Annotated in this window: 54 protein-coding genes, 2 pseudogenes and 1 riboswitch (2 of these 57 only partly in view); of the genes and pseudogenes, 44 read left to right on the forward strand and 12 right to left on the reverse strand. The window is 40.5% G+C overall.

All coding sequences use genetic code 11. The annotated features are described in order from the left end of the window. A protein-coding gene (gene yfkAB / locus ACJ9PY_RS03090; protein ID WP_057278629.1) for a radical SAM/CxCxxxxC motif protein YfkAB crosses the window boundary here: on the reverse strand, positions 1 to 591 show its 5' portion. The gene continues 537 nt to the left of window position 1, outside the view; only the first 591 of its 1,128 coding nucleotides appear in the window; it begins with the start codon at positions 589 to 591; its stop codon lies beyond the left edge, outside the window. A gap of 150 nt (positions 592 to 741) precedes the next feature. Between yfkAB and ACJ9PY_RS03095 the strand changes: the two genes are divergently transcribed. Next, positions 742 to 927, forward strand: a complete 186-nt coding sequence (locus tag ACJ9PY_RS03095) for an SE1561 family protein (RefSeq protein WP_034305661.1) — start codon at positions 742 to 744, stop codon at positions 925 to 927. A 291-nt stretch (positions 928 to 1,218) separates the two neighbouring features. Beyond that, complete coding sequence (locus ACJ9PY_RS03100; protein WP_034305659.1) at positions 1,219 to 2,787, forward strand: fumarate hydratase; 1,569 nt, start codon at positions 1,219 to 1,221, stop codon at positions 2,785 to 2,787. Between the two features lie 49 nt (positions 2,788 to 2,836). Here ACJ9PY_RS03100 and ACJ9PY_RS03105 read toward each other — a convergent pair whose 3' ends face one another. Beyond that, a complete protein-coding gene (locus ACJ9PY_RS03105; protein ID WP_164468808.1) occupies positions 2,837 to 2,974 on the reverse strand; it encodes a hypothetical protein in 138 nt (45 codons plus the stop codon). Between the two features lie 111 nt (positions 2,975 to 3,085). Here ACJ9PY_RS03105 and ACJ9PY_RS03110 point away from each other — a divergent pair, with 111 nt between their 5' ends. The 5 genes from ACJ9PY_RS03110 to ACJ9PY_RS03130 all read left to right on the forward strand — a co-directional run bounded on the left by ACJ9PY_RS03110 (position 3,086) and on the right by ACJ9PY_RS03130 (position 7,226). Next, positions 3,086 to 3,271, forward strand: a complete 186-nt coding sequence (locus tag ACJ9PY_RS03110; protein ID WP_034306471.1) for a hypothetical protein — start codon at positions 3,086 to 3,088, stop codon at positions 3,269 to 3,271. A 135-nt stretch (positions 3,272 to 3,406) separates the two neighbouring features. Further along, the gene (pdaA, locus tag ACJ9PY_RS03115) at positions 3,407 to 4,192 is read left to right on the forward strand and encodes a delta-lactam-biosynthetic de-N-acetylase (protein WP_063577859.1); all 786 of its coding nucleotides are present in this window, start codon (positions 3,407 to 3,409) and stop codon (positions 4,190 to 4,192) included. Positions 4,193 to 4,314: 122 nt separating this feature from the next. Then, positions 4,315 to 5,199, forward strand: a complete 885-nt coding sequence (locus ACJ9PY_RS03120) for a DNA-3-methyladenine glycosylase family protein (protein ID WP_106027551.1) — start codon at positions 4,315 to 4,317, stop codon at positions 5,197 to 5,199. Beyond that, entirely contained in the window at positions 5,196 to 6,581 is a 1,386-nt protein-coding gene (gene rlmD, locus ACJ9PY_RS03125) for a 23S rRNA (uracil(1939)-C(5))-methyltransferase RlmD (protein ID WP_411739460.1), read from the forward strand. Before ACJ9PY_RS03120 ends, rlmD begins: the two co-directional genes overlap by 4 nt. A gap of 117 nt (positions 6,582 to 6,698) precedes the next feature. Then, a complete protein-coding gene (locus tag ACJ9PY_RS03130) occupies positions 6,699 to 7,226 on the forward strand; it encodes a DUF1456 family protein (protein WP_034305651.1) in 528 nt (175 codons plus the stop codon). Between the two features lie 171 nt (positions 7,227 to 7,397). Here ACJ9PY_RS03130 and ACJ9PY_RS03135 read toward each other — a convergent pair. Next, a pseudogene (locus tag ACJ9PY_RS03135) lies at positions 7,398 to 8,298 on the reverse strand (3-hydroxyacyl-CoA dehydrogenase). Positions 8,299 to 8,495: 197 nt separating this feature from the next. Here ACJ9PY_RS03135 and ACJ9PY_RS03140 point away from each other — a divergent pair. Continuing rightward, positions 8,496 to 9,280 (forward strand): annotated as a pseudogene (locus ACJ9PY_RS03140) (SDR family oxidoreductase). A 516-nt stretch (positions 9,281 to 9,796) separates the two neighbouring features. Here the strand turns inward: ACJ9PY_RS03140 and ACJ9PY_RS03145 are convergent. Next, positions 9,797 to 9,928, reverse strand: a complete 132-nt coding sequence (locus tag ACJ9PY_RS03145; protein WP_255256744.1) for a hypothetical protein — start codon at positions 9,926 to 9,928, stop codon at positions 9,797 to 9,799. 374 nt (positions 9,929 to 10,302) lie between these two features. Between ACJ9PY_RS03145 and ACJ9PY_RS03150 the strand changes: the two genes are divergently transcribed. The 6 genes from ACJ9PY_RS03150 (at position 10,303) to ACJ9PY_RS03175 (ending at position 17,791) form a co-directional block, all read left to right on the forward strand. Further along, complete coding sequence (locus tag ACJ9PY_RS03150) at positions 10,303 to 11,493, forward strand: glycine C-acetyltransferase (protein WP_053533707.1); 1,191 nt, start codon at positions 10,303 to 10,305, stop codon at positions 11,491 to 11,493. 45 nt (positions 11,494 to 11,538) lie between these two features. Then, positions 11,539 to 12,498 (forward strand): L-threonine 3-dehydrogenase, encoded by a 960-nt coding sequence (locus ACJ9PY_RS03155; RefSeq protein WP_053533708.1) that lies wholly within the window; start codon positions 11,539 to 11,541, stop codon positions 12,496 to 12,498. Between the two features lie 332 nt (positions 12,499 to 12,830). Continuing rightward, positions 12,831 to 14,228 (forward strand): amino acid permease, encoded by a 1,398-nt coding sequence (locus ACJ9PY_RS03160; protein ID WP_057278635.1) that lies wholly within the window; start codon positions 12,831 to 12,833, stop codon positions 14,226 to 14,228. A gap of 152 nt (positions 14,229 to 14,380) precedes the next feature. Beyond that, the gene (locus ACJ9PY_RS03165; RefSeq protein WP_268937152.1) at positions 14,381 to 14,674 is read left to right on the forward strand and encodes an RNA polymerase alpha subunit C-terminal domain-containing protein; all 294 of its coding nucleotides are present in this window, start codon (positions 14,381 to 14,383) and stop codon (positions 14,672 to 14,674) included. Between the two features lie 95 nt (positions 14,675 to 14,769). Beyond that, entirely contained in the window at positions 14,770 to 15,690 is a 921-nt protein-coding gene (gene coaA, locus ACJ9PY_RS03170) for a type I pantothenate kinase (protein WP_034305636.1), read from the forward strand. A 595-nt stretch (positions 15,691 to 16,285) separates the two neighbouring features. Next, entirely contained in the window at positions 16,286 to 17,791 is a 1,506-nt protein-coding gene (locus ACJ9PY_RS03175) for a malate:quinone oxidoreductase (RefSeq protein ID WP_034305633.1), read from the forward strand. Positions 17,792 to 18,280: 489 nt separating this feature from the next. Here the strand turns inward: ACJ9PY_RS03175 and ACJ9PY_RS03180 are convergent, their stop codons facing one another. After that, positions 18,281 to 19,336 (reverse strand): potassium channel family protein, encoded by a 1,056-nt coding sequence (locus ACJ9PY_RS03180; protein WP_411739461.1) that lies wholly within the window; start codon positions 19,334 to 19,336, stop codon positions 18,281 to 18,283. Positions 19,337 to 19,734: 398 nt separating this feature from the next. Here ACJ9PY_RS03180 and ACJ9PY_RS03185 point away from each other — a divergent pair, with 398 nt between their 5' ends. The 4 genes from ACJ9PY_RS03185 (at position 19,735) to ACJ9PY_RS03200 (ending at position 22,394) form a co-directional block, all read left to right on the forward strand. Then, complete coding sequence (locus tag ACJ9PY_RS03185) at positions 19,735 to 19,887, forward strand: hypothetical protein (RefSeq protein ID WP_411739462.1); 153 nt, start codon at positions 19,735 to 19,737, stop codon at positions 19,885 to 19,887. A 281-nt stretch (positions 19,888 to 20,168) separates the two neighbouring features. Next, on the forward strand, positions 20,169 to 20,945 hold the full coding sequence (locus ACJ9PY_RS03190; protein ID WP_057278641.1) for a transporter substrate-binding domain-containing protein: 777 nt from the start codon (positions 20,169 to 20,171) through the stop codon (positions 20,943 to 20,945). 73 nt (positions 20,946 to 21,018) lie between these two features. After that, complete coding sequence (locus tag ACJ9PY_RS03195) at positions 21,019 to 21,663, forward strand: amino acid ABC transporter permease (RefSeq protein ID WP_034305627.1); 645 nt, start codon at positions 21,019 to 21,021, stop codon at positions 21,661 to 21,663. Next, positions 21,660 to 22,394 (forward strand): amino acid ABC transporter ATP-binding protein, encoded by a 735-nt coding sequence (locus ACJ9PY_RS03200; RefSeq protein WP_048685183.1) that lies wholly within the window; start codon positions 21,660 to 21,662, stop codon positions 22,392 to 22,394. The genes ACJ9PY_RS03195 and ACJ9PY_RS03200 overlap by 4 nt, the downstream gene beginning before the upstream one ends. A 244-nt stretch (positions 22,395 to 22,638) precedes the next feature. Here the strand turns inward: ACJ9PY_RS03200 and ACJ9PY_RS03205 are convergent, their stop codons facing one another. Continuing rightward, positions 22,639 to 25,146 (reverse strand): NEW3 domain-containing protein, encoded by a 2,508-nt coding sequence (locus tag ACJ9PY_RS03205; RefSeq protein ID WP_411739463.1) that lies wholly within the window; start codon positions 25,144 to 25,146, stop codon positions 22,639 to 22,641. Positions 25,147 to 25,400: 254 nt separating this feature from the next. On the opposite strand from ACJ9PY_RS03205, the gene ACJ9PY_RS03210 reads away from it, so the two are divergent. The 6 genes from ACJ9PY_RS03210 to ACJ9PY_RS03235 all read left to right on the forward strand — a co-directional run bounded on the left by ACJ9PY_RS03210 (position 25,401) and on the right by ACJ9PY_RS03235 (position 32,549). Next, on the forward strand, positions 25,401 to 26,627 hold the full coding sequence (locus ACJ9PY_RS03210; protein WP_411739464.1) for an ROK family transcriptional regulator: 1,227 nt from the start codon (positions 25,401 to 25,403) through the stop codon (positions 26,625 to 26,627). Then, positions 26,627 to 27,706, forward strand: a complete 1,080-nt coding sequence (locus ACJ9PY_RS03215) for an extracellular solute-binding protein (RefSeq protein WP_411739465.1) — start codon at positions 26,627 to 26,629, stop codon at positions 27,704 to 27,706. Before ACJ9PY_RS03210 ends, ACJ9PY_RS03215 begins: the two co-directional genes overlap by 1 nt. 15 nt (positions 27,707 to 27,721) lie before the next feature. Beyond that, positions 27,722 to 28,834, forward strand: coding sequence for an ABC transporter ATP-binding protein (locus tag ACJ9PY_RS03220; protein WP_264640226.1), 1,113 nt, complete (start codon positions 27,722 to 27,724; stop codon positions 28,832 to 28,834). Then, the gene (locus ACJ9PY_RS03225; protein WP_411739466.1) at positions 28,831 to 30,519 is read left to right on the forward strand and encodes an ABC transporter permease; all 1,689 of its coding nucleotides are present in this window, start codon (positions 28,831 to 28,833) and stop codon (positions 30,517 to 30,519) included. The genes ACJ9PY_RS03220 and ACJ9PY_RS03225 overlap by 4 nt, the downstream gene beginning before the upstream one ends. Positions 30,520 to 30,534: 15 nt before the next feature. After that, positions 30,535 to 32,019, forward strand: coding sequence for an argininosuccinate lyase (gene argH / locus ACJ9PY_RS03230; protein WP_411739467.1), 1,485 nt, complete (start codon positions 30,535 to 30,537; stop codon positions 32,017 to 32,019). A gap of 323 nt (positions 32,020 to 32,342) precedes the next feature. Next, entirely contained in the window at positions 32,343 to 32,549 is a 207-nt protein-coding gene (locus tag ACJ9PY_RS03235; protein WP_250161119.1) for a hypothetical protein, read from the forward strand. A 135-nt stretch (positions 32,550 to 32,684) separates the two neighbouring features. On the opposite strand, the gene ACJ9PY_RS03240 is transcribed toward ACJ9PY_RS03235, so the two are convergent. The 3 genes from ACJ9PY_RS03240 to ACJ9PY_RS03250 form a co-directional block, all read right to left on the reverse strand. Further along, positions 32,685 to 34,163, reverse strand: coding sequence for a sodium:solute symporter family protein (locus ACJ9PY_RS03240; protein ID WP_411739468.1), 1,479 nt, complete (start codon positions 34,161 to 34,163; stop codon positions 32,685 to 32,687). After that, entirely contained in the window at positions 34,160 to 34,360 is a 201-nt protein-coding gene (locus tag ACJ9PY_RS03245; protein WP_048685209.1) for a DUF3311 domain-containing protein, read from the reverse strand. Before ACJ9PY_RS03245 ends, ACJ9PY_RS03240 begins: the two co-directional genes overlap by 4 nt. 277 nt (positions 34,361 to 34,637) lie before the next feature. After that, positions 34,638 to 35,978, reverse strand: a complete 1,341-nt coding sequence (locus ACJ9PY_RS03250) for an amino acid permease (RefSeq protein ID WP_106028090.1) — start codon at positions 35,976 to 35,978, stop codon at positions 34,638 to 34,640. 187 nt (positions 35,979 to 36,165) lie between these two features. Then, positions 36,166 to 36,244: riboswitch (glycine riboswitch) on the reverse strand. A 508-nt stretch (positions 36,245 to 36,752) separates the two neighbouring features. Here ACJ9PY_RS03250 and ACJ9PY_RS03255 point away from each other — a divergent pair. The 3 genes from ACJ9PY_RS03255 to ACJ9PY_RS03265 all read left to right on the forward strand — a co-directional run bounded on the left by ACJ9PY_RS03255 (position 36,753) and on the right by ACJ9PY_RS03265 (position 39,842). Further along, positions 36,753 to 38,141 (forward strand): amino acid permease, encoded by a 1,389-nt coding sequence (locus tag ACJ9PY_RS03255; protein ID WP_063577410.1) that lies wholly within the window; start codon positions 36,753 to 36,755, stop codon positions 38,139 to 38,141. A gap of 63 nt (positions 38,142 to 38,204) precedes the next feature. Then, a complete protein-coding gene (locus tag ACJ9PY_RS03260) occupies positions 38,205 to 38,354 on the forward strand; it encodes a hypothetical protein (RefSeq protein WP_411739469.1) in 150 nt (49 codons plus the stop codon). A gap of 138 nt (positions 38,355 to 38,492) precedes the next feature. Next, positions 38,493 to 39,842: an FAD-binding oxidoreductase gene (locus tag ACJ9PY_RS03265; protein ID WP_411739470.1), complete on the forward strand. Its 1,350-nt coding sequence runs from the start codon at positions 38,493 to 38,495 to the stop codon at positions 39,840 to 39,842. A gap of 110 nt (positions 39,843 to 39,952) precedes the next feature. Here the strand turns inward: ACJ9PY_RS03265 and ACJ9PY_RS03270 are convergent, their stop codons facing one another. Further along, a complete protein-coding gene (locus ACJ9PY_RS03270; RefSeq protein ID WP_034305596.1) occupies positions 39,953 to 40,165 on the reverse strand; it encodes a hypothetical protein in 213 nt (70 codons plus the stop codon). A gap of 484 nt (positions 40,166 to 40,649) precedes the next feature. On the opposite strand from ACJ9PY_RS03270, the gene ACJ9PY_RS03275 reads away from it, so the two are divergent. The 17 genes from ACJ9PY_RS03275 (at position 40,650) to ACJ9PY_RS03355 (ending at position 56,172) form a co-directional block, all read left to right on the forward strand. Then, positions 40,650 to 41,561 (forward strand): LysR family transcriptional regulator, encoded by a 912-nt coding sequence (locus tag ACJ9PY_RS03275; RefSeq protein WP_411739471.1) that lies wholly within the window; start codon positions 40,650 to 40,652, stop codon positions 41,559 to 41,561. A 133-nt stretch (positions 41,562 to 41,694) separates the two neighbouring features. Beyond that, positions 41,695 to 42,717, forward strand: a complete 1,023-nt coding sequence (locus ACJ9PY_RS03280; RefSeq protein ID WP_411739472.1) for an LLM class flavin-dependent oxidoreductase — start codon at positions 41,695 to 41,697, stop codon at positions 42,715 to 42,717. A gap of 68 nt (positions 42,718 to 42,785) precedes the next feature. Beyond that, positions 42,786 to 44,120 carry an LLM class flavin-dependent oxidoreductase gene (locus tag ACJ9PY_RS03285; RefSeq protein WP_411739473.1) on the forward strand — a complete coding sequence of 445 codons (1,335 nt, stop codon included), beginning with the start codon at positions 42,786 to 42,788 and terminating at the stop codon, positions 44,118 to 44,120. A gap of 38 nt (positions 44,121 to 44,158) precedes the next feature. After that, positions 44,159 to 44,419 carry a glutaredoxin family protein gene (locus ACJ9PY_RS03290; protein ID WP_057278659.1) on the forward strand — a complete coding sequence of 87 codons (261 nt, stop codon included), beginning with the start codon at positions 44,159 to 44,161 and terminating at the stop codon, positions 44,417 to 44,419. Positions 44,420 to 44,542: 123 nt separating this feature from the next. Further along, positions 44,543 to 45,076 carry a GNAT family N-acetyltransferase gene (locus ACJ9PY_RS03295; RefSeq protein ID WP_411739474.1) on the forward strand — a complete coding sequence of 178 codons (534 nt, stop codon included), beginning with the start codon at positions 44,543 to 44,545 and terminating at the stop codon, positions 45,074 to 45,076. 20 nt (positions 45,077 to 45,096) lie between these two features. Beyond that, positions 45,097 to 45,915 carry an amino acid ABC transporter substrate-binding protein gene (locus ACJ9PY_RS03300; protein WP_411739475.1) on the forward strand — a complete coding sequence of 273 codons (819 nt, stop codon included), beginning with the start codon at positions 45,097 to 45,099 and terminating at the stop codon, positions 45,913 to 45,915. Between the two features lie 32 nt (positions 45,916 to 45,947). After that, positions 45,948 to 46,655: an amino acid ABC transporter permease gene (locus tag ACJ9PY_RS03305; RefSeq protein ID WP_057278662.1), complete on the forward strand. Its 708-nt coding sequence runs from the start codon at positions 45,948 to 45,950 to the stop codon at positions 46,653 to 46,655. A 20-nt stretch (positions 46,656 to 46,675) separates the two neighbouring features. Continuing rightward, positions 46,676 to 47,386: an amino acid ABC transporter permease gene (locus ACJ9PY_RS03310; protein WP_411739476.1), complete on the forward strand. Its 711-nt coding sequence runs from the start codon at positions 46,676 to 46,678 to the stop codon at positions 47,384 to 47,386. Then, a complete protein-coding gene (locus ACJ9PY_RS03315; protein ID WP_034305572.1) occupies positions 47,383 to 48,153 on the forward strand; it encodes an amino acid ABC transporter ATP-binding protein in 771 nt (256 codons plus the stop codon). The genes ACJ9PY_RS03310 and ACJ9PY_RS03315 overlap by 4 nt, the downstream gene beginning before the upstream one ends. A gap of 23 nt (positions 48,154 to 48,176) precedes the next feature. Next, positions 48,177 to 48,686, forward strand: coding sequence for a GNAT family N-acetyltransferase (locus ACJ9PY_RS03320; RefSeq protein WP_057278665.1), 510 nt, complete (start codon positions 48,177 to 48,179; stop codon positions 48,684 to 48,686). Positions 48,687 to 48,700: 14 nt separating this feature from the next. Further along, complete coding sequence (locus ACJ9PY_RS03325; RefSeq protein WP_411739477.1) at positions 48,701 to 49,843, forward strand: amidohydrolase; 1,143 nt, start codon at positions 48,701 to 48,703, stop codon at positions 49,841 to 49,843. A 442-nt stretch (positions 49,844 to 50,285) separates the two neighbouring features. Next, positions 50,286 to 51,290, forward strand: coding sequence for an LLM class flavin-dependent oxidoreductase (locus ACJ9PY_RS03330; RefSeq protein ID WP_411739478.1), 1,005 nt, complete (start codon positions 50,286 to 50,288; stop codon positions 51,288 to 51,290). Between the two features lie 79 nt (positions 51,291 to 51,369). After that, positions 51,370 to 52,203: a MetQ/NlpA family ABC transporter substrate-binding protein gene (locus tag ACJ9PY_RS03335; protein WP_289348806.1), complete on the forward strand. Its 834-nt coding sequence runs from the start codon at positions 51,370 to 51,372 to the stop codon at positions 52,201 to 52,203. A 43-nt stretch (positions 52,204 to 52,246) separates the two neighbouring features. Next, positions 52,247 to 53,326: a methionine ABC transporter ATP-binding protein gene (locus ACJ9PY_RS03340; protein ID WP_034305564.1), complete on the forward strand. Its 1,080-nt coding sequence runs from the start codon at positions 52,247 to 52,249 to the stop codon at positions 53,324 to 53,326. Next, a complete protein-coding gene (locus tag ACJ9PY_RS03345) occupies positions 53,268 to 53,918 on the forward strand; it encodes a methionine ABC transporter permease (protein WP_057278667.1) in 651 nt (216 codons plus the stop codon). The genes ACJ9PY_RS03340 and ACJ9PY_RS03345 overlap by 59 nt, the downstream gene beginning before the upstream one ends. 35 nt (positions 53,919 to 53,953) lie before the next feature. After that, complete coding sequence (locus ACJ9PY_RS03350; RefSeq protein ID WP_411740229.1) at positions 53,954 to 54,802, forward strand: MetQ/NlpA family ABC transporter substrate-binding protein; 849 nt, start codon at positions 53,954 to 53,956, stop codon at positions 54,800 to 54,802. A gap of 17 nt (positions 54,803 to 54,819) precedes the next feature. Continuing rightward, positions 54,820 to 56,172: an LLM class flavin-dependent oxidoreductase gene (locus ACJ9PY_RS03355; protein ID WP_098864674.1), complete on the forward strand. Its 1,353-nt coding sequence runs from the start codon at positions 54,820 to 54,822 to the stop codon at positions 56,170 to 56,172. Positions 56,173 to 56,312: 140 nt separating this feature from the next. Here the strand turns inward: ACJ9PY_RS03355 and ACJ9PY_RS03360 are convergent, their stop codons facing one another. Then, complete coding sequence (locus ACJ9PY_RS03360; protein WP_072272388.1) at positions 56,313 to 57,098, reverse strand: glucose-1-dehydrogenase; 786 nt, start codon at positions 57,096 to 57,098, stop codon at positions 56,313 to 56,315. An 18-nt stretch (positions 57,099 to 57,116) separates the two neighbouring features. Further along, positions 57,117 to 57,671: the 3' portion of a GRP family sugar transporter gene (locus tag ACJ9PY_RS03365; protein WP_098864676.1), read on the reverse strand. It continues 297 nt past the right edge of the window; 555 of the gene's 852 nt are visible here — the last part of the coding sequence; its start codon lies off the right edge, out of view; it ends in the stop codon at positions 57,117 to 57,119.

The following is a 57,671-nucleotide window of genomic DNA, read 5'->3' on the forward strand; positions in this document are numbered from 1 at the left end:
ACGTTTATTAAGCATCGTTTCCGCAGATACCAGTACACCAGCCTTTGTCAGGGCACGGGAATTTTCGATCATTTTATCAAATAATTTCTTTCGCTGTTCCCGGGATGGTTTTCGGTCCATCATGGCAAAGCCGATATCAATGAATTCATCGATCGTTCCCCAATTATGGGAAATGTGGAGAACATCCAAATAAGGAATGATTTCCTCATACCGTTCCAAGTCAAGGGTCAAATTGGAATTGATTTGTGTCCGGACCCCGCGACTACGGGCATATTTCAATAGAGGCAAAACATAATTCTTCACTTGTTTTCTTGAAAGCATCGGTTCCCCGCCAGTAATGCTGAGCGAGCGAAGCAAAGGGATCTCATCAAGGCGCTGGATCAGTAATTCCAGAGGCAGTGCATCCGGGTCCTTGGGCTGGAGTGTGTAACCGACGGCACAATGCTCACAACGCATATTGCAAAGGGTGGTGGTGGTGAACTCTACATTGGTAAGGCTGAGTTTTCCATATTGTTCAACGTCCATATATGCTTCCCAAGGATCATACTTGGGTGTAATTGGTGTTAAAAGATCTTGCTTGATTATTGACATATTTAAAACTCCTTACGTAATAATGCACTAACCCATTATGAACAATGGGGACAAAAATTGTCAAATGGCGGAGAGCTGCATTTATAGCTTGCCATTGCACTTTCAAGCAGATTTCGTTACGATGAAAGAAGAACGGAAGGAGAGTGCCTCATGGGAAAATCCATTACAGGTAAAAACGAACAATTAACATACTTAAAAGAACGCCTCACGATGTTCATGGAAGTTCTTGATCATATCGAACCGGAAAATACGGAGTTGGAAGATATAGACCGTTTAATCGGCATGATAGATGATTTGGAAGGCAAAGTGGAACAATTCAAAACCCGCGAAGACTAATATCTGTTTCGATAGTATGATTTTTTCAATGTTAATATTCATGAAGGGATGACGAGAAACTTCGTCGTCCTTTTTTGATGGAAATGTTTGGTGATGAAATTTAACATATGGGCTATTTCTGGCGCTTTACTCATTTCTCTCTAAATTGCTGTTCATTAAGAAAAATAATTACTTGTTTTCGAAAGATTATGTTAGATGTATAATAAAACGGGTGTGAATCATTCACTATTTATAGAGAAGCAGGGAAATGATTAAATCTAATCTAGGGGAAATAAGAGGGGGAAGAGAAATTTGGATATTCAAAAATTCCAAGAAAGTATGTACAGTCTTATCGTTGAAACTTCAACGAATCTTCCAAAGGATGTTCGTCGTGCGGTCAAAAGTGCAAAACAACGTGAAAATGCAGGTACTCGTTCTGCATTGAGCCTGACCACTATCACGAATAATATTACAATGGCTGACGACAATGTATCACCGATTTGCCAGGATACTGGTCTGCCGACTTTCAAAATAAAAACTCCAGTTGGCGTGAACCAACTTGAAATAAAAAAAGCAATTCGAAATGCAATCATTTTAGCGACAAAAGGCGGAAAACTTCGTCCAAACGCAGTTGATTCTTTATCGGGTGAAAATAGCGGGGATAACCTTGGGGAAGGTCTTCCTGTCATTAAATTCGATCAATGGGAAAAAGACTATATTGATGTTCGTCTCATCTTAAAAGGCGGCGGCTGTGAAAATAAAAACATCCAATACAGCCTGCCTATGGAACTTGAAGGATTGGGAAAAGCGGGCCGTGATTTGGACGGAATCCGTAAATGTATCCTTCACTCTGTCTACCAAGCACAAGGACAAGGCTGCAGTGCCGGCTTCATCGGCGTGGGTATCGGAGGGGACCGTTCATCCGGATATGATCTGGCTAAGGCTCAACTTTTCCGCAGTAATGAAGATGTGAATCCGAATGAAGATCTTCGTCAACTTGAAGATTACATCATGAAGACTGCTAATGAATTGGGCATCGGCACGATGGGCTTTGGCGGCGAAACTACACTGCTTGGATGTAAAATCGGTGTCATGCACCGTATTCCGGCAAGCTTTTTCGTATCCGTTGCTTACAACTGCTGGGCGTTCCGCCGTTTAGGAGTGAAAGTCAATCCTGAAACAGGCGAAATCAATGAGTGGTTGTATCAAGAAGGCGAGAAAATCGACTTTGCTCTGGAAGCAGAAAAAGCAGCGAAGGATGAAGTGGCAGCCGCTGCAGAATCGGACGTTGAAGCTTCCCGTGAAATCACCCTGCAAGCACCAATCACGGAAGAACAAATCCGTGAATTAAAAGTGGGTGACGTAGTTCATATTAACGGCAGAATGTATACAGGCCGTGACGCCATCCACAAGCACTTATCTGAAAATCCTGCACCAATCGACCTGGATGGACAAATCATTTATCACTGTGGACCAGTTATGCTGAAGGATGAAGAGGGCAAATGGCATGTGAAGGCCGCCGGACCAACAACAAGTATTCGTGAAGAACCATACCAAGGCGATATCATGAAGCGATTCGGCATCCGTGCAGTTATCGGTAAAGGCGGAATGGGACCAAAAACACTAGAAGCATTAAGTGAACACGGCGGCGTTTATCTAAATGCAATCGGCGGGGCTGCTCAATATTATGCAGACTGCATCAAATCCGTCGAGGGTGTGAACTTCACTGAATTTGGTATTCCAGAAGCAATGTGGCATCTGAATGTTGAAGGATTCACTGCAGTAGTTACCATGGATTCACATGGAAACAGCCTGCATAAAGACGTTCAGCAATCTTCATTGGAAAAATTGGCACAATTCAAAGAACCGGTATTTAAATAAATGTTTGTCAAAAGACGCTCACCAAAAGGTTGAGCGTCTTTTGCATATCTTACTCTTTGATTTCCGGCAGTGGATCGATCCTTGATGAATCCTCCAAATTCAATCCGCTTTTCACAAAATGAACAAACACTCCACCACTTAAACCAAGACAACCAACAAAGCCAAGAGTGATAACCCATTCCAGCATTACATTCCCCCCTTGGTACATGTATATGAAAAAAAAGGCGAAAATTACCTCAGAAAAGTACAATCTTTTGGAATGGTCGCACATACATTAGAAGAGAAAGGAGGGATTTTCATGCAGAATAACTACATCTTATTCTTTTTCGCCATGATAACTGGTTTTGCTTTCATCCAACTTCCTGTGGCAAACACGATTTTCTCCGGTCTTGAAACATTCCTTGACGTAGTCGGAATTGTAATCGTTCTCATTTTCGCTATCGCCATTATTTGGAAGGCGGCACAAGCGTTATTTAAAGGATAAACAGAACATGGAGGCCTATCCTTTTCGGAGGAAGGGCCTTTTTTTGTTTTGCGGAAGGAATTCGACCTTTACAATATCATGCATATAAATCTCCATGTTCCAAACAATAAGAAAAAAGACATGGGGGATGTTCCAATGAAAAAAATGGTGATTTTATCCGCTTTTATATGCTTGATATGCTCTTTGGCCAGTCCAGCTTTTGCAGAATCCTATAATTGGGGATTCAATAAAGGGAAAAATGGTACACCTGCCGATGCCGGAAAAAAATTCAATGAAATGCTGCCTGGATATGAAGCGATTTATAAGGGGGATACAAAGAAAAAAGTCGTTTATTTAACCTTTGATAACGGTTATGAAAATGGCTATACGGCCCAGATTTTAGATGTTCTGAAGAAACATGGTGCTCCTGGAGCTTTTTTTGTCACGGGTCATTACTTAAAAACGGCACCTGAGCTTGTTGTCCGTATGGCCAATGAGGGGCATATCGTAGGAAACCATTCATGGAACCATCCGGATATGACCAGCGTGACGGACGATGTGATCCGCACCGAACTTGAGCGGGTAAAAGAAGCAACGGAAAAATTAACGGGGCAAAAGGGAATGAACTATTTAAGGCCGCCTCGTGGCGTATTTAATGAGAGAACAATGAGGGTCGCAAAAAAAGAAGGGTATTACCACATCTTCTGGTCACTGGCATATAGGGACTGGATTGTAGATCAACAAAAGGGTGCTGCTTTTGCACATGATGAAGTGCTTAAGCAGATTCATCCCGGCGCGATTTTATTATTGCATACCGTATCGAAGGATAATGCGGAAGCATTGGACTCAATTCTGACGGATCTTGAAAAACAGGGGTACACCTTTGGTAGTCTTGATGAATTAATGATTGAGAAACAGTTGCCGAACCGAATGCTTTATTAAAGTGAGAAGCGGGTCCTGTCGTAATATTTCAGGTCCCGCTTTTATCCATTCTTCTCAATTTCAAGTAATATTTCAGGAAACATGCTATAATACGTGGAAAACTGCTAAAGGATGGATCGCTTGTGTGGACAGAAAAATTACAGGTTCAAGGACCCTATAATTTCGATCTTGTTCTCGAACGATTATCGTTAGACCCACTTCAGGTAGTTGATTTTACTAACAGGACGGTAAAAGTTCCGCTATATATAGAAAAAGAACCGATCGTTTTGCAGGTTCAGGCAATAGGAAATATCGATGAACCATCTTTTATCATCAAAGGTCAATCAGAGGTGTACAAGTCAAAAGCAATCGAACGGTTAAAAAAGGTTTTTCATTGGCATGAGCCATTGGAAGGCGTTTCCCGGCACTTCCGGGAATCCGATTTGCGGGAAATCTTCGAAGAGCACCGCGGTACTGCCATCGTCTTGGACTTCGATTACTACAGTTGCCTCGTGAAATGCATCATACATCAGCAATTGAACTTATCTTTTGCCCATACGCTCACGGAACGATTCGTTAAAACCTTCGGCTTCCAGATGGAAGGTGCCTGGTTTTATCCGACACCGGAAACAACCGCCCAACTACAAATCGAGCAATTAAGAGCCATTCAATTCAGTGGCCGGAAAGCGGAATACGTCATCGGACTTTCCGAGCAGATCATTCAGGGCCATCTCAACCTTGATATAATGGAAAAGCTATCCGATCAAGAGGTTATGGATACACTAATAAAAATACGCGGTATCGGTAGATGGACGGCTGAAAACTTCCTGCTTTTTGGACTTGGCCGGCCGAACCTATTTCCTAAAGCCGACATTGGCATTCAAAATGCCTTGAAAATATTATATGGCTTACCGCAAAAGCCAACCCAAGAAGAAATGGAGTCCTATAGTGTGAAATGGGCTCCATATCTAAGCTACGCTTCCCTCTATTTGTGGAGAAGCATTGAAAAACGGAGTGAAAAGAAATGACAAACATTCAAGATACAAAACTGGAAGTGAATCAAACCCTTCCCCTTACGATTAAACGGCTGGGAATTAACGGAGAGGGAGTCGGTTATTTCAAAAAGAAAGTCGTCTTCGTCCCAGGAGCATTACCTGGTGAGGAAATTGTAGCTTTGGTTACAAAGGTTCAGCCAAACTTCACCGAGGCGAAAATAAAAACCATCCGTAAAGAATCACCGCATCGCATTGCTGCGCCATGTCCAGTTTACGCTGAATGCGGCGGTTGTCAGTTGCAGCATTTGAGCTATGACCAGCAGCTTGTTGAAAAACGCGATATCGTCATTCAAGCGATGGAACGTCATTCAAAATTCCCAGTTTCTTCATTAAATATAAAAGAAACAATCGGCATGGAAAATCCTTGGAATTATCGCAATAAAAGTCAGTACCAAGTCGGCCAAAAAGATGGCAAGTTGATTGCAGGCCTTTATGGCATGAATTCCCATACACTGATCGATATCCCGAATTGCCTTGTACAGCATAAGGCAACGAATAAGGTAACACGTACAGTGAAAAAGATACTGAAGAACCTGAACATCTCAATTTATAACGAAAGAAAAAGAAAAGGTGTCATCCGTACTGTCATTACACGGGTAGGATTTGAAACAGGTGAAGTCCAGGTTGTCCTTGTTACGGGAGCGGAGGAAATTCCACAAAAAGATCAATTGCTAAAACAAATTCGTGACCAATTGCCAGAAGTGAAATCGGTCGTACAAAACATCAACAACCGGGACACATCACTGATCTTTGGCGAAAAAACGATTCACCTGGCAGGCGAAAAAGTCATCAACGAAACATTGGGTGACCTATCATACGAACTATCAGCCCGTACATTCTTCCAGCTTAACCCGGTTCAAACTGTTCGCTTATATGATGAAGTGAAAAAAGCAGCAGCCTTAACCGGCACGGAAAAAGTGGTTGACGCTTATTGCGGTGTTGGAACCATTGGGCTATGGCTATCTGAAAACGCCAAGGAAGTCAGAGGAATGGACGTCATCAAAGAATCCATTGAGGACGCCAAGAAAAATGCCAAAAAACATAAACGCAACAATGTATACTATGAAACAGGCAAAGCCGAGAATATCCTTCCACGCTGGACCAAAGAAGGCTGGAAACCGGACGTATTGGTCGTCGACCCGCCAAGATCCGGCTGTGACCAATCTTTACTGCAGACAATCTTGAAAGTTAAACCGAAAACCATAGTGTACGTATCATGCAACCCGTCCACATTGGCGAAAGACTTACAAGAACTGGGTTCATCATATCGAGTGGAGGCCATGCAGCCCGTGGACATGTTCCCGCAAACGAGCCATGTGGAAGTAGTAACGTCATTGAAGCTGATTAAAGAATAAGCAGAGTGATCCGGGAATCTGTAAAAGGTTCTCGGATTTTAATCTGCGTTTATTTCCAACCATTTGTGAAATAATGAAAGTACTGTGAAAATCGAGAAATACATAGGAGGGTTTTGGATGCATAATCATGATATATTAATTCGATTAAGATATGCGTTGGATATTAAAAATAAAGATATGGTTGAGATATTTAAACTTGGGGAGATCGAAGTGACAATGGAAGAAGTCATGCAGATGCTCACGAAACCAAAAGATGATTATTATGATGAATATGAAGAATATGATGATTTAGATGAAGCTGATGATGGGGTAAACTGCAATAACATGATGCTAGAGTCCTTTTTAAATGGTTTGATCATTTTTAAAAGAGGGAGACAAGAGCCAAAACCTGGTCAGCCTCAAAGTCAGGCACCGGCTGTAAAGCATAAGGAAAGTGTAAATAATATCCTTCTGAAGAAACTGAAAATAGCATTATCATTAACCAGTGAGGATATGATTGATATTTTGGAAGAAGCAGGAGTCATGATAACCAAAGGGGAATTAAGCGCTATATTAAGAAAAGTGGGTCATAGGAATTATAAAGAGTGCGGAGATCGATACGCCAGGAATTTCTTAAAAGGATTAACTTTGAGATATAGGGGATAAGGGTTCGGTACTGTTTTTATCGTGCACATCATGATATTTAGGCCTTGATTTCGTGAAAAGTACTTTTCCGATTTCAGGGTCTTTTTCTATTCGAAGACATTAGGAAGTGAGAATTCATTTAAAAACAGAAGGCACCCCCAGGACACCCTCTGCATAGTAAATACGAGTTCATTAGCCTCTTAAAAAGTCTGGTTTTGCGAAATTGGGGTTAGGATATTTATAGAAGCCTTCTCCTGCTTCTCTTCCGATTTTCCCTTTATCGATATACTCCGTTTTCAATAAGTTAGCCAGCTTTTCAACTTCTGGATCACCTGTCGCTTTCGCTTTTGCAAGTGAAATATTATAAGCGGTATTGATTCCTACCACATCTAAAATGGCGAAAGGTCCAAGAGGTGCTCCTGTTGCGACCATCCACGTTTTTATCGATGGTTTCCGTATCAGCCACTCCTTTTAATAAGAGCATTTGGGCAGCATCCAAAAGAGGAACCAATAAGGAATTCAATATATAGCCTGACTGCTCTTTATGTAAAGGCAGAGGAACCATTCCAATCGCTTTTGCAAATTCAATCACTTCCTCGAACACTTCATTATCCGTTCCAGGATGTTTCATGATTTCTGCGGTATTGTTTTTCCAGATTTCATTAGCGAAGTGTAAAGCCAGGAATTTTTTTGGGCGGCCTGTCGCTTCGGCAAATTGGCTTGGTAATAATGTAGAAGAGTTTGTAGCGAAAATTGTTTTTTCAGGAGCGACTTTTCCTAACTCTGTGTAAAAATCCGTTTTGATTTGAACCACTTCCGGAATCGCTTCAATCACAAGGTCAGCTTTGGCAACTGCCGCAGATAAATCACTGTGGAAAGAAATGCGGGCATAAGCAGCATTAAGATCTTCCTCTGTAGCTCCTATGTCTTCTTTATAGTATGGCTTCAAATTAATGATCCTATCTTTTGCACGTTCCAATGCTTCATCATTGATGTCATATACTGACACGTTGAACCCTTTGAATGCAGTTTGAAATGCGATCTGACTCCCTAAAACGCCGCTGCCGGCAATCATGATATTTTTATCATGCATGGCCATTTCTCCTTTATTTCTCTGAATATCTCTTCTTGTTAATTATGCACTTAACTTGAATATAGATGCAGGAATAAACTTGATATAGTTTTTTTCCTTTTAAAAGAAAAGAATGGATAAACACCCACACCATTTTAAATGGTTTATACCATTCGTTTATGGGAAGAAGAGACATAGAGAAGCTTGATGAATGAAAGATGGGTAAAACAATTTTCATTACTGGAGCGGGCAGCGGGCTTGGAAGAGGAGCTGCACTCGGGTTAGCAAAGCAGGGGCACCGTGTAATTGCCACAACGGAAATCACTTCCCAGAAAACGGATCTTATGAGGGAGGTGCGGGAACGGGGCTTGGATATAGAAGTCTTCAAATTGGATATTACAAATGAACGTGATCGAGCAAGAATTGATAATCATGATTTTGATTTATTTGTTGCAAATGCGGCGATCAATGAAGAGGACCGCTCGGAGAAATGCCGATGGACCGATTCAGGGCGATCTTCGAAGTGAATGTTTTCGCTACACTAGAATCCGTTCAGTTTGCTGCAAGAAAGCTGGTCAAAAAAGGAAAAGGGGAAATCGTGTTCTTAAGTTCAATGGCTGGGATCATAACGACACTATACGGCGGTCCATATGCAGCAACCAAACATGCCATCGAGGGAATGGCATTAACCTTAAAGGATGAGCTGGAGGAGTTTGGGGTGCAGGTTGCGACCATCAATCCGGGAGCATACAATACCGGTTTTAACGACAGGGCAGCTGAGGAAAAATGGAAATGGTACGATGGAGAAAAGAGTTTTACAAGAGCAGAGGATATGAAAAAGCAAGAAAAGGGATTAAAAAACCAATTCGATCCGGAAGATATGATAGAAAAGATGATCGAAATCATCCCGGCTGACCACCATAAATTCCGTACTGTTCATCCCGAGAAAACGGAAAAACAGATGAAGGAGGCCGAAAAGAAACGGTGGGACATGGAAATCTGATTTATGGGGAGCATTATTGTCATAGGATTAGTGCAGTAGAGGAGTAATTTTGTTAGTTATGCATCGATTGTGGACAAGGAAGAGAAATAGGCAAAATCCTTTTTCTTAGCCCCTTTATCCCATTCTTTTGCATGACTTTTTTGTTTTTTGGACGTGAGATTCAATTCAATATCCGAGCTGATCATCAGCTCATTTTGTATTGTTGTAATGGACTTAAGCGTCCATTAGTACAATGTAAAACAGACAAAAAAGAGGATAATTAATCCCCTTGCTGACTATGGACGAATTGGAAGAACTCGGGTTTGCCTGCGGTTTTTATCTTTAAAAACCAATCCAGTTGATTGGAGCGGGTGAACGGGACTCCTGCTTAAAAAAGCGACCCCTCAGGCGCAAAGCCCCCCGAGGAAAGCGATTGCCTGGAGAGGGAAATAAGCCCCAAAAACAGTTCATGATCAGGAATGAACCATTCTGAACTTCCTTTTGTCAACAAACTGAAAGTGGATTTCTCCCCTTGGTTTACTTGTCTTCATTTGTTTGTTCATCAGGTTTTTGGATGATTTCTTTTAATTCTCCAATGTCACCTTTTGCATTGATAATCTCAAAAATCTCATTTAGGCCTTCTGAGGTTTTTTCATCTTCCGTTTTCACTATACCCCTCCTTAATTAGGTTAATGGTTAAGGTCTCCAAAAAACCAGTAGATATAACATCGTTTGCCTTGGAAAATTGATGAAATTCTCTTCGTGTTTTCATTGATATAAACGCATTTTAGGCGGATGTTGATTGTAAGAACTACAAAAATTCAATTTTTTTTGTCCACACAATATGGACAACATTAAAATTATCCATTATTATGAGTGTTATAACACTTAGTATAAAGGGATTTGCGCTAATACTGTGTGTGTTTTTGGAGAAGACACGTGTATTTTTGGGAAAAAGGGAAAAAATACAATATTTTTAAAATAGGTGTAAAACATAAAAAAATCCTGCATTTATTCCAACCATCAATAAGGGGGTATATTAAATGTCAAGTGAAATATTAAATGAATTTTTGAAAGAAAATTTGGAAGATTTAAAAGAAAAGGGACTTTACAACGTTATTGATCCAGTGGAAGGTGCTAATGGTCCGGTTATCACGATTGCGGGCAGGGAGCTAATTAATTTATCATCCAATAATTATTTAGGTTTAGCAACAGATAGGCGATTAATAGAGGCTTGCATAGAAGCGACGAAAACATATGGCGTCGGTGCAGGTGCCGTTCGTACGATCAACGGAACGTTAGATATTCATGTCAAATTGGAAGAAAAGCTCGCCGAGTTTAAGCATACAGAAGCAGCCATTGCTTATCAATCTGGATTTAACTGTAATATGGCAGCGATTTCAGGAGTGATGGATAAAAATGATGCCATTCTTTCAGATGAACTGAATCATGCTTCAATCATTGATGGATGCCGACTTTCCAAGGCAAAAATCATTCCCTTTATCCATTCCGACATGGATGATTTACGGACAAAAGCACGTCAAGCAAAGGAGTCCGGATTGTATAACAAGATCATGATCATTACCGACGGAGTGTTCTCGATGGATGGGGATATAGCCAAACTTCCTGAAATTGTGAAGATTGCCGAAGAGTTCGACTTAATTACGTATGTTGATGATGCGCATGGTTCGGGTGTATTAGGTAATGGTGCAGGAACGGTTAAGCATTTTGGGTTATCGGATAAAGTGGATTTCCAAATTGGAACATTATCCAAAGCCATTGGTGTTGTGGGGGGCTATGTAGCAGGAAAGAAAGATTTGATTGATTGGTTAAAGGTGAGAAGCCGTCCATTTTTATTTTCAACGGCTGCCACACCGGGAGCAGTTGCAGCTAGCATAGAAGCCATCAATATTTTGATGAATAGCTCAGAACTTCAAAATAAGCTTTGGGAAAATAGCGATTACTTGAAAAAAGGCCTAAAAGAATTAGGGTTTGATATCGGGGAGAGCGAAACACCGATCACGCCTTGCATTATAGGTGATGAAGCAAAAACGCAGCAATTCAGCAAGAGGCTGAATGAAGAAGGTGTGTATGCTAAATCCATCGTATTCCCTACCGTTCCAAAAGGTACAGGAAGAGTGAGGAATATGCCTACTGCGGCTCATACAAAAGAGATGTTGGATAGCGCATTGGCCATTTATGAAAAAGTAGGAAAAGAGATGTCGATCATATAAGTAGATTGCTTGTTTCGGAGTTTAAAACATGGGGAGGGATTATTGATGAAAAAGGTCTTGGTAACGGGGGCTTTAGGTCAAATTGGTTCAGAACTGACGCTAAAAATGAGAGAGGTTTATGGAGCTGACAATATCATTGCGACAGATATCCGAAAAACGGACAGCGATGTTGCTCAATCAGGTCCATTTGAAGTTTTGGATGTTACGGATGAAAAAGCGATGTTTAACATGGCAAAAAAACATGAAGTGGATACGATTATACATTTGGCCGCTTTATTGTCGGCAACAGCTGAAAAGAAGCCGCTTTTAGCTTGGCATTTAAACATGGGCGGATTGGTCAATGCTTTGGAAACGGCACGAGAACTCGATTGCCAATTATTCACACCTAGTTCCATTGGTGCGTTTGGTCCAACCACTCCTAAAGATTGGACACCGCAGGACATCATTCAACGGCCGAATACGATGTACGGCGTGAATAAAGTATCCGGAGAGTTATTATGTGATTATTATCATCATAAATTTGGGGTTGATACGAGGGGGCTTCGATTCCCGGGACTGATTTCGTATGTCACACCTCCTGGCGGCGGAACTACCGACTATGCAGTTGAAATTTACTATGAAGCGATTAAAAACAAGCGATATACTTCTTACATTGATAAGGGAACGTATATGGACATGATGTATATGCCGGACGCTTTAGCTGCCATCATTGCTTTAATGGAGGCAGATGCTTCAAAATTGAAACATCGGAATTCTTTCAATGTTTCTGCCATGAGCTTTGATCCGGAGCAAATTGCTGCCGAAATTAAAAAGCATATACCGGAATTTGTCATGAATTATGAAGTCGATCCTGTAAGACAATCCATTGCAGACAGTTGGCCAAATACAATTGATTCAACATGTGCAAAGGAAGAGTGGGGATTCAAGGCGGAATATGATTTGGAGAAAATGACCAATGATATGTTGTTAAAGCTGAGATTAAAGTCCCTTTTGGTAACAGCGTAATAAACCTGCCAGCCGAATAAAAGAGTTGCAAAACTCTTTTATTCGAGTTATTTTATACAGGGGAATTTTTACGTTTAAGGGGTGAACTTGTTATAACCGGTAAAAAGTAAGCGCTTTCTATGGCACCTCGGACAGAATAAAGAATTAACATGAAAATGGATAGTAATCTTTCCAACTGTCAGGAATGCTTAAAAGTGAAGAGTGATTTTATGAGGCGGCTTTAAGAAAGATTAAATAAAGTGGTGCCTGCTATATCATTTCTATACTAAATAGGGAGTGTAATAAGCATCTTGCATAAAATTTCGACTATTAGTAGTATAGGGGGAAATGGAATGGCAAACAAAGATTTGAATAGGGACTTGAAAGGTCGTCATATTCAGATGATCGCTTTGGGCGGAACGATTGGTGTCGGTTTATTCATGGGTTCAGCCAGCACGATTCAATGGACAGGTCCGTCTGTAATGTTAGCTTATGCGATCTCTGGTTTATTTATATTCTTGATCATGCGCGCAATGGGGGAAATGTTGTACTTAGAGCCAAGTACAGGTTCATTTGCAACATTTGGTTATAAGTACATTCATCCATTGGCAGGGTATATGACAGCTTGGAGTAACTGGTTCCAGTGGGTTATCGTCGGGATGGCAGAAATTATTGCAGTGGGGACGTACATGCAGTATTGGTACCCTGATCTCCCTGCTTGGATTCCAGGTTTAATTGCAATGGTGATTCTTGGAGCAGCGAACTTAATTTCCGTTAAGTCCTTTGGGGAAATTGAATTTTGGTTTGCACTGATTAAAATCGTAACGATTATTTTAATGATCGTTGCAGGGTTTGGACTGATTTTCTTTGGGATCGGTAACGGTGGGGAAGCCTTAGGGTTATCGAATCTTTGGGAACATGGCGGTTTATTTACAGGCGGCTGGAAGGGCTTCTTCTTTGCTCTCTCACTTGTGGTTGCCGCTTATCAAGGTGTAGAATTAATCGGGATTACGGCTGGTGAAGCAAAAGATCCGCAAAAAACGATAACCAAAGCGATTCAAAGTACCATTTGGCGTATTTTAATCTTCTATATCGGTGCGATCTTCATTATTGTAACCGTTTACCCTTGGGATCAATTAAGTTCGATTGGCAGTCCATTTGTTGCGACCTTTGCGAAGGTTGGTATCACGGCAGCAGCCGGAATCATTAATTTTGTCGTAATTACGGCTGCAATGTCTGGCTGCAATAGTGGTATTTACAGTGCAGGACGCATGCTTTACACATTAGGGGTGAATGGGCAAGCGCCAAAGTTCTTTGCAAAAGTATCTAATAGCGGTGTCCCTTTATTCGGTACGTTCGGAGTGATCGTCGGTTTAGCGATTGGGGTTGTTTTAAGTTATATTGCACCAGAAAATTTATTTGTGCATGTATACAGTGCGAGTGTACTTCCTGGAATGATTCCATGGTTTGTCATTCTGATCAGTCAAATTAAATTCAGGAAGGTCAAAAAAGCTGAAATGCACAATCATCCATTCAAGATGCCGTTTGCACCTGTTACAAACTACCTGACCATCGCTTTTTTGATCATGGTATTGATCGGTATGTGGTTTAATGATGACACACGTATATCTCTTATGGTTGGAATAGGTTTTCTAGCTATCGTAGCAATCAGTTATTTCGCTTTTGGAATAGACAAGCGTGTACAAGCAAATGCTCAAACAGAGGCTAAGAAGGAGGACAAAGTGGGTTAATCCATCATTCACTTTGCGTTTTGCAAAGGGTTGCTGCGGCAGCCCTTTTCCAATGAAATTAATGATAAAATGGATTAAAATGGTTGCTTCATTGTGAAGGGTGAACTTTTTATGTTTGGACTTAAAATTCAGAAGAAAAGGAGAAATTGACAATGACCACTTCAAAGAAGAATTTGAGGACTTGCGAAAAGGGACACAAATACTATAAATCCAGCGACTGTCCGACCTGCCCTGAATGTGAGCAGGAACGAAAACCTGATACAGGATTCCTTTCAGTGCTCTCGGCACCTGCCAGACGTGCATTGGAAAGCAATGGGGTAACCTCTTTACAACAGCTATCAGCATATAGTGAAAAAGAGATTTTGAAATTCCACGGTATGGGACCAGCTTCTTTACCGAAACTTAGGGAAGCTTTGGAGACAGGTGGGTTATCATTCAAAGCTTAATCAATTTAGTGAATAAGGGATCAGGAACTTCTTTTTTATGGACATCATCCTTGTTAAACTGATAGTAACTCTAAAAAGTGAGGTAACGAAAAATCATGAGTTCCTATACTCCCTATTTTGAATTCAATCGAAAAAAGTGGGCATCTTTGCGAAACCATACCCCTCTTCCTTTAACAGAAGAAGAATTGGATAACTTAAAAGGAATAAATGAAGAAATATCCATTCAGGAAGTGGAAGAGGTTTATTTGCCCTTGACCCGTTTGATCAATTTACATGTTGAGGCATCTCAGCAGCTTAACACAGCCACTTCTTCATTTCTAAAAACTGATGCTAAAAAAGTACCTTATATCATTGGGATTGCAGGGAGTGTTGCTGTAGGAAAGAGTACGACTGCAAGGTTGCTTCAGACTTTATTATCCAGATGGGATAATCACAGAAACGTAGGTCTTGTCACTACCGACGGTTTTTTGTACCCAAATGATCTTTTAGAAGAAAAAGGATTGATGAAAAGAAAAGGGTTTCCTGAAAGTTATGATACCCAAAAATTAATCAATCTTATCGGAGATGTAAAAGCGGGAAAAAATAAAGTGGAAGTTCCAATCTACTCACATTTGAAGTATGACATTTTGCCAAATGAAGTGCAGACGATCTGTAATCCGGATATTTTAATAGTGGAAGGTGTTAATGTTCTTCAAGTTGACAAGGAAAATCAAGTATTCGTCAGTGACTTTTTTGATTTCTCACTCTATGTAGATGCAGATGTTAACGACATAGAGCGGTGGTATGTCGAAAGGTTCCTTTTACTTCAAAAGACTGCATTTCAAAGTCCCGAATCCTATTTCCATCGTTATATTGACTTTTCTAAAGAACAGGCCATAAAAAAAGCGACTCAAATTTGGGAAGAAATTAATTTGAAAAATTTACATGAAAATATACTGCCGACAAAAGGACGGGCAAAACTCATCTTGAAAAAAGGGTCGGAACATAAAGTTGAAAATATCTTTTTGCGAAAATAAGAGAAATAATGTTTTTTTGTAATAGCAATAAGTTAAGAAATAATATTAATGAGGGACTATGAGATAAGTCTTAAAATTAAGAATATTACCGGTGATATTACCTTATACTGGTTTAATCTTCAGTAATTATTGGTATTGTTATAATATCTAATAATTGGGTGGAATTTATGATACTAGTTAAAAAGTTAAGAGTTTAGCAATTTCAGGAAGGCCCTAGTTTTTTAGGGAAATGGTTACAGAAAGTTCTAATTTTCCTTCTGTTTTTGTCAATAAATGTGTATTTTCCTGGCTTATTCGAATCTGTCAATATTATTTCACTAACAGTTTCTTCCTTCAATGATGGGGAGTTGCTGAAGAAATCTTTTAATGCGACTATCGGGGCGGATAAGTTTAAGCTAATTTCTTTTCAAAATCAACATTTTAACAAAAAAAGTAATAGTAGAATATTTTAATCTATGAAATAATAATAATAGATTATGATATAGTTATAAGGAGACAGAAAAGGTGTGTTCCTAGTTCGTGCCGGGCTTTTTTTGACACCTAAGCAGGAGCGCCTACATCTTTTTTGCAAATATAGGGGATAAGGAAGGTTATAATGAGCAACATACAGAAACAAACAGACGTTATCTTAATTGGCGGCGGAGTCATGAGCGCGACTTTGGGATCATTACTGAAAGAGTTAGCACCGGAATGGGAAATCAAAGTATTTGAGAAGCTTGCAAACGCAGGAGAAGAAAGCTCTAACGAATGGAATAATGCGGGTACGGGACATTCTGCGCTGTGCGAGCTTAACTATACATCCGAAAAAGCTGACGGATCTATAGATATTAGCAAAGCAATTAAAATAAATGAACAGTTCCAAGTTTCATTGCAGTTTTGGTCGTATCTTGTAAACTGTAAGCTGATTGATAATCCGCAAGACTTTATCATGCCATTGCCTCATATGAGTATGGTGCAAGGGGATAACAATGTAGCGTTCTTAAAGAAACGTTTTGAAGCGCTGTCCAAAAATCCTCTGTTCCAAGGTATGGAGTATTCCGATGACCCAGCAAAACTGATGGAATGGATTCCACTTATTATGCAAGACCGTCCATCGAATGAATCTATAGCGGCAACAAAAATTGATTACGGTACAGACGTTAACTTCGGTGCTCTGACACGCATGTTGTTTGACCACTTAAAGGCTCAAAACGTCGATATCAAATATAAACATAGTGTTGATAATGTTAAACGTGCCAGTGATGGCTCATGGGAATTAAAAGTGCGTAATGTCGATACCGGTAGCGTAGAACGTCATAATGCTAAATTCGTCTTTATCGGAGGCGGGGGCGGAAGCTTGCATTTACTGCAAAAATCCGGCATTCCTGAAGGGAAACATATCGGAGGATTCCCGGTAAGTGGATACTTCATGGTATGTAATAATCCGGAAGTTGTTGCACAGCATCATGGGAAAGTATACGGAAAAGCTAAAGTTGGTGCACCACCAATGTCTGTTCCGCATCTTGATACACGTTTTATCGACAATAAAAAATCGTTGCTATTTGGACCATTTGCGGGCTTCTCACCGAAGTTCTTAAAAACAGGTTCAATGTTCGATTTAATAACTTCCGTAAAACCGAATAATGTTTTAACTATGTTGGCGGCAGGTGCAAAAGAGATGCCATTGACAAAATACTTGATCCAGCAAGTTATGTTATCGAAAGAACAGCGCATGGAAGAGTTACGAGAGTTCATCCCGAACGCTAAGAGCGAGGATTGGGATTTAGTAGTAGCTGGCCAACGTGTACAAGTTATCAAAGATACTGCTGAAGGCGGCAAAGGTACACTTCAATTTGGTACGGAAGTTGTAAGTGCATCCGATGGCTCTATTGCAGCATTGCTAGGTGCTTCTCCAGGGGCTTCTACTGCTGTTCACGTTATGCTTGAGGTAATTAATAAATGCTTCCCGCAACGCATGAAAGAGTGGGAACCGAAAATTAAAGAAATGATTCCTTCTTATGGAGAGTCACTAATGGAAAATACAGAGCTATTGCACGAAATTCAAACTTCAACATCAGAGACGCTTGGTCTGAGCAAAAAAAAAGAGCTAGTTTATAGTTAATTTTTGGATATCGAAGCATCATTGAAATTAAAAACAACAGAACCTTTAATCGATCTTTGATTGAAGGTTCTTTTTTTGTTTTGGCTCTTTTCGTAAAGATTGTTGTTTTTAAAACGAAACTATTTTAGGTTGATTGGAGCGGAAGTGCGAGACTCCTGCGGGAGCAGCGGGACAGGTGAGACCCCACAGGCGTTTACGCCGAGGAGGCTCACCGCCCGCCCCGCGGAAAGCGAGCACCTGGAGGGGAAATCAACCACACTGCACTACTTCGTAAATAGCAACAAAGTATGCGAAAACAGCCTTTGTTTTAAAGCTTATTCATTTAAGGATGCATATTTGCAGGCAAGTTGATTGGGAACGAGATGCACTCGCTTTTCTAAGCAGGAGGCCCGAACACCCGCTCCAATCAACTTAGTTTTAACTTAAATAAAAACCCTTTTGCCTACAAACTGAGGGATGCTATTATAGCATCCCTAAAGATTCCTGATTCTAATGTATTTTTGAATTTATTTTGGAAATGGTCTCTTTATCGCAAATAATGAAAAGCTGTGCATCATCAGGAATTCGTGCATCTAATTTTTGGTTTATGTTAAGATCACCACGATCTGCTACCAGTGTGGCCCCTTTATTAAGAAGGTCCATGAATGCATCACGATAGGTTCGCCATTCATCTTGTTTAGAAATCTCATACATCGCCTCTTCATACTTTGAGCTCATGAGTTCTGAATACATGTGAGTGACTCCATGAGAAAATAATGATCGTACTGCTGCGTGGGAGATCATTTCTTGTGTAGGAATAAACTCATCCACCTTTACACGCTCAAATAAACGAATATGCTTTTGATTGATTACCTCAGCGGTGACGTGTATTGGCGTATTGGTTTTTTCTTCAATGGACGTTATGGCAGTGGCAACTAATAATGTCTTTCCATCGACAAGTAACGGATCCTTTGTAGCATAATTATCTTGTGTTATTTGGTCAGCAAAAATGATAACGCCTTTTGCTTTAGGCAGATTTGCACGGAGTAATGTTTCTTCATCGGTGGCATCCCCGCGAACATAAAACAGACGCTCCTCTAACATGGGTGATTTTTCCAGGTTATCAATGATAACAATATCAATGGTTTCATCAGATTTAAAAATTTCTTGAATTGCTGATTTTGACTTTTCACTCCATCCAATCAGAATGATATGATTTTTACCTGTATATTTCATTTTTCCACCAACTTTACGTTTTTCGATAAGATATACAGATTTAATGATTTTTCCAATAAAAAGACTAACAAGCCCAATACCCGTTATGTATAGACCGATGGTAAATGCTTTTCCAAGATCGGTGACCGGTGCATAGTCACCAAAACCAACCGTAGCAAGCGTTGTAAGAACCCAGTAAACTGAAGTTAAATATGATTCGAACGTCTGTGGCTCTATAGAAAAAGCAATATATGCTGCAACTAATATGTATAAAATGGCAAATGGTATAAAGATTTTCCCTCTTAATTTAATCAGGTAATATATTATTTTTTTTACCTTAATTCTCATCATACCCATCCTAGTTATAAAGTTCATCGTCGATTGAATTTATATTTCCCCAATTTAACAGATAATTAAACGTAAGTGTAAGAACTATTTATTCCCAAGTTGGGAGCAAAAAAGTATATAAAAGAAAGTTTGGTTGGATGTATGACGTTTAGCTCTGTTTCTTATGAACAAAAGGGGCAGGAACACTGGGTTTTATCTGCCCAAGCTTAATAGACCACTCATTCAGTTAGTTTTTGGTACCAAAACTATAGATTCTGCTCTTAAATTTCGCTCTAATTTTAATATAGATTATAAAAAGGACAATAATAGATGAATTAGAATATAAATTACTTTACGTGATTGGATGTGGGCATGACGCCAGAATTTACCCAGTAGGAAATTAAATTATAGGGGGAATGATTATGGAATCACCAAATGTTGCGACAAATACGAAACAAGAGGAGCCGCAGATTCAATCTACTGCGAATGTACTGAAGTTTATTATATACAGTTTAATAGGAAGTTTTATGTTTTTTTCCCATTACCATAAATGGTGTTTCAAGGATTCCAATTGATCATATAGTAATATGGATCAAAGGAACCCTGGTGAATACCACCCTCCAATGGTCTTGTTTTACAGGTATTGATGACATGATCGGCTATTTTTATCGAGAAGGATCCCATAGCCTTTTTGTGTTTTCCATCACTGTAACAATATTAGGAAAAACGTCCATAAAAATTATTTAAAGAAAATAATATTTATTCTAAAAATTCATATTATAATACTTTATTCTTATGCTATATTATAGGGAGAATTATTTATTATCACGTATAATTAAGAATTGGAGTGATTTAAATGAAGAAACTTGGTTTATTGAGTATGTTTTTGATTTTAACTATCTTTATCTCGGCTTGTGGAACCAATGAAGGAAAAAATGCAGGTGAGGAAAAGAAACCTGAAAAGGTATATAAAGTTGGTGTGGATACGACTTATCCTCCTTTTGAATTTAAAGAGGGGAACGACTATAAAGGTATCGATATCGAATTGATCAATGCAATCGCGAAAGACCAGGATTTCAAAATCAAATTGTCTCCAATGGATTTCGGTGGAATCATTCCGGCTATGCAAGCCAATCAGCTTGATGTGGCCATTGCAGGAATGAGCATTACAGAGGAAAGAAAAAAGGTAGTGGATTTCTCAACACCGTATTTTGATGCAGGGTTAACAATAGTTGTTAAGAAAGATAATACAAGCACTAAAACCGTTAAGGATCTTAAAGGAAAAACCATTGCAGTGAAAAAAGGAACAACAGGTGCTAAATATGCACAGGATAATGCTACGAAACTAGGAATCAAAGTTGTTCAATTCAATGATAGTCCAGCGATGTTCCAGGAAGTGGCCAACGGTAATGCGGATGCCCTTATAGAAGATTATCCTGTCATCTCATATGCAATCGCCCAAAAAGATCTTGGGTTGAAAATCGTAGGTGACCGTTTGAATGGTGACCAATATGGAATAGCTGTATTGAAAGGGCAAAACGGGGATTTATTGAAAAAAATAAATGATGGTCTTGCCAATCTTAAAAAAGACGGCACATATGATGAAATTATAAAAACGTATCTTGGTGAATAAGGTTAATAAACAATAGATTAAAGCTCATTAGGCGCGCTTATGGCGCGCTTTCTTTTTCAAAGGGGTGAAAGAAATGGATATAATTGTTGCGGCGTTGCCACTTTTATTAAAAGGACTTCAGGTGACACTTTATATCTTTGTGATTGCCATTATCCTAGGTTTTTTGATTGGTTTACTTGTCGCATTGCTGCGACTTGCCCCCATCAAAATCTTGAATTGGATTGCAAAGGTTTATGTGGATGCAATACGAGGGACACCGTTCATCGTTCAGTTATTTTTTATCTATTTTGGTGTGAATTCATTGAATTTGATTTCTTTGGACAGTACAACAGCTGGAATAATTACCGTTGCAATCAATGCAGGGGCATATTTTGCTGAAATAATAAGGGCGGGGATACAATCAATCGATAAAGGGCAAACGGAGGCGGCAAGATCCATCGGGTTCACTGGAGCTCAAACAATGAGATATGTCGTGCTTCCGCAAGCCTTTAGAAGGATGCTCCCTACCATTACGAATCAATCGATCATCAGCTTGAAGGACACTTCTCTATTATCCGTAATTGGTATAGCCGATTTAACCCAGCAAGGTCAGATTCAAGCTTCGGCAACCTTTGAAGCATTCAAGGTTTGGCTGGCCGTGGGTGTAATTTACTTTATCATCATCTATTTGTTAACCCTAATTGCTAATTTCATAGAAAGGAGGGTACAAGTTCGATGAGCATCATTACAGTAAAAAACCTAAGAAAATCATTTGGAACTGTCGAGGTTTTAAAAGATATAAATGCAGAAGTGCAGGAAAAGGAAGTAATTTGCGTAATCGGCCCTTCTGGATCTGGAAAGAGTACATTCCTGCGTTGCCTGAACCTCCTTGAGGAAGTTACCGGCGGCGAGGTGGTCATTAACGGACATGATATTACCGATCCTAAAAGGAAAATCAATATAAACAAAGTCCGGCAAGAAGTTGGAATGGTTTTTCAACATTTCAATCTATTTCCACATAAGACCGTTTTGGAGAACATTACCTTGGGCCCTATTAAAATTCGTGCCACCGATAAAGCGGAAGCAGGAAGATTAGCGCTTGAGTTATTGGATAAGGTTGGTCTAAAGGAAAAAGCAAATAGCTATCCAGGGGAACTTTCCGGCGGACAAAAACAGCGGGTCGCCATCGCAAGGGCATTGGCGATGAATCCGAAGATCATGCTATTTGATGAACCGACTTCTGCCCTTGACCCTGAAATGGTCGGTGATGTTTTGGAGGTAATGAAACAACTTGCTAAAGAAGGAATGACAATGGTCGTCGTTACGCATGAAATGGGCTTTGCCCGGGAAGTCGGGGACCGGGTGATATTCATGGATGGAGGGTATATCGTGGAAGAAAATGAGCCGAATGAATTATTCGGTAACCCTCAGCACGAAAGAACCAAAGCATTCTTGAGCAAAGTGCTTTAACGGGATGCTTTTAAGATCGTAAATCATGAATGAAGTTGTGCATAAAGTGTGGACAAAGCAATGCGGGAAATGTGGGGAAACCCCAAACGCATGAGCCTTTCCCTCATCTTTGTGCATAACTTTTTTTGTTTATAGAGCAGGAACCTATCAGTCAGGAGATGTTTTTATTCATATCAGCTTCAATCGGGCAAACGTCACAGAAAAGAAACCTATGCATTTAACACATGCATAGGTTTCTTTTTATTTATTTGGCACCGTAACTAATCAAGTTCGTCATGATTCGATATCCGCCTGGAACCTGGCCTTGAATTTGCCTGTATAGGACAAGGTTGGTATAGAGGTAGGTGCCATTACCGTATTTAGCCATAAGGATACCGCCATCAAATGGTTCTTCATTCGGATCAGCCATGGAAATGAATGTTTCATACCGTTCATCCCATTCCATTGGGAAATACAATCCTCTTTCTTGGACCCAATTGCTCCAGTCATCACTTGTTATTTTATTTGGATAGGTAAAAAGCGCCGATTCTGGTTTCGACACGTTTACTGTGGCTCTTTCATCAGTTACCCGCCAGCGAATCGAAGGATTCCCGAGGGTAAGAGGATATGGAGCCGTCTTCAATGCATCCCATCCATCACCCGGTTTATGGTATTGCACGACGAGATGTCCGCCGTTTTCCACATACTCAAGTAAGCGCGCGTTATATGCCTTTAAATCTTCCCTCGATAGATAGGCACGGATGCCTGTAACGATCGTGTCATATTGACTTAAATCACCTTCAGCTAAATCAGCTGCAGTTAACTTCGTAATGTTCAGCCCTGCATTGCTTAAATAATCTGCCACTTTATCGAATCCGCTTTCAATGTACCCCACTTTTAATGAAGCTGGCTTCAAAAGCTCAAATGCAACGGTATTGATAGCTGCTGGGTATTGGTAATAGAATGTTCCGATATGGTCATAGGAAATCTCCTGAATGGTCGAATCAAAGGTTTTCCCATTGACAGTGGCAGCAGCCTTCACCTGATATTCGCCTTTTTGGATGGCCTTCGGCGGTCTGAGGGTGAACTTCACTTGTTTTTCTTCTGATTTTTCGTTAAATGATACAGTGGCATTTTGGGGATGAACTCCCCAATTTTCAGGGACTTTTAAAGCGACCTTTGCTGATGCTTTTCCTTCTGTATAGTTTTTCAAGGTCACCGCCACTGGGATTTCCTCTTTTACATCTGCTGTATTTACGACGATATCTTCAGGAGATAAGGTAAGGGCAACGTCGGGAAGGACGGCGATCGTTCCATCCAATTCTTCCTTAATGGAAGTTTTTGTGCTCCCGTATTTATAAGAAATGCTGGTCGTAATGGTTGATTCATCATAGGCGTGGTAATAAGCTGCATCTTCAGGGACTTCAACCAGGTAGGTCATTGTCGCTGATTTATTAGGTGCTAGATTGACATCTTTTGATTTTATTTTTGTCTTCCATCCTTTAGGCACGTTCAATGCAGCAGCGACTTTTTTCAATGTTTGTTTCCCGTTATTCTTCAAGGTTATGGTTACGTACGTATTTTGACCTTTAGTAAGAATCTTTGAAGCTGCTTCAGCTTGAACCTCGAGCCCTGAGGAGACATAACTGACGTTTTGCAATTGCTCTTCTTTTAATGAGAGCTTATGAAGCAAGTCGTTTTGGATGGCAGGGCTTAGCTTTGACTTTTTGACTTGCGCAGTCATTGAACGAACATTGGAAAGAGCTTTTTGGGATGTTGAAAAAACACGTTTAGCATGGGGATAAGACTCAATAACAGCGTCCAGATTCCGTTGCAGGTACCTAAATTCACCTTTTAATTTTGAAGCTGAGCGAGGGAGTTTTTCAGCCCATTCAGTAAAATTGTAAGGTACACCTGCAAAAAGGTCCGATTCGCTTTTTGTATCAACCGCGCTTTGCTTCAAATCCAAATGGATCTGGCGCGGTGCTGCAGGGATATCAGAACCCATGCCTTGGCTTTTGTGCAGATAGCGGGATTGTTCTCCAAGCTGTGGGTAAGTCATTTTGTATATTGGGTCATATTTACCTATTTCTATCGAAGTGGTTGCTTGATCTGCCGAGGAAAAGGGCAAATATAACTTTTTCACTTGCCATACCGATAGACCTTGTTTCAATTGTTGTGGAAACACAGTTGGGTCGGCGGCATCCGTAAAGGCACGTTCACTTAGGATTGTCATTGTTCGATGATGTCCATGCTGGGTATCATCATTTTGAAAGGATGGCATCAATATATCTGGCTGATACGTCCGAATAAAGCGGATAAGCCGTTCATATGTGAGTTCCTCGCCCCATTTTTGTAATGTTTCCTCTGGTGTTTTAGAGAAGCCGAAATCATAAATGGGATCAGAGGTGGTTTCGCTTAGATGATAGGCTTTAACCCCGGTGATTTTTGCAGCTTCTATCATTTCCCTCGAACGGATGATTCCAAGAGCGTTGTCCAGTTCATCCCCAATTTCATTTTGTCCTCCCTCACCACGGTTTGCAATCAGGCTGGATGTTTTCACCCCTAACCCTCTCGATAGATAAGCGAGAAAGTCACTGCGTTCATCATCGGGATGGGCACCGCTGTTCAAGAATGTCACAGTCGTTTCGAGCGGCTTGACCGCATTCCATAATTCGACGTTGGTATCATCAGGATTTGCAGCGCTGCCTCCAAGCGGCAATGATGCAAGAACCAACAAAAGGGAAAACAACGATAACAAAGCTTTTTTCATTCTTCTTTTAACCCCCTTCAACTTTTATAAAACACCTAAAAAAAATGTAGGTTAGTAATGTTTTCTAACTAACCAGATAAAAATCCTATCTAATAAATAGCACTAATGGTTATAAATGTAAATAATTCGAAGTAACTATTAAAAATTGAACATTTTAAATGTTCCGAAAAAAACTTGTGTGTTGAAATTATTTAAGTTATATTTTTACTTAATTAGGAAGATTTACTAACTAAATAATGTAAGGCCGTGATGTGATGAGTTTTAAAAGGACACCCAGTCATCAAAAATATGTAAATAAAAAAAGGATCATTCAATGCATCCAAGAATGTTCACCCATTTCAAGAGCTGAAATCGCCGTTAAGCTTCAGCTAAGTAAACCAACTGTTTCTCAGGCTGTGGATGAACTTATACAGGAGAAATGGGTATACGAGAAAGGAATAGGAGTATCCTCATCTCAAGGCGGGAGGAGGCCCATCCAGCTCTTTTTTAATGAAAAGGCTGCCTATATCATCGGTGTCGATATAGGCGGGACGAAAGTGAAAATCGTTTTAAGCGATTTAAGCGGCAACATCCTTGCTGACACTAGTTTTTCAACAAACACTTATTTAAATTCAGGGCTGCTTAAACAAATGGCGATTGAAACGGAGCGGTTAATTGCAAAGAATCAGATTGCGAAGGAAAGGATATTGGGGATGGGAGTCGGGATCCCTGGCATTACGCAAACGGCAAGCGGATTAGTAATAGAGGCACCGAGTTTAGGCTGGGTACAATATCCATTTATAGCAGAAGCGAAGCGTTATTTTGATTTCCCCATCTTTCTGGACAATGATGTAAACGCGGCTGCACTAGGTGAACAGTGGCTGGGTAATGCACAAAATAAGCGGAATTTACTGTTCATTGCGGTTGGCACGGGAATCGGAAGCGGCATCATCTTGAATAACCAGTTATACAGAGGAGCTTCCAGTGCCGCTGGGGAAATGGGATATATGGTGACGGACAAAGAGGATATAAAACGTGAATTCAAGCCGATTTTCCATAGATACGGCTATTTGGAAAGTGTCGCAGGAGGCAAGTCGATTGGCGGTCACTTCACCAGGGAGGTCCTCAAGGATCCTCACCATTTTTTATTCGAACGGGCCAAATCTTCCGAACTATCGGGGGAGGATGCTTTTTTGGCAGCAAAAAAAGGAGATACTGCAGCTATGGCCATCATAAATGAAGCCATCGAACATTTAGCCTGCGGAATTGTCAATGCGGCTAGTTTGCTAAATCCGGAAGTGATCATTTTAGGAGGTGGTGTATTAAATTCTGCTGAATACATTTTACCTAGAATTCGGAAAGTCGTTGATCGATATCTTCCAAGTTTAGTAGAAATGAAAACTTCACAACTGGGAGAAGACGCAGGGGTGCTTGGAGCGGTTTCCCTATTTTTAAGGGAACATGATGGCATTTTGAATTTTCGTGATGAGGGGGAATATTAATGAAAAATAGGAAAAAGTCGCTTGTTTCAGTACTGACCTTATCGGCAGCACTATTAATTTCGGGATGTAACGGTACAGATACGAAAACGAATTCGGATGCTGGCGAAAAGGGTGAGCTCGAAGATAAAATCGTTGTTTATTCACCGCATGGCAAAGATATTTTATCAAAATTCGAAAAGCAGTTCGAAGATAAGTATGGTATTGATGTTGAGTGGCTTGATATGGGGTCTCAGGAAATCCTTGACCGTGTTCGTTCAGAGAAAAGTAATCCGCAGGCGGACGTTTGGTGGGGTGCACCTTCCACGAACTTCAATCAAGCAAAGGATGATGGGCTGCTGGCCGCTTATAAGCCTAGCTATTCCGATAGTCTCGATGAAGGATTCCGCGATTCGGAATGGTATTGGACAGGAACAAGCCAGACACCGGAAGTCATCATGTATAACAGCAAAGAATTATCAAAAGACGAGGTACCGAAAGATTGGGATGAGCTGCTTGATCCGAAATGGAAAGACGAAATCATCATCCGCTATCCGTTAGCCTCCGGAACGATGAGGACAATTTTTTCTGCGATGATCTATCGTACGTATAAGGATACAAATGATCCAAAAGAAGGGTATGACTGGTTAAAGAAGCTCGACCAAAACACGAAGGAATATTCAGCGAATCCGGAAATGATGTATAACAAGGTAGCCAAAGGAGAGGGCTCACTTTCCGTTTGGGCAATGCCGGATGTCGTCATGCTGAAAGAAAATAAAAATTATCCATTTGAGTTCGTCATTCCAGAAAGCGGAACGCCAGTATTGACAGAAGGTATCGCCATCGTTGAAGGTGCCAAGCATCCAAAAGCGGCTGAAGCCTTTTATGAGTTCGTGAATTCACAAGAAGCCGCAAAAACATTAGCAGAAGAATTTTACAGGATTCCGACCAGAAGTGATGTTAAGGGTTTACCTGAATGGATCAGGGAAACGGAAATTAAAGCGATGGATATTGATTGGAATGCATTTCAGGAAAAAGGTGACGAGTGGATGAAATACTGGGACGAAAATATTAAAAGTGGAGATAAAGAAATTAAAGAATAAGGAAGTGTCGTTGGGATGGCGTCAATAAAAATAGAGAATGTCCAAAAAGCCTTCGGGAAAACGATAGCTGTTGACCAGTTAAATCTGGACATCAAAGAAGGTGAGTTTTTTACCTTTCTTGGTCCAAGCGGCTGCGGTAAAACGACAACACTTCGGATGATTGCCGGTTTTTATTATCCAACTAAAGGTGTCGTCCGATTTGGCGACAAAGATATGACGCGTGTACCTCCGGAGAAAAGAAATACAGGCATGGTTTTTCAAAACTATGCCCTCTTTCCCCATATGACTGTTTTTGAAAATGTAGCGTTTGGCTTGCGTGTGAGAAAGGTTTCTTCTGCTGAATTAAAGAAGAGAGTGCTGGATGCCCTCCAAAAGGTCAGGCTGGAGAGCTACTCGGATCGTCAAGTGAGCCAGTTAAGCGGAGGGCAGCAGCAGCGGGTGGCCCTTGCGAGAGCACTGGTCATTGAACCGGAAATATTACTGCTGGATGAACCATTAAGTAATCTGGATGCCAAGCTTCGTGATGAAATGAGAGTGGAAATCTTAAGGCTGCAGCGTGATTATAAGATTACCACCATTTATGTCACTCATGATCAGGCTGAGGCATTATCCATGAGTGATCGAATCGCTGTGTTCAATTATGGTGTATGTCACCAGGTCGGGACGCCAACAGAAATTTATAATCGGCCGGCCAATGATTTTGTGGCGAGTTTTATAGGCGAGATTAATCTTTTGCCCGTTCAAGTTGAAAAAGTTCAACAAGATAATATAGAGATTGTCCTTAAGAATAGTGAAAAACCGATTAAATTGAAGGTGGAAAATCAAGCTAGGGACGGAATTTCAATCATACAGAGTGATGCTGACCTTGCTGTTTCGATTCGTCCTGAAGCAATCAGGATTCTGGATGTGACCGAAGAAGGAACGAATATCTTTAAAGGTAAAATAAATTCCGTCCAATTCTTTGGATCTGTTGTGAATGTCATGGTGGATGTTCAAGACGTGTTACTAAGGGTCGACGTATTTAACACCCATGATTTTGGATACTTTTATCAAGGAAAGGAAGTGTATGTCCAGCTTCCCGAGAAACAGCTGCGTCTTATCCCTGTCATAAGCGGTGATGCGCCATGATTAAAAATCGTGATACGAGATTGACGGTTTGGCTCCTTATACCAGTTGTATTGGTGCTCATAGCATATGTACTCTACCCGTCATTGAGGACCTTTATTGAAAGTCTGCAAAAAGACGGAACGATATCCCTTGGAAATTATCAGGACTTTTTCGTACAGGAATCGAAAACGAACTTAGAGGCTCTTTGGAATTCTGTTTATATATCCTTTTTGAGTGTATTGGTCAGTGCCTTGATTGGCATTCCGCTCGCATTCATTTTTAACCGTTACGATTTTCCCGGCAGAAGCTTCTTTTCATCAGCAGCGATTTTGCCGATTGTCCTTCCATCATTGGTAGGGGTAATGGCCTTTATGTTTTTATATGGAGAATCGGGATTGATTCCAAATGCCATCAAGGACCTGTTCGGTCTCGATAAGGTTCCATTCAAGATTGGCGGGGTACCGGGAATTCTTATCGTGCATGCCTATACGATGTATGTTTATTTTTATATGACCGTATCCGCTGCAATCAATAAAATAGATCCATCACTTGAAGAAGCCGCTTATAACTTAGGAGCAAATAAATTAAAGGTTTTTTGGAAGGTGACATTTCCATTATTGACACCTGCAATCGTTGCCGCCTCTTTACTTGTTTTCATGATATCGATGGCTTCTTTCAGTGCCCCGTTTTTATTAGCTGGCGGATACAGGGTGTTGAGCCTGCAAATTTATTTTTCAAAAATCAATGGTGATATGGAAATTGCCGCTACCCAATCGGTCATTCTATCCATCGTTTCGATTTCATTTCTATTATTCATGCGTTGGTATCAGAAAAGGAAGGATTATCGAATGGCCTCGAAAGGGATTGGGGCACACAGGAGTGAAGTGAAGAACCCGGTTATGAAATGGGTGATGGTCGTAACAGGAGTCATCGGCGTAATTATTCTGCTTTTACCGCACTTTACGATTCTCTTGCTTTCACTTGTGCCGGATGGAACCTGGACATTTCAAACGTATCCCACAGTATTTAATGTTGAAAATTACAGGCTTTTGTTTGAAGACCCTAATATCTTCAAGCCGTTAAGAAATAGTTTATTGATGGCGTTTATTGCAACGTTGGCAAATCTGGTGTTTGGCGTCATTGCTTCCTATGTACTTGTCAAACGGAAATTCGTCGGGAAAAGCTTTGTCGATATTCTAGTCATGATTCCTTGGGCGTTGCCTGCAACGGTCATAGGGATGAACTTGATATTCGCATTCAATGAACCTAGCGTTTTTTCCTTTGGTCAAATCTTGGTAGGCACATTTTGGATTTTGCCGCTTGCCTATTTCATCAGGCATATTCCACTCGTTGTCCGGTCGACTAATGCCGTTCTGGAGCAGCTGGATGATTCGATTGAGGAAGCAGCCAGAAACTTGGGGGCTAAGTGGTTTTATACCTTCAGAAGGGTAATATTTCCGATTATTATGCCTGGTGTTTTATCAGGGACATTATTGGCATTTATCGAATCTGTGGGGGAATTCCCGACCTCGGTCCTGTTGTACACGATTTCAAACAGGCCCATATCCATTGAAATCATGAATCAGCTTCGGATGTTCAATATGGGGCAGGCCGCTGCCTATGGGATGATTCAAATCACGCTGATTGTAATCGTTCTCTTTATTTCGAACAAGTTTTTTGGAATCAAAGCGGAAAAAGCTTTATAAATCGGAGGTTCAAAGATGAGCAGGCTTGAACAATTTATCAATAATGAAGGTAGTGTCTTTCCAGGAAAAACCTATGCTAGAGAGCTTCTGATGCCTGTTTTTAATGATCAAAGAGATTACTTATTTGATGCAATGTTCGATATTCATCGGGCACATGTCATCATGCTTTCGGAACAAAAGATCATTAAAGATGAAGAGGCGAAAACCATGCTTGATGGGATTCGGAAAGTGGCCCAAACAGATCTCGCTCAGTTGACCTATCAGCCCCAATTCGAAGACTTATTCTTCATGATGGAGGCAAAGATCGGTGAGGAAATCGGCCATGAACTTGCAGGGAAGATTCATATCGGCCGCAGTCGTAATGATATGGGGGTTGCGATGTACCGGCTTGTTTTGAGAGGTCATCTGCTCCAATTGGTTGGCTATGCAAACCAATTGAGTGAAGCATTCTTGGTGCAGGCTGAAAAACATACAGAAACCTATATTACAGGTTACACACATACCCAACCGGCTCAGCCGACTACAATAGGACATTACTTTTTAGCCATTTATGATGTGCTTCAAAGGGATATTGGCCGGTTATGGGCAGCTTATGAAACGGTTAACCAATCCCCTTTGGGTGCAGCCGCGTTAACGACCACCGGTTTTCCGATCAGTCGGAACCGTACGGCTGAACTGCTTGGGTTTGATTCGGTGATTGAAAATTCCTATGACTCGATTGGCGGGGCAGATTATTTATTGGAAACCGCAACTGCCATCATGACGTGCATGGTCAATACCGGAAGGTGGATCCAAGATTTCCTGCAGCATGTGACAAGGGAGTTTGGTACATTTCACGTGGCGGACCCTTATGTTCAAGTGAGCAGCATCATGCCGCAAAAAAGGAATCCTGTCTCCATTGAACATTCCCGTTCGATTGCAAGCAGTGCGTATGGTGATGCCCTTGCTGCAATTAATATGATTCACAATACACCATTTGGTGATATCGTCGATACGGAAGATGATTTACAGCCACATTTATATCGGGCTTTTTCGAATGCAGGCCGTGTCATGAAACTAATGTATGCCGTCATGTCGACTTTGAAAGTAAATGAAGAACATACAAAGAAAATGGCCGCAAAATTCAGTATAACGATTACTGAATTAGCGGATACCCTTTCAAGAGATTACGACATATCCTTTAGAAAAGCCCATTCCATAGCCAGTCATATTGCAAAAAAGTCGATTAGTGAAGGGAAAGAGCTATATGATTGGGACACACAAGAAATCAACAAGATCATCAATGAATTCGTATCAGTGAACATAGCAGAAGATGAATGGAAAAAAATAATCTCTCCCGAATATTTTGTGGAGATTAGAAGCATTCAAGGCGGGCCCTCCCCGAAAGAGGTTGCGAGAATGATTTTAAATAGAAAACAAAAACTGGAACAAGAGTTGCAGGAATATAAGAAAGTGGTCAAAGAATTGAATGATGGCAGGAAGGCTTTAGTGGATTACTGAAATGAGCTTTAACGGGCATGAAAGTCACGAGTATTTGCTTCATGGACACGAGTAAAAGCATGAAATTCCCGAGTATTTGCTCCTAACTCACGAATAAAAGCCCGAACCTTCTGAAGAGAGTATTTTTTGTTGGCTCGGAAGCAATACGATGCATTTTACTAAGAAAGCTTCATATTTTATGATACATAGTCATTCTTTATCAGGGTGGCTATTTATTTTGGATTTTTAATGCAACTGAGTCATCCCCAGTGACCATGAATGTAGATTATCCCTAAAAATAATGCTATTATTTGGAAAAAAATATAATGTGAGGCGGAATGTTAATGTCAAATAGATCTCAGTTCGGTGTTATCCTGATTTTAATAGCTTTCGTAATATCGATTACTTTTTGTTTGAATCCGGAAGTCTTATTAAGAGGTGGATATGATTTAGCTATGGATGGCCTGGTAGTATCCAGAACCTTGATGATTATTTTTTCGTTGTATTTATTAGTTAAAATAGGGGATTTGTTTATAAACAGAAAAGATTAATAGTCTAAAATGAGGTTTCCCATAAACAATAATGAGATAAAGGACACTATGTTTGGAAGCCGAGAATAAGGAAGGCTCAGTCTTTTGACTGAGCCTCCAATGTTTATTGATCCATAACCAGTTTCAAAATTTGCTTCATATATCGTTAACGGATTTAGGTTCCAACTGAACCGCGTGCTTTCTGAAAGTAATACTCACCGTGATCATCACAATGAAATTGACTGCCAATGCAATGATTCCCACATTCAAATCTTTTGCTGCTTGCGGCAAGGATGGAAACAAGGTCCCTATTGTCGATTGACTGAGTGTAATGCAGATTACGATGGCCAATCCGGTAATGATGCCGGCGATTGCGCCAAATTTATTGATCGGATTATTCCTTTTCAGACTAAAGAGAAGGGATGGGAAGAGCTGTGTGATGAGACTGTATCCCATAAGAATTAATGCCGACATCGTTTCGCCGCCGTTTAAGGTGAAGTAGACGGCTATAAGGGCAATGATAGGCACAAGGAACTTTGCCAATCGTACAATATGGCGATCGGATACGTCAGGTGCAAATTCCTTATAAACGTTTTTCGCGAGCAGTGTAGCGACGCTCATCAAAAGCATGGATCCCGGCACCAATGCGGTCAACAATCCAGCGCCGCCGATTATGCCTATAAACCATGGATCAAAGGTCTCGATCGAAAGGCGCAGCAATGAGAGGTCCGCATCTGCACCAACGAGTCCGGGCACTTTCAATATAGCTGTAAACCCAACGAAAAAGACGAATAACAGCATGAGTGTATATAAAGGACTGATGATGGCGTTCTTTCGAAATACCTTGCCGCTGCGTGCTGAATAAACAGCGCTGAAAACTTGCGGCCACATATAGAAACCGAATACGAGCAATATTACCGTGGAGATGAACCATGATACGCTAAGCCCCTGATCAGGGAACTTTAGAAAACCAGGCTTGGCGGCATCAACCGCTTCAAACATCGGCTGAAATCCGCCAAAGTAATGTATCGGCAGATAAATCCCCAAAAATCCTATTATGGCGACCATCATGATATCTTTAATGACCGCGGTCCAAACTGAACCGTGTATACCGGAGATCATCACATAAATGGTAAGGCTGATCGCCCCCATCCAAACTGCCTCAGACATTGAGATGGCACCATAAGATGCTTCTGAGACAATGATCCCCAATCCTTTCAGCTGCACGACGATCACTGGGATCATCGACACCACACCGACAAGTGCAGCCAAAATTCCTAAACTGGGACTCATATATTTGCTTACAAAGAAATCGGATTGAGACATCAGTTTATTTTCTTTGGCATATCTCCATATTTCCGGCAGGAGCCAATAGGATAATACGTAAGACAAAGTAATGTAAATTAGAACATATAGAGCGGGTGCGCCCTTGCCATAAGCCCAGCCGCTGCCGCCAAGGAAGGAGAAGGTCGTATAGATTTCCCCAGCCATCAGCAGAAAGACGAATATCGCACCAAAACCGCGTCCGCCCACCGTCCATTGTTCCAAGTCCATATCTTTTCCTTTTGAAGAGCGTATTCCTAAAAATATCGATAGAAGTAAAAATGCTAAAATGATTAAGAGAGCAATATTCATTCCTGGTCACCTTCCCGATTCCTGGGATCCAGCTTATACATGATGCCGAGTATGGCAGAGGTAAGGACCACCCACATAGCCATCCAGAACATATTGAAAGGCATCCCTAATACATATGGTTCTATTTTATTAACAAAAGGTAGAAATCCCAGTATGCCTATAAAAGGAACTAGTGTAAGAATATATATAATCTTCATTAAACAACCCCCTTCGTTTTAAATAAAGTGAAACGCCCACCAATGGGGGTTCATTCTTCAATGCCACTGATGGATGGGTGAACCAAACCGGATGGAAAATTCATACATGACGGAAAAGGTCCGATAATATATATTAGCTTACACTATTTTGATATAAAATTTAATGCAGTTGCCTGATATATTTTAGCAAAAGTGTGCAGAAAGCCGAATGCCTAATATGTTCATATGCAGATAAAGCCTTGAATTCATATTGAGTTCAAGGCTTTATTTCCTTTAGCTATCTTTTTTTTCGATAATTATATAGTATCACCAAGAGGATGAACCAGATTGGGGTCAAGAGCAGTGATAGCCGTGTAGCTTCAGCGAATAGCATAACAATAAGGATGAACAGGAATAAGCCTAAAATGACGTAATTGACAAAAGGTGTAAAAGGAGCCTTGAAAGTCGATTCGGCTCTTAGGTCAGGCCTTGTTTTCGAATATTTGATATGGGAGATCAAGATAATGCTCCATACCCATATGAAACAGATGGCACTGATGGTAGTCACGACAGTAAATGCCTGTTCCGGTATCAGCTTGCTTAATAATGCCCCTATTGATACAACGATTGTGGATGTGAATAAGGCATTGCTCGGAACAGCCTGTTTATTTAATTTTTCCAGCTTAGCTGGGGCTTCACCATTCCTGCTTAACGTATAAAGTATTCGGCTCGTTGAAAATAAACCGCTGTTGCATGCAGAAGCAGCGGATGTCAAAACGACGAAGTTGATGATCCCTGCAGCGACTGGAATGCCGATTAACGCAAAGACCTCTACAAATGGACTGCTTGTGGCATCCAGTTGTGTCCATGGGTTGACGCAGAGAATGACGAATAGTGCACCAACGTAGAAAAGCAAAATCCGGACAGGGATTTTATTGATGGCAGATGGAATGTTCTTTCGCGGGTTCGCCGTTTCTGCTGCAGAAACCCCGACCAATTCGACACCGACAAATGAGAAGACGACCAACTGTAAAGATAACAGGAATCCGGAAATGCCATTGGGGAACATGCCGCCATGATTCCAAAGGTTCGTTAGGGAAACCGTTCCGGTATTGGTATTGAAGCCGAGGATCAGAAGGAAAATTCCTACGATGATCAAGGCGATGATCGTGATTACTTTAATGATGGCAAACCAGAATTCCAATTCGCCAAAGATCTTAACGGTCAATAGGTTCAATCCTAACAGAATGACCAGACAAAGCAGAGCCGGAATCCATTGAGGGACATCAAACCAATATTGCATATAAACACCGACAGCTATGATATCGGCCATTGCGGTCATGATCCAACAAAACCAATATGTCCAACCGGTCACGAAGCCGGCCCATGGACCGACATATTCAGTTGCGAATTCAGTGAATGATGTGTACCCTGCATTGGATAAAAGCAGTTCCCCCAGGGCCCTCATCACAAAAAACAAGGCAATCCCTATTATCATATAAGAGAATAATATGGAAGGACCTGCTAATTGTATGGCTTTTCCGGAACCTAAAAATAAACCGGTGCCAATGGTTCCTCCTATTGCAATCAGTTGTACATGTCGATTTTTTAAATCTCTTTTTAATTCTTGTTTAGCCAATTCGTACGCCCCCGTTTTTATAGTCTGGTAGTGAATGTTTACCTGCATGGTCTTGGAGAGAGGGACGTGATTGTCGTCCAGCTTGCCTTTCCCATTTATTGTTATAGTCCAATCACAATATGGACAATAAAAAAAGAGATTGGATAATACCAATCTCTTAAAGGGCTCAGAATAACAATATATCATTCGTTACTCTTCTGTCCTTTTGCCTGAGATTGTGAATCCTTCGGCGCTGCATCTTGTACAGTCTCTCCAGAAGCTGCTCCTGCTATAGTGTCATCCATAGCATTCATCGCTTGCTTGTATGCGGTTGTGAAGAAATGTCAGTCAGTGATGATTTTCCACTGCTTGATCATTTCATTATGCTTATAAAATAATATTGGAATTCTATCATCTATTTTTCGGTAGGTCAACAATTTTTTTTGAAATGAAACAGGCATTTTCTGTAGTTTAATAGTGGTCTGTATTTAACTTAAGGTCTAAGCAGAAGTGATTGTTTTCTACTCATTATGAACGATCACTATAATAAAATACTGAACATCATTTTTTTAAAATGATATTTTTAGATTAGAAAAATCAACAAGATATTATTGGCAACTGTTTATTTCAAAAATACAATTGTATTTTTACAGAATATTTACTATTATAAGATAAGAAAACATAAATGAAGTGTTATTGGTATTTTTTCGATAGAGCATTTCTAACTGCAATAATTAATAAGTTCGTGGTAAGGATAGAAAAGCATTACCGATATTGCATCTGGAGGAGTTAATCATGTCGAACAAGGAATTAAAGAGAGGGCTGGAAGCACGTCACATTCAAATGATAGCTTTGGGCGGAACCATCGGAGTCGGGTTATTCATGGGATCTGCGAGCACGATCAAATGGACCGGGCCCTCTGTAATGCTTGCTTATGCCATTGCAGGTATTTTTATATTTTTCATCATGCGTTCCATGGGTGAGATGCTTTATTTAGAACCGACTACAGGTTCTTTTGCAACCTTTGCGAGCAGCTATATACATCCTTTGGCAGGTTATATGACTGCTTGGAGCAATTGGTTTCAATGGGTAATCGTCGGAATGTCCGAAATCATTGCGGTTGGCTTGTATATGCAATATTGGTTCCCGGAGTTACCGGCCTGGATACCAGGTGTGGTCGCCATGATCATCTTGGGAGCGGCCAACCTCATTTCCGTTAAATCCTTCGGGGAATTTGAATTCTGGTTTGCACTTATAAAAATCATAACGATTATATTGATGATCGTTGCCGGCCTAGGCCTTATCTTCTTTGGAATAGGGAATGGCGGGGATGCGATTGGATTATCGAATCTTTGGGAAAATGGCGGCTTCTTTACGGGAGGCTGGACAGGATTCTTCTTTGCGCTTTCACTTGTCGTGGCTTCCTATCAAGGCGTTGAGCTTATCGGCATCACAGCAGGGGAAGCGAAAGACCCAACGAAGACCGTAACAAAAGCGATTCAATCAATTATATGGCGCATTTTAATTTTCTACATTGGTGCCATTTTCGTCATCGTGACAGTATTCCCTTGGGATCAACTGGATGACTTAGGCAGTCCGTTTGTTTCTACCTTTGCCAAAATAGGTATCACTGCAGCGGCAGGCATCATTAATTTTGTGGTCATCACTGCGGCGATGTCTGGATGCAACAGTGGGATCTTCAGTGCAGGTCGTATGCTTTACACACTGGCATTGAATGGCCAAGCTCCGAAAGTCTTTGCTAAAGTATCTAAAAATGGAGTTCCGGCATATTGCACGATCGCTGTACTATTAGGGTTGGGCATCGGGGTTATCCTGAATTACCTTGCACCGCCGCAAGTATTCCTTTATGTGTACAGTGCGAGTGTTTTGCCTGGGATGATTCCATGGTTTGTCTTACTTATCAGTGAGCTTAAGTTCAGAAAGGTAAATGCCGCTGAAATGGAGAAACATCCGTTCAAAATGCCGTTGGCCCCTTACAGTAACTATGCGACAATAGCCTTTTTACTGATGGTGCTGGTAGGTATGTGGATCAATCCTAGTACAAGGATTTCCTTGGTTGTCGGGATCGTTTTCCTAGCCTTGGTAATAGCAAGTTATTACATGCTGAAAATGGATAAACGAACACCATTGGATGTTAAATCCGATGATGAGATTTCAGGATAAGAAATTCTAGTAAAAAGCCCTTCTCTAATTCGAGAAGGGCCTTTTTTTCCTTGTAGATCAATTGTGGAATTTACGAGTAAAACGGCGAAACTCACGAGTGTAGTCGTGGAATTCACGAGTGAAATAGCGAAATTCACGAGTAAAGTCGTCGAATTCACGAGTAAAATAGCGAAATTCACGAGTAAAGTCGTCGAATTCACGAGAAGTCGTTGAATTCACGAGTAAAACAGCGAAACTCACGAGTATAGCTAAATTGACCCCATTACCATGGAGGGACAGCAAGGGGAATGTATCTTCATGCCAGTTTTTTTCATAGGATGTTACATATTTACCCGAGGAAGGGGTTATCTTTTGGAAAGAACAAAGCTTACCGGGCGTATCGTTTCACCTAATGATGCTGAGTATGAGCGTGCCAGGATAAATAATAACTTAAGTTTTTCTAAATTCCCAAAGGTCATTGTGTTTTGTCAAAATTCCGATGATGTGTTGAATTCATTGAAGTGGGCCCGGGAAAATCATGCACCTTTCCGGGTTAGGAGCGGCAGGCATAGTTATGAAAATTTTTCATTAGTGAATGGCGGTCTAGTCATTGATATTAGTGAAATGTACAATATCAAGGTCAATCGTGAAAAAATGATCGCAAAAATTGAAGCCGGAGCTGATTTAGGGCGAGTATATAATACGTTATGGAACTATGGCACGACGATTCCGGCAGGGACCGAAAGCAGTGTTGGTGTTGTAGGTCTTACGCTCGGCGGTGGAATAGGTATGTTAACGAGGCGCTTTGGACTTACTTGTGACAATCTACTTGAAATAGAAATGGTAAGGGCTTGTGGAAAGAGGGGAGCCAAACTCATTAAAGCGAATAGGAAAATCAATAGTGATTTATTTTGGGCATGCTGCGGGGGAGGAGGGGGAAACTTTGGCATAGTCACTTCTCTTACTTTCAGGGTAACCCCCGTATCAAGGGTTTCCGTTTTCTCCGTCACATGGGGGTGGGAAGATTTCGAAGCGGTGTTTGAAGCCTGGCAGGATTGGGCCACTCAAGCTGATGAAGGCTTAACTTCAGAAATAGAATTCAAGGCAAAGGAAGCAAACGAAATTTTTGCTAAAGGTGAATTTGTTGGAACGTCACATAGATTGAAGCAGCTATTAAAGCCTTTGACAAAAACCGGTTCACCAATAAATGTCATGATAAAGGAAGTCCCATATATTGAAGCCGTAAGATTCTTTGATTATCCAGCTGGAAATCAACCGGCGCATCGAAAGAGGTCAGGATCTTTCATTGAAAAAGCTTTTCCACAGCAAGCAATCGCAACTATGAAACATTTTTTAGGAAATGCTCCAAATGAAAATGCAGCCATTTGGCACCAATCCCTAGGAGGAGTGGCGGGCCTTAAAGATCCAAAGGAGACAGCTTTTTATTATCGAGATGCCATCATCGCCCAGGAGTATCAGGCTACATGGACCAATCCAGAAGAAGAGCGGCTAAACATTCGTTGGATCAAGGACCTGAAGCATGCCTTGTCACCATTTACTACCGGTGACTATGTGAATTGGCCGGATACTCTAATCAAAGATTGGCCAACTGCGTATTATGGAGAAAATTTCAAACGGCTTAGGGAAGTGAAAACGAGGTATGATCCCTACAATGCGTTTAAGTTCCCACAAAGCATACCGCCATTAAATAAGTGGGGTTGAAAAAGCTTAGCTTCACCATAAACATTCGTTATATAAAGGCCTATTCCTGAATTTGGATATAGGCCTCTTTCTTCTTGTTTTGAATCAATTATTCGAGATAATCCCCAGAATCATTCCGCTTGCTGAGCTTGTACTGTACTATAAACCTGATTTACGGAAGATTGGGCTTGGGCAATTTCTTGAGCAGCTTGTTTAATGGCTTCTTGTGCCAAAGTTGGATCCGAGGAAGATTTTTCAATTGCTTGTGAAAGTAAGGTTTGCGTAAGGGTAACGTTAGCTTTTGCTTGATTTAATTGATTGATATCAATTTGTTGTTGAGGCATGTAGTTTCTCTCCTTATGTCATTATTGAAATTACTCCATTAGGATGACCTTTCTTTTCTATTTTATAAGGAGAAAAAAATATAACGTAGACAGATGGACAGCTTGGAAAAGTTCTGAAACGACCAAAAAAGTCCATTTGGAAAAACAATTTAACAATCCAAATTTGTAAAAAAGATGCAAGCTCAGGATTGAAAAGCGGGCAGTAAGAGAATGGGATTATTCGTTTTATTTACTTAGAATCCTGAAATTTTCATCTGCATAAATAGATTGCGTCCCTTGAATAAAATTGTAAGATAATGCAAAAAAAATGTGATTTATTCTTTGTTAAGTTAATTAAATTATACTTTACTTATTGGTTTTATCAGATTAAAATCGGAGAAAGAATTATTATAAGAGGATGAGCTGATTGGACAACCGAAAGCTCCTGAACGCGATAAGCGAACAGGAGCTTTTTGCGTTCATTTTGGAAAAAGGAGCTGGCTAGATGAATATTGATCATATTGAAGCGTTTATGTATGTTGTTCACCTTAATAGTTTTCATAAAGCCGCAGAGGCGATGTTTTTATCACAGCCAACGGTTTCGGCAAGAATTAAGACGCTTGAGAGTGAGCTCGATTCAGTACTATTTGAGAGGCAAGGAAGAGGGATTATTTTAACCGAAAAAGGGAAAGCCTTCATTCCATTTGCGGATCAAATTATTCGTACCTTTCAACAGGGGAAAAAGCAGTTGAAGACAGGAAGCGAACTGGAGGAAATAACGATAGGGGCTAATATCATTACATCGCAATACTTTATTCCATTTGCTCTTCCTCTATGGAAAAAGGAAAACCCAAATTTACGCTTTAAATTCATTTCAGCAACAAATGATGCATTAATGGAAAAATTGCTTCAGAAGCAGGTTGATATAGCCTTTATGAAGGATGTTACACATAGTGGTCTGCAAAATTACAAAACCCTTGATAATTCAATTCGTTTAGTCGTGTATCCAGGACATCCATTTCAACTTCGAACTGGGCTAACAGTACAGGAATTAGCAATGGAGCCGTTGGTATTTTTTGAGTGTGGTGCGCTTGACTGGAACCACGTTCATAAAATTTTTGAAGTATCAAATGTAGAGCCGCGCATTGATTTTCAGGTTGATCACCTGGAAGTGGCGAAGTCGCTAATTCTTAGCAGAAGCTGTATCGGATTTTTACCGTACTTATGTATTAAAAAAGAGTTAGAACAGGGAACTTTGATTGAAGTGGATGTGTCACATTTAATCAAGATAAAGCAGCACATCTATCTGACGCATTTAAATCACGGGATGGAATCCCCTTTATTATGGAAAGACATTCTTTTATCAATTCAGAAATTTGAGAAAACCCATCAGCAATTACAGATACAATCTAATTGATAGATATTTTCTATCAATACAATATTTTTTTCTATTAGTAAAACCATTGCCATTAACATGTTTTAGGTGATAGGATATGTCAAAATATAATTATTCGCATAAGTGAACTTTGAATTAAATCGGAGGAGAGAATATGAGTTATAAGCTTGGCATTTTAGACCAGAGCCCGATATTTCCAGGAGCTTCAGCATTTGATGCACTGCAGCAAACCATTAACCTGGCTAGACATGCAGAAGAGTGGGGTTATACCCGTTTCTGGGTATCCGAACATCATCATGCCGAACAGCTGGCGGGGTCCTCCCCGGAAGTATTGATTTCTTATTTATTAGCCCAGACAAAATCGATTCGGGTAGGGTCCGGAGGTGTTATGCTTCAGCATTATAGTCCATATAAAGTGGCGGAAAACTTTCACGTATTATCGAATCTTTCGCCCGGCAGGGTAGACCTTGGCATCGGAAAGGCACCAGGTGGGCTCCCCTTATCAACGAAGGCGCTACAGTTTGGAACTGTGAATGATGGAAAAGATTTCGAAGAGCGGTTATCTTTCCTGCAAGAAATAATCGAGAACTCAGTTAATGAAACTCACCCGCTTGCAGGCATTCAAGCGACACCGCTACCTTCCGAAAAGCCTAAGATGTTTCTGCTTGGTGCAAGTGCTGACAGTGCCAGGTTAGCAGCCGAACTTAGGATAGCTTATGTATTTGCTCGATTTATCAACAGTAATGAGACTGTACTTGAAGATGCTGCACGCATTTACCAAAGTATCTATCCAACTGGTAGCTTTAAGGTATCGGTTTCAGTGATTGCTGCTCCTTCACAACAAGAAGCGGAACAGTTAACAGGTGATCAGAAGATTGTGAAAGTTCATCTCAAAAGCGGTCGCTCTGTCACAGTTCAAACCTTAGCGCAAGCAGAGTTATTCGGGAAGCAGTCTGGGGAGCTTTACGAAATAGAAGAACAGGATTCCAATATTATTGCTGGAACTCCTTCTTATGTAAAAGAAGTCTTAGCAAATTTACATGAAAAGTACGGGGTAGGTGAGTTTATCCTACATTCACCGATTTTAAAGGAAGCAGAAAGGTTCAGATCTTTTCGATTGTTGAGTCCACTTCAATTAGCCTTATCTGAAGAGAAACACGTTACGAGCCAAAATTAAAAAGGCCTCAGCAATCAGGGGAGATGTGGGATGAAGCTATAAGCCGATTAATTAAAGGAGGAGTATCGATGTCTGAACAGAGAAAGTTAAAATTTGGAGCGCTTATTCATGGAGTAGGAGGGAGTATATCCGGTTGGAGACATCCAGACATTCAAGCAGATGCCAGTGTAAGTCTTGAATTTTATAAGGAGCAGGCCCAGAAGGCTGAAGAGGGAAAGTTCGATTTACTTTTCATTGCTGACGGATTGTTTATCAATGAGAAGTCAATTCCACATTTTTTAAATCGATTTGAACCACTTACCATTTTATCCGCACTCGCTGCTTTTACATCAAGAATAGGGCTTGTCGGAACAGTTTCCACCTCATACAGTGAGCCATTTACTGTAGCCCGGCAATTTGCTTCACTTGATCACATTAGTCAAGGTCGTGGCGGATGGAACCTTGTTACTACCCCTCTTGAGAGTACGGCCTTGAACTATAACAAAACGATTGAAGAACACCCTGATCATGCCAAACGCTATCGGATTGCATCAGAATATATACAAGTCACCAAGGGACTTTGGGATTCATGGGAGGATGACGCGTTTACTCGGGATAAAGAGTCCGGTGAGTTTTTTGATCCTTCTAAAATGCATCAATTAAAGCATAAAGGAGAATTTTTTTCCGTGCAAGGACCACTCAACATTGCCAGATCAAAACAGGGGAGACCAGTCGTTTTTCAAGCAGGTTCATCAGAAGCTGGAAAAAACCTTGCGGCTAAAGAAGCGGATGCAATCTTTACAGGTCAACCAACTTTGGGAGATGCCAAGATTTTTTATCAAGATGTGAAAAACAGGGCTATTGCATTCGGGAGAAATCCTGATGAAATTGTTATTCTGCCAGGTATTGCGCCAATCATTGGTGCAACTGAGGAAGAAGCGGAGCACAAATATCAAGAACTCGCTAACCTGGTTTCTATAGATAAGGCGCTTGACTATTTAGGACGATACTTCGATCATCATGATTTTTCCCAATATGAACTGGATGCACCTTTCCCAGATCTCGGAGACATCGGAAAAAACAGTTTCAGAAGTACAACTGATCGAATTAAACAGGAAGCCAAGGAGAAACAGTTAACGCTCCGTCAAGTAGCAGTTAAAGAGACTACACCCCGGACTTCTTTTATTGGAACTCCAGAGAAAGTGGCGGATTTGATTCAGCAATGGTTTGAAGAAAAGGGGGCGGACGGATTTATCTTTGCTTCAAGTGTTCCCAATGCTTTAAGTGACTTTGTATCTTATGTGATCCCTATCCTTCAAAAAAGGGGAATATATCGTACTGAATATGAAGCAGAAACATTAAGAGGCAACTTGGGGCTTCCATTCCCGGAAAATCGTTATGCGAAAGAAAGCATTAATCAATGATTGAAGAATCATTTGAAAAATTGAAGGAGGAATAAGAAATGGGAGAAGCGTTATCTGTCGTCGTTTGGTCAAAACAAGGATGTCACTATTGCGAGGAGGTTAAACAATACTTAAAAGAAAAGAAGATCGCTTATCAAACGGTGGATGTTACCAATCATGATGATCGGCGAGATATTTTAGAAATCAAATATGGAGTTCGGTATGTGCCCATTATTGAAATTGGGCGAGGTAGTATATATGAGAGCGTTACGGAAATTGGAATTCCTCATCTTGAAAAAGTACTTAAACGAGTACAATAACAAAAAATATCACGCGCTTAAATCTGAGTCTATAAGTATGACTGATTGAATTAAGGAAAGATTGCAAAAATAAATCCGACTATTCTTGTGTAAATAATATGTTATAAAAAAGGGGAGTTAATCATGACACAGTTAATCCGTCTTGCCACTGTAAACGATGCTCCAGAAGTGCTAAACGTCACACTTCGGGCTTATGAACCAATCAGGGAATTGAATATTAACTTTCTGGCTGCGACAGCTGATTTGCAGCTAGTGACGAATAATATTAGGCGGAATCTCACTTATGTTTTAGAGGAGGAGGGCCAAATTGTTTCCACCGTGACAGTTCGTCATCCATGGAATGATCCTGATCATTTCAGTCCGTACCCATTCATTTGGTGGTTTGCAGTCGACCCCCTTTATAAACAAAAAGGTTTTGGCTCGACTTTGTTAACCTACGTGGAAGAAAACATACTTCGGAAACAGGTGAAAGCGCCGGCCGTATATTTGGCGACAGCGGAACGTCATCCTTGGCTTGTTTCCATTTATGAAAGAAGAGGCTATGAGATTTTTGCAGAACGAGATCACGATGGAGAAAAAATTGTGTATCTTCGTAAAATTCTAGATGAAACGCTGTATCGCATTATTGAAAGTAAAGAACCAATTGTTAGTAATTAAAAATGTTCGGGGGAATTGAGATGAAGAAAACGTTATTAATTGTCATGGCACTGCTACTAACTTTTTTAGGAGCTTGCTCTTCAGAAGAAACAACCAGTACAGCAAAATCTGGGGATTCAAAAGATAAAGAAGTTCAGAAAATCATTGTTGGAACAGGGACGCAGTTCCCTAACATTTGCTTTTTGGATAGTAATGGTAAGCTGACAGGGTATGATGTCGAGTTGGTTCGTCATATCGATGAAAAGCTGCCTGAATATGAATTTGAATTTAAAACGATGGAATTTTCTAATCTATTATTAAGTTTAGAAACGAACAAAATAGATTTTGTTGCTCATCAAATGGAAGTGAATGATGAACGGGAAGAAAAATTTCTATTTAATAAAGAACCATACAATGTCTTTCCGCTTCAAGTTACAGTTCATCAGGACAACAATGATATCCATTCCATTAAAGATTTAAAAGGAAAAAAAGCGATAGTGAGTGCAACGAGCAATTCTGCTGTTTTTCTTGAAAAGTATAATAAAGAAAATAATGCCGGTATTGAAATTGTCTATTCTGGCCAAGGCGCAGATGATACGAAGAATCAAATCAAAACTGGTCGGGCGGATGCTACCATTACTACACCATTTGCAGTCGACTTCTTAAATAAACAAGCAGATGCACAGCAAAAGGTTGTGGGTGAGCCGCTTCTTAATTCAAAAGTATACTTTTTGCTAAGAAAAGACGAAACGCCTTTACAGAAGAGAATTGATGAAGCACTTGTGGAACTGAAAGAAGAAGGGGTAGTTAGCGAACTAAGTAAAAAGTGGCTGGGCGCAGACTATTCAGTGGGATTTTAATTAGATAGTAGTAAGCGCGGAGGTGCTAAAGCATGGGGAAAGCATTTGATCCTTCATTAATCGTCGATTTCATTCCGACATTAATATATTATCTTGGAGTAACATTGCAAATTCTGGCAGCATCCGTTTTATTAGGAATGGTCATCGGGATAGCGGCAGCCATCCTGAGAGTATTTCGTATCCCTGTCTTGAATCAATTTGTCATATTATATATTTCATTCATTCGGGGAACGCCTATTTTAATACAATTATTTCTAGTTTTTTATGGACTGCCTGCAATCCTGTTATTCATTAATATTGATATTTCAAGAATGGATGCTCTGTATTTTGTCATTATTACGTATGCATTAAGTAATGGGGCACATTTTGCAGAAATATTCCGGGGAGCGATTAAGGCTGTCGATTATGGGCAAACGGAAGCAGCCTATTCTGTTGGAATGAATAATAGTCAAAGCTTTTTTAGAATTGTGCTTCCTCAGGCCATACGGATTGCTTTTCCGAATATCGCAAACTCTATTATCGGATCCTTAAAGGATACCTCACTTGCCTTTACCATTGGCGTAATGGATATGATGGGGAGGGGAGAGACATTGATTGCCGCAACTGCACATGCTCTCGAAGTCTATCTCTCATTGGCCGTTATCTATTATGCAGTCGTGCTATTGTTCGAGAAGATATTCAGACTTTATGAAAACCGCATTAATCGGCATCAATCTGTAGATGTGTCTGTTACTGGATAACAAAGGGAGGAGGGAAGGACTTGACGATTGATATATTATTCATTTGGACTGCTTTTAAGGAGATTATTAGAGCACTTCCAATCACACTTATCTTAACGATCTTTCCTCTTCTTGCAGGTTTTATTATCGGCCTCGCTGTTGCCTTGATTAGGATTTATAAAGTGAAATTTCTAAGTGGAATTGCAAATGGCTATGTTTCCTTCTTTAGAGGAACACCGATTATCATGCACATAATGCTCATCTATTTCGGTTTTCCATTATTAATCGATCAAATTTCTAAAAAGTTTGATTTGGGTATACAATCTAATTCCATTCCGATCATTTTATTTGTCTTAACCGCCTTATCGTTGAGTGCGGGTGCTTATTTATCAGAAATATTCAGATCGGGAATTATCAGTGTCTCCAATGGCCAAATGGAGGCAGCCTATTCAGTGGGGATGAATTCGTTTCAAGCCATGACGCGAATTGTTTTGCCACAGGCCATTGCTCAGTCCATCCCGAATTTCACGAATATTTTCATTGGATTTCTGCATACGTCATCCATTGCTTTCATTGTATCCCAAAAAGAAATGACAGGAGCAGCCAATATTGTTGCATCCACCAATTTGAAATTTTTGGAGTCTTTTATCGCTGCTGGTTTAATTTATTGGGGTCTCACAATCATTGCAGAGGGGCTTTCGTTTTTAATTGAGAAAAAGGCCACTGCCTATAATCGAGGAGGAGTACAATGATTTATTTAAAAGATATAAAAAAATCATTTAACCAGCAGCCTGTTTTAAAAGGGATTAATTTGAAAATAGGCAAGGGAGAAGTAGTTACCATTCTAGGACCAAGTGGATCTGGGAAAACGACCTTGCTTAGGTGCTTGAATTTTCTGGAGAAACCAGAAGAGGGTATCGTTCAAGTGGGAGATATACAGGTGAAGTCCAAGAAGGCGACGAAAAGGGAAATCTTGTCCCTTAGGAGACAATCGGCAATGGTTTTTCAGCATTATAACTTATTTGCTCATAAAACTGTTTTGGAAAATGTAATGGAAGGGTTAATTGTTACAAAAAAATATAAGAAAGCTGAGGCGAAACGGGAAAGTGAGCTGTTATTGGAAAAAGTAGGTTTGGGAGATAAGCATGACCATTTCCCTTCGCAATTGTCAGGAGGTCAACAGCAACGTGTTGGAATTGCCAGGGCACTTGCTTTAAATCCGGAGGTCATTCTATTTGACGAGCCAACGTCGGCACTCGACCCTGAGTTGGTTGGGGAGGTGCTTTCTGTCATAAAAGCAATTGCACAGGAAGGCATCACGATGGTGATTGTAACCCATGAAATGAGTTTTGCTAAAGAGATATCGGATCGTGTTCTTTTCATGGATGGCGGGGTGATTGTAGAAGAAGGTTCACCATTGGAAATTTTCAATGCTCCAAAGGAAGATCGAACACGACAATTTTTAAATCGGATATCAAGAGATTTTTCCGTATCGTTTTTAGAAGAAAGGGCCAATTAAAGGAAGGGGCCAAGGGAGGACGTATGATTAATACAATCGTAGTCGATGAATTGATTGAAGCAGATAAAGAGACGGTGCGCCGCTTATTGGTAGAAAGTTATCAACAATATGAACATGAATATTCGAACCCGGAAGCTTGGGAAGGATATTTAAAAAATATTGAATCCTCGTTGGATAATCCACATGTTGATAAGGTGTTGGTTGCAAAGTGCAATCAGGATATCCTTGGCACATTACAGCTTTTTCAATCATCTGAAAAAGCATATGAAAAGCCGGAACTTGGGATTTTTTCACCAATCATTCGGTTGTTGGCCGTTCATCCCGAATCAAGGGGACGCGGTATCGCTCAGGAATTATTAAAGGCTAGTGTAAATTATGCAAAATCGCAAGGTGCGTCCAGTTTGTATCTACATTCTACTGATAAGATGCATAAGGCCATTAAACTATATGAATGGTTTGGCTTTAAAAGGGATCGAACGAAAGAATTTCAAAATCAGGATATTTTAGTAAAATGCTATCGCTTGGATTTATAGAAGGAGGCGACTGTATGAGTCGAGAGCTGGAAAAGCGCTTAATATCGATACGGCGCCATTTACATCAATATCCGGAATTATCAAATGAAGAATTTGAAACGACAAAATCTATACAAACGTGGCTCGAGGAAGAGGGCATTGAAATCCGTCATACAGGATTGAAAACAGGTGTTTTTGCAGATATAAAGGGTGGCAGACCCGGACCGACAGTAGCCATAAGGGCGGATATTGATGCTCTTCCAATTGAGGAACGAACCGGGCTTCCATTTGCTTCGAAAGTAAAAGGGGTGATGCATGCTTGCGGCCATGATTTTCATACGGCAGCTGTTATAGGTGCTGCCTACCTTTTGAAAGAATATCAATCAGAGTTGTGCGGGACAGTGCGATTGCTTTTTCAACCCGCAGAAGAATTAGGCGGCGGAGCGGTACATGTGATAAAAGATGGTCAAATTGACGATGTAGCGGCTGTGATTGGGCTGCACAATAAACCCGATTTGCCTGTAGGCACCATTGGGATAAAAGATGGTCCGTTAATGGCGGCAGTAGACCGTTTTCATATTGTTCTTCAAGGGAAGGGGAGCCACGCGGCCATCCCTCAACACGGAAAAGATCCAATAGCAGCAGCGGCTCAGCTTATTACCGCTCTTCAAACTATCGTCAGCCGGAATGTATCCCCTTTAGAAAGTGCCGTGGTAAGTGTTACGAGAATAACAGGTGGAAACACGTGGAATGTAATTCCGGGTGACGTCATATTGGAAGGAACGATTCGAACCTTTAGTTCTGAGATACGCGAAGAAGTAAAAGAAAAGTTTTATTCGATTGTGAATCATATCGCCGCTGCTTTTTCACAGGAACCTGTGATTGGTTGGTTTCCTGGACCACCCGCGCTTCATAATCATCCAGCAGTCACAGAGATGGCCCGCTTGTCTGCTCGGCAGCAATCATTGCATGTAATCAATCCAGAACCTTCAATGGGTGGTGAAGATTTCGCTTATTACCTTCAACATATCCCCGGTACCTTTGCCTTTTTTGGTACAAACGGAAACGAAGACTGGCATCATCCAGCTTTTACTATTGATGAAAATGCCATTATTAAGGCCGCTTATTTTTTATCTGAAAGTGCCAAGGATTTATTATATAACCATGGTAAGTGGTGAATATACATGACAAAGGTGCCAGACACAATTTTGTGCCTAGCACCTTTGTTGTTGTAATTCCTAAGGTTTCGGTCCAATTTGATTTCAAAGCATATTCATGATGCGAACATTCCCCCCATTTTAGCTTCCATACATAGTCACTCTTCATTTTTTTATTCCAGCTTTTCATAGACTCCTCTCCCTCTCATTGATTAATTCTATTCTGATAGCGGTAAGAAGAATAAATCTCAAACCATGATAGGCGAGAGCATGGTTAATTATTAGGAAAAGTCATTCCAAATTCATAAGCAATTAATAGAATTTTTTTATCAATTAAATAAATTTTTCTATCAAATAAGGTGTTGTCAAGTGCTTGTTTACAATGTTAGGATGAATTTCAATTACATTAAAAACAACTAATTCGATTTGTTAACTCGGTATTAATGATTGGAGAGAAAGTCATATGAGTTTTAAGCTTGGAATATTAGATCAAAGCCCCATTTTTCCTGGGGAATCGGCAGTTGATGCACTTAAGCAAACCGTAAACCTAGCTCAAAAAGCTGAAGAATGGGGATATACCCGTTTTTGGGTATCGGAACATCATCATATGGAACAAGTTGCTGGGTCTTCACCGGAAGTATTAATTTCTTATTTATTATCGAAAACCACAACCATTCGTGTAGGTTCGGGAGGTGTCATGCTTCAGCACTACAGCCCTTATAAAGTCGCTGAAAATTTTCATGTTTTATCCACTCTTGCCCCGGGCAGGGTAGATCTTGGCATTGGTAAAGCGCCAGGTGGATTTCCTTTATCAACAAAGGCGTTACAATTTGGAACTGTGAATGATGGAAAAGATTTTGGGGAACGTGCAGCCTTATTGCAAAAGATAATTGAAAATTCAATCGATGATATTCACTTGCTCTCTGGTATTCAAGCAACACCGATACCGCCTGAAAAGCCAGAAATCTTTCTGCTTGGTGCTAGTTCAGACAGCGCACAACTAGCCGCTAACCTCGGAATGGATTTTGTATTCGCCAGATTTATCAATAGTGATGATACCAAGCTGTATGAAGCGTCTTCTGCTTACCGAAGCAAGTACCCAGAAGGTCGCTTTATCGTATCAGTAGCGGTTGTGGCAGCTCCTACCCAACAAAAAGCAGAGGAGCTGGCAAGCGAACACAAACTATTTAAAGTTCATCTACAAAGTGGCCGGACGCTGACAGTTCAATCACGTGAGCAGGCTGATTCATTTGAGAAGCAGGCTGGTGAAGCTTATGAAATAGAAGAGCAGAACGCAAGTGTTATTGCTGGGACTCCAGGATATGTTAACGGGATTTTAAAGGAAATTCAGAAAGTTTTTCAGGTGGATGAATTTATTTTGCATACACCGCTTCGAAGAGAAGCAGAACGGATCCAATCCTTTCAGTTGTTGAGTCCGCTTCTCTTAGGGGAAGAGACCAACATATAGAAAAGATCCAGAGGGCATGAAGCAGCTGATAAATATTTGTTATTTCCAATATAAAAGGATAAAAAAGGAGCGAGAAACATTGAAGAAAATTAAATGGCTGTCCGTTACGGTTTTAACAGTAGTATTGCTGGTATTAGGCGCTTGTGGAAGTAATGAGCAAACATCATCGGAGAGTAAAGGAGACAAGGATGAGGAAGTGACTTTGAAAATTGGTGCAGCCTCAATACCACATGCAGAAATTTTAGAGTTTATCGCACCGGATTTAGAAAAACAAGGCGTGAAACTGGATGTCGTGATTTCTACGGATGGTATTCAAACGAATCAACAAACAGCAGACAAAGAATTGGATGCAAACTTCTTCCAACATACCCCTTACTTAGAGCAAGTAAATAAAGATAGTGGTTTGAATTTGGTTAATGTGAAGGGTGTACATATTGAACCATTTGGTGTCTATTCCAAAAAAATTAAGTCTATAGGTGAATTGTCAGACGGAGCGAAAGTAGCCGTACCGAAAGATCCAGTAAACTTTTCGCGGTCGTTACAGCTTTTTGCGGCAAATAATATCATTGAGTTGGATGCTTCCAAGTCAGGGGATTATACGATTGAGGACATTACAAAAAATGATAAAAAAATAGAATTCATTCCAGTCGATTCCCCTCTTTTAGTTCACTCGCTAGATGATGTGGAAGCATCGGCCATTAACACAAACTATGCTCTGGAAGGACGGTTAAAACCTCTCGATGATGCACTGATAATTGAAGGGAAGGACTCACCATATGTAAACATTTTAGTTGCTCGTCCAGACAATAAGGACGATAAAGCGATCCAAAAGCTTGCGAATGCATTAACGACGGAAAAGGTCAAAGAATTTATTTTTGATCAATATGAAGGAGCCGTCGTGCCCGCATTTTAAGGGGTGTCTATACCAAGCTAGTTAATAAGAGGAGGTGGCCACTTTGATAGAATTTCGTCGGGTTTCAAAAGTTTTTGATGGCGGGGAGAAGAAAGTTGAAGCGTTAAAGGAGATTAATATAACCGTTGAAAAAGGGGATATATTCGGGGTTATCGGTTTTAGTGGAGCCGGAAAAAGTACACTCATCCGAACTGTGAATCTACTTGAATATCCTACTTCAGGTGAAGTGATTGTAGAAGGAAAAGACCTTGCCAAGATGTCTGAAAAAGATTTGCGTGAAGCTAAGAAAAATATTGGCATGATTTTTCAGCATTTTAATTTACTTAATTCCAAAACAGTCTTTGATAATGTGGCGATGCCATTATTGTTAGGTAAAAAAAAGAAAAAAGAGATTGAAGAACGAGTTAATGAGATTCTCCGTTTTGTTGGTCTAGAAGACAAAGCAATGAACTATCCAAATCAACTTTCAGGTGGACAAAAGCAGCGTGTCGGGATTGCCCGTGCTTTGGCTACAAACCCTTCGATTTTATTATGCGATGAAGCAACATCGGCATTGGATCCACAAACAACAAAATCAATCCTGAATCTGTTGAAACGGATTAATGAAGAATATAAAATTACCATTCTAATTATCACACACGAAATGGAAGTGATTAAAGAAATTTGTAATCGGGTTGCAGTGATGGAGGATGGGAGCGTGATTGAATCAGGAAATGTGATCGATATTTTTGCCCGTCCACGAACAGAAACAACACGTAACTTCATTCGATCGGTTGTTCGCGATGAAGTGCCATCAAGTGTATATGGATTGCTCAATGAGGATGCCTATTTCAGTCGAATTTTTAAAATTGATTTTTTGGGATTGAGCTCTGGGCAGCCTATCGTTTCAAAAACAGCGAAGAGGTTTAATGTGGAAATAAACGTTCTGTTCGGCAATATTACTGAGTTACAAGGCATCCCATTTGGTAATTTAATTGTTGAAATAATAGGAAATGAGGATGAAATTGATCGGGCATTACAGTTTATAAAGAATCAAAATGTCAAAGTGAAGGAGGTTACGAAGGATGGAAGTAAGCAAAGAGCTCATTTTAAACGCCTTGTGGGAAACGCTGTACATGGTTAGTATTTCACTTTTCTTTGGAAGCATCATTGGAATATTCTTAGGCATTTTATTGGTTGTAACAAGAAAAGGTCATATTTATGAAAATAGATTTATTTTTTCTATCGTGAATCCGATTGTGAATATCTTCCGATCGATTCCGTTTATTATCTTGCTTGTGGCGATTATTCCATTTACAAGACTAATGGTTGGTACGTCGATTGGTACAACAGCAGCAATTGTGCCACTCGTGCTTCATATTGGCCCATATATCTCAAGACTTGTGGAGAATTCGCTATTGGAAGTGGATGAAGGCATTATTGAAGCCGCGAAAGCCATGGGAGCAACGCCGATACAAATTATTTTCAGGTTTTTAATGCCTGAGGCTTTTGCGTCATTAATTCTAAGTATAACAACTGCAACAATTGGTTTAGTGGGCGCTACAGCCATGGCAGGAGCTATAGGTGGCGGTGGACTTGGAGATGTAGCGATAACATATGGCTATCAACGCTTTAGCACTATTACGATATTCGTCACCGTTGTAATTCTAGTAATTGTTGTTCAGGGAGTACAAAGTTTAGGAAATATATTCGAACGGAAAATTAGAAGAGTGTAGTGGCGGTAGTGTAGAAAGGGAGAGTGGAATGAATGATGAAAAAATGCATTTTACCTATACTGCTTATCTTGGGGGTGTTATTGGCAGGTTGCTCAAGTGATTCAACGAATGCAGGAGGGAAACAGAAAGTGAAGGTAGGGATTAGAAATTCTGAACTTCGAACATGGGAATTTTTAAAGGAACAGGCTGAAAAAGAAGGGGTGGAAATTGAACTTGTTAATTTCTCTTCGGCATATGATCCGAACGAAGCGCTGGCAGAAGGGGATATTGATATCAACGCCTTTCAACATGTTGCCTATTTAGATTCATTTAATGCGAACAATAATACAGACATCGTTCCAATTGGGACTACAATTATTGCTCCTCTCGGTTTGTATTCAAGCAAATATAAATCGGTGGAAGAGATCCCAAAAGGTGCACAAATTGCTGTGCCCAATGACCAAGCTAACTGGGGAAGGGCTTTATTGCTATTACAAGAAGCAAAACTCTTAGAGGTTGTGGATGACTTTGACGGGAATGGCGGACAGGACAAAATAAAGGAAAATCCGAAGAAAATCAAAATTGTTCCTGTCGATGGTGCCAGTGCCCCGCGTGTGATGGAAGATACAGCTGGTTCGGTGATTAATAATGGAGTTGCGGTAGAAGCGGGACTAAATTTAAAAGATGCTCTTATTTATGAAAGCAGTACTGCAAAGCCTTATATTAATATCATAGCGGCTAGGAGTGAAGATCAAGACAATGAAATTTACCGAAAATTAGTTGATCTCTATCAATCAGAGAAAACGGCTAAATTTATTGAAGAGACTTACAATGGAAACTATATTCCAACATTCATTACCTTGAAAGAATTGAGCAGTTATAAGGAGATTTATTCTAATAAATAAGAAAGGAGAGATTAGAAATGGCTCAAGACAGACAGATGAAGTTAGCTGCTTATCTGATTGGAACAGGTATGCATGTTGCGTCGTGGCGGCATCCTGCATCAAATCCCAATGCAAGTATTGATGTGAAAGCCTTGCAAAGACTCTCGAAAATTGCAGAAAAAGGGAAATTTGACCTTGCCTTTGTGGCAGATAGTTTGGCCATTAATCATGAATCGCATCCTCAGATACTTAATCGATTTGATCCGATTGTACTAATTACAGCATTAGCTGCAGCGACAGAAAAAATCGGCATTGGGGCGACAGCTTCTACAACGTATAGTGAACCATATGTACTCGCTCGCCAATTTGCTTCTGTTGACCATATAAGCGGCGGACGGGTGGGATGGAATGTTGTTACTACAGCTGATGCGACCGGAGAGACGGCCTTGAATTTCAGTCGTGATAAACATTTGGCGCACGATCATCGTTATGAACGAGCGGAGGAGTTCATCGACGTTGTCCAAGGATTATGGGATTCGTGGGAAGATGATGCGTTTGTGCATAACAAAGAAACGGGACAATTTTTTGATCCTGATAAAGTGCATGAGCTTCGGTATAAAGGCAACTATTTTTCGGTAAAAGGTCCATTGAATATCGCACGTTCGGCGCAGGGGCAGCCGGTTATCATTCAAGCGGGTGCGTCTATACCAGGGCAGCGATTAGCCGCTCGAACAGCCGAAGTCGTTTTCACACATTGGGATAACATTGAAGAATCCAAACGATATTATCAAGAATTAAAAACGTCTTTATTGGATTTTGGAAGAAGCGTGGAAGAGCTCCACATCCTTCACGGCATTTCCCCTATTATCGGAGAAACCGAGGAAATAGCCATTCAAAAATACAATAAACTCCAAAGTCTCGTCGACCCTTATGAGAGTTTGAAATTCGTTTCTGGTTATATGGGCAACGTGGATTTTTCAAAATATTCTTTAGATACACCAGCGAAGGATGTTGAATTTCCATTAGTAAATAGCATACAAAGTAACTTTAATGAAATGAAGAAAATTATTGGTGAAGAAGACATAAAAGTGGGTGAATTATATGCGAGATTTTTCAGTCCTGCCAGACGAGATAGATTTGTCGGTACACCAACTCAAGTAGCTGATGAAATGGAGGTATGGTTTACTGAAAAAGCAGCAGATGGCTTTATGCTTCAATTTCCATTGTTACCAGGCGACTTAGAGGATTTCGTCGAGAAGGTTGTTCCAATTTTACAGGAGAGGGGTTTGTTCCGTTTGGACTATGAAGGAGACACTCTCCGTGATCACCTTGGATTAAAGAATCCAAAAAATCGCTTTGCTAATGAAGAAATATCAAATTATTTGGAATAAGGGATATCTCGCATTTTCATTAGAATCATTAAAGTCATATATAATGGGAGTAAAAAGGAATGAGGGACATAGGAGAAATCCTAGTCCCTCAAATTCTTTTCTCCTAAATATCAATCGCTACTAAAACTAACAAGTTAAGTTCAGCCTTTTCCTGCTTGGAAACCTGGATATTTGGTCATTCCGCCATCAGCATATAAGGTCATTCCCGTTACATAGCTCGATTCGGCGGAAGCAAGCCAAGCGGCACAAGCGGCAATTTGTTCCGGTTTTCCGATGTATCCCATCGGTATCAGGTTGATTACTTCTTGTTTAGCTTTCGGGTCATTGAATTTTTCGGCATTGATGGGTGTGTCGATTGCACCAGGTGAAATATTATTAATGCGGATCCCTTTAGGAGCATATTCTAGTGCAAGGGTTTCTGTCATCATCTTGACTCCGCCCTTACTTGCTGCATAGTGGACAAAATGAGGCCAAGGTATCCGGTCATGAACGGAAGACATATTAATGATATTGCCCTTAATGCCATGATCGAGCATATAACTGATTGCTTCCCTGCTTGCCAGGAACATCCCCGTTAGATTTACATCGATGACTTTCTGCCAATCTTCAAGAGTCAATTTTTCGCTGGGCACTTCATTTTCAATACCAGCATTGTTGATCATGATGTCGATAGTACCAAAGGTGTCAACAGCGAAAGAAAGCAATTTCTTCACATCCGCTTCCTTTGAAACGTCACCTTGAATGGCTGCGGCTTTCCCGCCTGCTGCTTCAATCGTTTTGATGATTTCCTTATGGTCACCATTTTCAGTGTGATAATTTAATACGACATGTGCTTTTTCTTTACCGAACCTTTCGGCCATGGCTTTTCCTAATCCTTTTGCCGCGCCAGTGATCACGACGACTTTTTTCTCTAAATCTTCATACATCGTTCAGCTCTCCTTTGACTATTCTTTTGTAAAGCCAATCATGATTCCGCCAGCAATTACGAGTACACACCCGATGATGACAAAGGCCATTTGCTTTTGGGATTTTTTCTCTCCTAAAAGAAAGATGCCGCCTAAAGTGGAAATGACGATTCCCATTTGGGAAAATGAGAATGCGATGGCCACGCCCACTTTAGGATTAGCGAGCAGGAGACCGATATTACCGACAGCCCACATCATTCCGGTTAGAATATTTCGTCCGGCATACTTATTAAACGGTTTATGTTTGATGGAAAGGAGCAAGGCAGCCAGGAACATGCCAATTGCTTGCGGCAGGATGGCCGACCATCCGTCAACCTCATTCCATCTGACGACGATGACATATGTAACATAACCCACCGTAGAAATAGCAAGGTAAATAATCCCTTTTTTCATGTTTCCTTCTTTTTTGTTATCACCATCGCCATAGCTTGTCAGCAAGACACCTGTAATCAAACAGATGATTGCAACAATGCCGATGATGATTGTCATCTTGTCATTCCATTCCCTGAAAATGATGACCGCAAAAAATGTATT

This window comes from Peribacillus sp. S4 (assembly GCF_046715815.1).
GTDB classification, from domain to species: domain Bacteria; phylum Bacillota; class Bacilli; order Bacillales; family DSM-1321; genus Peribacillus; species Peribacillus frigoritolerans.

What these genes read in the sequence shown, in the direction of transcription:
- ACJ9PY_RS03095 (WP_034305661.1), top strand. Translation starts at nt 742, where the DNA reads ATGGGAAAATCCATTACAGGTAAAAACGAACAATTAACATACTTAAAA.
- ACJ9PY_RS03105 (WP_164468808.1), bottom strand. Translation starts at nt 2,974, where the DNA reads ATGCTGGAATGGGTTATCACTCTTGGCTTTGTTGGTTGTCTTGGTTTA.
- ACJ9PY_RS03110 (WP_034306471.1), top strand. Translation starts at nt 3,086, where the DNA reads ATGCAGAATAACTACATCTTATTCTTTTTCGCCATGATAACTGGTTTT.
- pdaA (WP_063577859.1), top strand. Translation starts at nt 3,407, where the DNA reads ATGAAAAAAATGGTGATTTTATCCGCTTTTATATGCTTGATATGCTCT.
- rlmD (WP_411739460.1), top strand. Translation starts at nt 5,196, where the DNA reads ATGACAAACATTCAAGATACAAAACTGGAAGTGAATCAAACCCTTCCC.
- ACJ9PY_RS03130 (WP_034305651.1), top strand. Translation starts at nt 6,699, where the DNA reads ATGCATAATCATGATATATTAATTCGATTAAGATATGCGTTGGATATT.
- ACJ9PY_RS03150 (WP_053533707.1), top strand. Translation starts at nt 10,303, where the DNA reads ATGTCAAGTGAAATATTAAATGAATTTTTGAAAGAAAATTTGGAAGAT.
- ACJ9PY_RS03155 (WP_053533708.1), top strand. Translation starts at nt 11,539, where the DNA reads ATGAAAAAGGTCTTGGTAACGGGGGCTTTAGGTCAAATTGGTTCAGAA.
- ACJ9PY_RS03160 (WP_057278635.1), top strand. Translation starts at nt 12,831, where the DNA reads ATGGCAAACAAAGATTTGAATAGGGACTTGAAAGGTCGTCATATTCAG.
- ACJ9PY_RS03165 (WP_268937152.1), top strand. Translation starts at nt 14,381, where the DNA reads ATGACCACTTCAAAGAAGAATTTGAGGACTTGCGAAAAGGGACACAAA.
- coaA (WP_034305636.1), top strand. Translation starts at nt 14,770, where the DNA reads ATGAGTTCCTATACTCCCTATTTTGAATTCAATCGAAAAAAGTGGGCA.
- ACJ9PY_RS03175 (WP_034305633.1), top strand. Translation starts at nt 16,286, where the DNA reads ATGAGCAACATACAGAAACAAACAGACGTTATCTTAATTGGCGGCGGA.
- ACJ9PY_RS03180 (WP_411739461.1), bottom strand. Translation starts at nt 19,336, where the DNA reads ATGATGAGAATTAAGGTAAAAAAAATAATATATTACCTGATTAAATTA.
- ACJ9PY_RS03185 (WP_411739462.1), top strand. Translation starts at nt 19,735, where the DNA reads ATGGAATCACCAAATGTTGCGACAAATACGAAACAAGAGGAGCCGCAG.
- ACJ9PY_RS03190 (WP_057278641.1), top strand. Translation starts at nt 20,169, where the DNA reads ATGAAGAAACTTGGTTTATTGAGTATGTTTTTGATTTTAACTATCTTT.
- ACJ9PY_RS03195 (WP_034305627.1), top strand. Translation starts at nt 21,019, where the DNA reads ATGGATATAATTGTTGCGGCGTTGCCACTTTTATTAAAAGGACTTCAG.
- ACJ9PY_RS03200 (WP_048685183.1), top strand. Translation starts at nt 21,660, where the DNA reads ATGAGCATCATTACAGTAAAAAACCTAAGAAAATCATTTGGAACTGTC.
- ACJ9PY_RS03205 (WP_411739463.1), bottom strand. Translation starts at nt 25,146, where the DNA reads ATGAAAAAAGCTTTGTTATCGTTGTTTTCCCTTTTGTTGGTTCTTGCA.
- ACJ9PY_RS03210 (WP_411739464.1), top strand. Translation starts at nt 25,401, where the DNA reads ATGAGTTTTAAAAGGACACCCAGTCATCAAAAATATGTAAATAAAAAA.
- ACJ9PY_RS03215 (WP_411739465.1), top strand. Translation starts at nt 26,627, where the DNA reads ATGAAAAATAGGAAAAAGTCGCTTGTTTCAGTACTGACCTTATCGGCA.
- ACJ9PY_RS03220 (WP_264640226.1), top strand. Translation starts at nt 27,722, where the DNA reads ATGGCGTCAATAAAAATAGAGAATGTCCAAAAAGCCTTCGGGAAAACG.
- ACJ9PY_RS03225 (WP_411739466.1), top strand. Translation starts at nt 28,831, where the DNA reads ATGATTAAAAATCGTGATACGAGATTGACGGTTTGGCTCCTTATACCA.
- argH (WP_411739467.1), top strand. Translation starts at nt 30,535, where the DNA reads ATGAGCAGGCTTGAACAATTTATCAATAATGAAGGTAGTGTCTTTCCA.
- ACJ9PY_RS03235 (WP_250161119.1), top strand. Translation starts at nt 32,343, where the DNA reads ATGTCAAATAGATCTCAGTTCGGTGTTATCCTGATTTTAATAGCTTTC.
- ACJ9PY_RS03240 (WP_411739468.1), bottom strand. Translation starts at nt 34,163, where the DNA reads ATGAATATTGCTCTCTTAATCATTTTAGCATTTTTACTTCTATCGATA.
- ACJ9PY_RS03245 (WP_048685209.1), bottom strand. Translation starts at nt 34,360, where the DNA reads ATGAAGATTATATATATTCTTACACTAGTTCCTTTTATAGGCATACTG.
- ACJ9PY_RS03255 (WP_063577410.1), top strand. Translation starts at nt 36,753, where the DNA reads ATGTCGAACAAGGAATTAAAGAGAGGGCTGGAAGCACGTCACATTCAA.
- ACJ9PY_RS03270 (WP_034305596.1), bottom strand. Translation starts at nt 40,165, where the DNA reads ATGCCTCAACAACAAATTGATATCAATCAATTAAATCAAGCAAAAGCT.
- ACJ9PY_RS03275 (WP_411739471.1), top strand. Translation starts at nt 40,650, where the DNA reads ATGAATATTGATCATATTGAAGCGTTTATGTATGTTGTTCACCTTAAT.
- ACJ9PY_RS03280 (WP_411739472.1), top strand. Translation starts at nt 41,695, where the DNA reads ATGAGTTATAAGCTTGGCATTTTAGACCAGAGCCCGATATTTCCAGGA.
- ACJ9PY_RS03285 (WP_411739473.1), top strand. Translation starts at nt 42,786, where the DNA reads ATGTCTGAACAGAGAAAGTTAAAATTTGGAGCGCTTATTCATGGAGTA.
- ACJ9PY_RS03290 (WP_057278659.1), top strand. Translation starts at nt 44,159, where the DNA reads ATGGGAGAAGCGTTATCTGTCGTCGTTTGGTCAAAACAAGGATGTCAC.
- ACJ9PY_RS03295 (WP_411739474.1), top strand. Translation starts at nt 44,543, where the DNA reads ATGACACAGTTAATCCGTCTTGCCACTGTAAACGATGCTCCAGAAGTG.
- ACJ9PY_RS03300 (WP_411739475.1), top strand. Translation starts at nt 45,097, where the DNA reads ATGAAGAAAACGTTATTAATTGTCATGGCACTGCTACTAACTTTTTTA.
- ACJ9PY_RS03305 (WP_057278662.1), top strand. Translation starts at nt 45,948, where the DNA reads ATGGGGAAAGCATTTGATCCTTCATTAATCGTCGATTTCATTCCGACA.
- ACJ9PY_RS03315 (WP_034305572.1), top strand. Translation starts at nt 47,383, where the DNA reads ATGATTTATTTAAAAGATATAAAAAAATCATTTAACCAGCAGCCTGTT.
- ACJ9PY_RS03320 (WP_057278665.1), top strand. Translation starts at nt 48,177, where the DNA reads ATGATTAATACAATCGTAGTCGATGAATTGATTGAAGCAGATAAAGAG.
- ACJ9PY_RS03325 (WP_411739477.1), top strand. Translation starts at nt 48,701, where the DNA reads ATGAGTCGAGAGCTGGAAAAGCGCTTAATATCGATACGGCGCCATTTA.
- ACJ9PY_RS03330 (WP_411739478.1), top strand. Translation starts at nt 50,286, where the DNA reads ATGAGTTTTAAGCTTGGAATATTAGATCAAAGCCCCATTTTTCCTGGG.
- ACJ9PY_RS03345 (WP_057278667.1), top strand. Translation starts at nt 53,268, where the DNA reads ATGGAAGTAAGCAAAGAGCTCATTTTAAACGCCTTGTGGGAAACGCTG.
- ACJ9PY_RS03350 (WP_411740229.1), top strand. Translation starts at nt 53,954, where the DNA reads ATGAAAAAATGCATTTTACCTATACTGCTTATCTTGGGGGTGTTATTG.
- ACJ9PY_RS03355 (WP_098864674.1), top strand. Translation starts at nt 54,820, where the DNA reads ATGGCTCAAGACAGACAGATGAAGTTAGCTGCTTATCTGATTGGAACA.
- ACJ9PY_RS03360 (WP_072272388.1), bottom strand. Translation starts at nt 57,098, where the DNA reads ATGTATGAAGATTTAGAGAAAAAAGTCGTCGTGATCACTGGCGCGGCA.